At 68.0% G+C, this 54,602-nt stretch carries 54 protein-coding genes, 1 tRNA gene and 3 pseudogenes (1 of these 58 running past the window's edge); 24 read left to right on the forward strand and 34 right to left on the reverse strand.

The genetic code is table 11. The features are described from left to right. The 3 genes from ACTWP6_RS20770 to ACTWP6_RS20780 form a co-directional block, all read right to left on the reverse strand. Positions 1 to 212: glycosyltransferase family 2 protein (locus tag ACTWP6_RS20770; protein ID WP_443188658.1), on the reverse strand; the 212-nt coding region annotated here is incomplete at its 3' end. Continuing rightward, positions 209 to 1,867 (reverse strand): carbamoyltransferase family protein, encoded by a 1,659-nt coding sequence (locus ACTWP6_RS20775; protein WP_443188659.1) that lies wholly within the window; start codon positions 1,865 to 1,867, stop codon positions 209 to 211. The genes ACTWP6_RS20770 and ACTWP6_RS20775, both read right to left, overlap by 4 nt. 8 nt (positions 1,868 to 1,875) lie before the next feature. Then, positions 1,876 to 2,871: an NAD-dependent epimerase/dehydratase family protein gene (locus ACTWP6_RS20780; protein ID WP_260752575.1), complete on the reverse strand. Its 996-nt coding sequence runs from the start codon at positions 2,869 to 2,871 to the stop codon at positions 1,876 to 1,878. On the opposite strand from ACTWP6_RS20780, the gene ACTWP6_RS20785 reads away from it, so the two are divergent. Further along, on the forward strand, positions 2,870 to 3,748 hold the full coding sequence (locus tag ACTWP6_RS20785) for a glycosyltransferase family 2 protein (protein WP_443188660.1): 879 nt from the start codon (positions 2,870 to 2,872) through the stop codon (positions 3,746 to 3,748). The genes ACTWP6_RS20780 and ACTWP6_RS20785 overlap by 2 nt on opposite strands. A gap of 1 nt (position 3,749) precedes the next feature. On the opposite strand, the gene ACTWP6_RS20790 is transcribed toward ACTWP6_RS20785, so the two are convergent. Next, the gene (locus ACTWP6_RS20790; protein ID WP_260752573.1) at positions 3,750 to 3,887 is read right to left on the reverse strand and encodes a hypothetical protein; all 138 of its coding nucleotides are present in this window, start codon (positions 3,885 to 3,887) and stop codon (positions 3,750 to 3,752) included. A gap of 18 nt (positions 3,888 to 3,905) precedes the next feature. Between ACTWP6_RS20790 and ACTWP6_RS20795 the strand changes: the two genes are divergently transcribed. After that, positions 3,906 to 4,085 carry a hypothetical protein gene (locus tag ACTWP6_RS20795; protein WP_260752572.1) on the forward strand — a complete coding sequence of 60 codons (180 nt, stop codon included), beginning with the start codon at positions 3,906 to 3,908 and terminating at the stop codon, positions 4,083 to 4,085. On the opposite strand, the gene ACTWP6_RS20800 is transcribed toward ACTWP6_RS20795, so the two are convergent. After that, entirely contained in the window at positions 4,072 to 5,238 is a 1,167-nt protein-coding gene (locus tag ACTWP6_RS20800) for a glycosyltransferase family 4 protein (RefSeq protein WP_443188661.1), read from the reverse strand. The two genes, ACTWP6_RS20795 and ACTWP6_RS20800, sit on opposite strands and share 14 nt — an antisense overlap. 202 nt (positions 5,239 to 5,440) lie before the next feature. Here ACTWP6_RS20800 and ACTWP6_RS20805 point away from each other — a divergent pair, with 202 nt between their 5' ends. Continuing rightward, positions 5,441 to 6,409 carry a chemotaxis protein CheB gene (locus tag ACTWP6_RS20805; protein WP_443188686.1) on the forward strand — a complete coding sequence of 323 codons (969 nt, stop codon included), beginning with the start codon at positions 5,441 to 5,443 and terminating at the stop codon, positions 6,407 to 6,409. Further along, entirely contained in the window at positions 6,402 to 7,157 is a 756-nt protein-coding gene (locus tag ACTWP6_RS20810; RefSeq protein ID WP_443188662.1) for an STAS domain-containing protein, read from the forward strand. Before ACTWP6_RS20805 ends, ACTWP6_RS20810 begins: the two co-directional genes overlap by 8 nt. Before the next feature lie 11 nt (positions 7,158 to 7,168). On the opposite strand, the gene katG is transcribed toward ACTWP6_RS20810, so the two are convergent. The 5 genes from katG to ACTWP6_RS20835 all read right to left on the reverse strand — a co-directional run bounded on the left by katG (position 7,169) and on the right by ACTWP6_RS20835 (position 14,810). Further along, positions 7,169 to 9,409 carry a catalase/peroxidase HPI gene (katG, locus tag ACTWP6_RS20815; RefSeq protein WP_443188663.1) on the reverse strand — a complete coding sequence of 747 codons (2,241 nt, stop codon included), beginning with the start codon at positions 9,407 to 9,409 and terminating at the stop codon, positions 7,169 to 7,171. Positions 9,410 to 9,434: 25 nt separating this feature from the next. Beyond that, positions 9,435 to 9,869 (reverse strand): Fur family transcriptional regulator, encoded by a 435-nt coding sequence (locus tag ACTWP6_RS20820; RefSeq protein ID WP_260752565.1) that lies wholly within the window; start codon positions 9,867 to 9,869, stop codon positions 9,435 to 9,437. Positions 9,870 to 9,978: 109 nt separating this feature from the next. Continuing rightward, entirely contained in the window at positions 9,979 to 11,274 is a 1,296-nt protein-coding gene (locus ACTWP6_RS20825; RefSeq protein WP_443188664.1) for an acyltransferase family protein, read from the reverse strand. Positions 11,275 to 11,326: 52 nt separating this feature from the next. After that, the gene (locus ACTWP6_RS20830) at positions 11,327 to 12,427 is read right to left on the reverse strand and encodes a hypothetical protein (RefSeq protein ID WP_443188665.1); all 1,101 of its coding nucleotides are present in this window, start codon (positions 12,425 to 12,427) and stop codon (positions 11,327 to 11,329) included. Between the two features lie 145 nt (positions 12,428 to 12,572). Continuing rightward, positions 12,573 to 14,810, reverse strand: coding sequence for an NADP-dependent isocitrate dehydrogenase (locus ACTWP6_RS20835; protein ID WP_443188666.1), 2,238 nt, complete (start codon positions 14,808 to 14,810; stop codon positions 12,573 to 12,575). A 312-nt stretch (positions 14,811 to 15,122) separates the two neighbouring features. Here ACTWP6_RS20835 and ACTWP6_RS20840 point away from each other — a divergent pair, with 312 nt between their 5' ends. The 3 genes from ACTWP6_RS20840 to ACTWP6_RS20850 all read left to right on the forward strand — a co-directional run bounded on the left by ACTWP6_RS20840 (position 15,123) and on the right by ACTWP6_RS20850 (position 17,948). Then, entirely contained in the window at positions 15,123 to 15,956 is an 834-nt protein-coding gene (locus tag ACTWP6_RS20840; RefSeq protein ID WP_443188667.1) for a hypothetical protein, read from the forward strand. Positions 15,957 to 15,996: 40 nt separating this feature from the next. Further along, on the forward strand, positions 15,997 to 16,326 hold the full coding sequence (locus ACTWP6_RS20845; RefSeq protein WP_260752556.1) for a cupin domain-containing protein: 330 nt from the start codon (positions 15,997 to 15,999) through the stop codon (positions 16,324 to 16,326). A gap of 83 nt (positions 16,327 to 16,409) precedes the next feature. Further along, positions 16,410 to 17,948 (forward strand): DUF222 domain-containing protein, encoded by a 1,539-nt coding sequence (locus ACTWP6_RS20850; protein ID WP_443188668.1) that lies wholly within the window; start codon positions 16,410 to 16,412, stop codon positions 17,946 to 17,948. On the opposite strand, the gene ACTWP6_RS20855 is transcribed toward ACTWP6_RS20850, so the two are convergent. Next, positions 17,921 to 18,616, reverse strand: coding sequence for a GAF and ANTAR domain-containing protein (locus ACTWP6_RS20855; RefSeq protein ID WP_443188687.1), 696 nt, complete (start codon positions 18,614 to 18,616; stop codon positions 17,921 to 17,923). The two genes, ACTWP6_RS20850 and ACTWP6_RS20855, sit on opposite strands and share 28 nt — an antisense overlap. A 352-nt stretch (positions 18,617 to 18,968) precedes the next feature. On the opposite strand from ACTWP6_RS20855, the gene ACTWP6_RS20860 reads away from it, so the two are divergent. Continuing rightward, positions 18,969 to 19,619 carry a glycoside hydrolase gene (locus ACTWP6_RS20860; RefSeq protein WP_443188669.1) on the forward strand — a complete coding sequence of 217 codons (651 nt, stop codon included), beginning with the start codon at positions 18,969 to 18,971 and terminating at the stop codon, positions 19,617 to 19,619. A gap of 1 nt (position 19,620) precedes the next feature. On the opposite strand, the gene ACTWP6_RS20865 is transcribed toward ACTWP6_RS20860, so the two are convergent. The 3 genes and pseudogenes from ACTWP6_RS20865 to ACTWP6_RS20875 form a co-directional block, all read right to left on the reverse strand. Then, positions 19,621 to 21,663, reverse strand: coding sequence for an alkaline phosphatase family protein (locus ACTWP6_RS20865; RefSeq protein ID WP_443188670.1), 2,043 nt, complete (start codon positions 21,661 to 21,663; stop codon positions 19,621 to 19,623). A 211-nt stretch (positions 21,664 to 21,874) separates the two neighbouring features. Continuing rightward, positions 21,875 to 22,020: pseudogene (locus ACTWP6_RS20870) on the reverse strand (ACR3 family arsenite efflux transporter); the annotation flags it as partial. Positions 22,021 to 22,118: 98 nt separating this feature from the next. Continuing rightward, positions 22,119 to 22,526 carry an ArsI/CadI family heavy metal resistance metalloenzyme gene (locus ACTWP6_RS20875; RefSeq protein WP_260752552.1) on the reverse strand — a complete coding sequence of 136 codons (408 nt, stop codon included), beginning with the start codon at positions 22,524 to 22,526 and terminating at the stop codon, positions 22,119 to 22,121. A 93-nt stretch (positions 22,527 to 22,619) separates the two neighbouring features. Between ACTWP6_RS20875 and ACTWP6_RS20880 the strand changes: the two genes are divergently transcribed. After that, positions 22,620 to 22,979, forward strand: coding sequence for an Rv2640c family ArsR-like transcriptional regulator (locus ACTWP6_RS20880; protein ID WP_260752551.1), 360 nt, complete (start codon positions 22,620 to 22,622; stop codon positions 22,977 to 22,979). A 22-nt stretch (positions 22,980 to 23,001) separates the two neighbouring features. Here ACTWP6_RS20880 and ACTWP6_RS20885 read toward each other — a convergent pair whose 3' ends face one another. Next, complete coding sequence (locus ACTWP6_RS20885; RefSeq protein ID WP_260752545.1) at positions 23,002 to 23,304, reverse strand: hypothetical protein; 303 nt, start codon at positions 23,302 to 23,304, stop codon at positions 23,002 to 23,004. Positions 23,305 to 23,529: 225 nt separating this feature from the next. On the opposite strand from ACTWP6_RS20885, the gene ACTWP6_RS20890 reads away from it, so the two are divergent. Beyond that, positions 23,530 to 24,171 carry a hypothetical protein gene (locus tag ACTWP6_RS20890; protein WP_260752542.1) on the forward strand — a complete coding sequence of 214 codons (642 nt, stop codon included), beginning with the start codon at positions 23,530 to 23,532 and terminating at the stop codon, positions 24,169 to 24,171. Between the two features lie 9 nt (positions 24,172 to 24,180). Here the strand turns inward: ACTWP6_RS20890 and ACTWP6_RS20895 are convergent, their stop codons facing one another. Then, complete coding sequence (locus ACTWP6_RS20895; protein ID WP_260752539.1) at positions 24,181 to 26,292, reverse strand: heavy metal translocating P-type ATPase; 2,112 nt, start codon at positions 26,290 to 26,292, stop codon at positions 24,181 to 24,183. A 292-nt stretch (positions 26,293 to 26,584) separates the two neighbouring features. Here ACTWP6_RS20895 and ACTWP6_RS20900 point away from each other — a divergent pair, with 292 nt between their 5' ends. Further along, positions 26,585 to 27,181 carry a DUF305 domain-containing protein gene (locus tag ACTWP6_RS20900; protein ID WP_260752538.1) on the forward strand — a complete coding sequence of 199 codons (597 nt, stop codon included), beginning with the start codon at positions 26,585 to 26,587 and terminating at the stop codon, positions 27,179 to 27,181. 78 nt (positions 27,182 to 27,259) lie between these two features. On the opposite strand, the gene ACTWP6_RS20905 is transcribed toward ACTWP6_RS20900, so the two are convergent. Genes ACTWP6_RS20905 through ACTWP6_RS20920 form a run of 4 tightly spaced genes read right to left on the reverse strand, consistent with a single transcriptional unit; the run spans position 27,260 to position 30,579 of the window. Continuing rightward, positions 27,260 to 28,426, reverse strand: a complete 1,167-nt coding sequence (locus ACTWP6_RS20905) for a HAMP domain-containing sensor histidine kinase (protein ID WP_260752537.1) — start codon at positions 28,424 to 28,426, stop codon at positions 27,260 to 27,262. Then, positions 28,423 to 29,172, reverse strand: a complete 750-nt coding sequence (locus ACTWP6_RS20910; protein ID WP_260752536.1) for a response regulator transcription factor — start codon at positions 29,170 to 29,172, stop codon at positions 28,423 to 28,425. Before ACTWP6_RS20910 ends, ACTWP6_RS20905 begins: the two co-directional genes overlap by 4 nt. A 19-nt stretch (positions 29,173 to 29,191) precedes the next feature. Further along, complete coding sequence (locus tag ACTWP6_RS20915) at positions 29,192 to 30,172, reverse strand: cation diffusion facilitator family transporter (protein WP_260752535.1); 981 nt, start codon at positions 30,170 to 30,172, stop codon at positions 29,192 to 29,194. Then, entirely contained in the window at positions 30,169 to 30,579 is a 411-nt protein-coding gene (locus ACTWP6_RS20920; protein WP_260752534.1) for an ArsR/SmtB family transcription factor, read from the reverse strand. The genes ACTWP6_RS20915 and ACTWP6_RS20920 overlap by 4 nt, the downstream gene beginning before the upstream one ends. A gap of 195 nt (positions 30,580 to 30,774) precedes the next feature. Here ACTWP6_RS20920 and ACTWP6_RS20925 point away from each other — a divergent pair, with 195 nt between their 5' ends. From ACTWP6_RS20925 to ACTWP6_RS20940, 4 genes and pseudogenes are all read left to right on the forward strand, one after another. Then, entirely contained in the window at positions 30,775 to 31,896 is a 1,122-nt protein-coding gene (locus tag ACTWP6_RS20925) for a baeRF10 domain-containing protein (protein ID WP_260752533.1), read from the forward strand. 57 nt (positions 31,897 to 31,953) lie between these two features. Beyond that, positions 31,954 to 32,334, forward strand: coding sequence for an ArsR/SmtB family transcription factor (locus ACTWP6_RS20930; RefSeq protein ID WP_443188671.1), 381 nt, complete (start codon positions 31,954 to 31,956; stop codon positions 32,332 to 32,334). After that, a pseudogene (gene arsB / locus ACTWP6_RS20935) lies at positions 32,331 to 33,389 on the forward strand (ACR3 family arsenite efflux transporter); the annotation flags it as partial. The gene ACTWP6_RS20930 and the pseudogene arsB, both read left to right, overlap by 4 nt. Positions 33,390 to 33,397: 8 nt before the next feature. After that, positions 33,398 to 34,081, forward strand: a complete 684-nt coding sequence (locus tag ACTWP6_RS20940; RefSeq protein ID WP_443188672.1) for an arsenate reductase ArsC — start codon at positions 33,398 to 33,400, stop codon at positions 34,079 to 34,081. A 13-nt stretch (positions 34,082 to 34,094) separates the two neighbouring features. On the opposite strand, the gene ACTWP6_RS20945 is transcribed toward ACTWP6_RS20940, so the two are convergent. Genes ACTWP6_RS20945 through ACTWP6_RS20955 form a run of 3 tightly spaced genes read right to left on the reverse strand, consistent with a single transcriptional unit; the run spans position 34,095 to position 35,990 of the window. Beyond that, a complete protein-coding gene (locus ACTWP6_RS20945; RefSeq protein ID WP_443188673.1) occupies positions 34,095 to 34,697 on the reverse strand; it encodes an energy-coupling factor transporter transmembrane component T family protein in 603 nt (200 codons plus the stop codon). Further along, positions 34,694 to 35,389 carry an energy-coupling factor ABC transporter ATP-binding protein gene (locus tag ACTWP6_RS20950; RefSeq protein WP_443188674.1) on the reverse strand — a complete coding sequence of 232 codons (696 nt, stop codon included), beginning with the start codon at positions 35,387 to 35,389 and terminating at the stop codon, positions 34,694 to 34,696. Before ACTWP6_RS20950 ends, ACTWP6_RS20945 begins: the two co-directional genes overlap by 4 nt. Then, positions 35,382 to 35,990 carry a biotin transporter BioY gene (locus tag ACTWP6_RS20955; RefSeq protein ID WP_443188675.1) on the reverse strand — a complete coding sequence of 203 codons (609 nt, stop codon included), beginning with the start codon at positions 35,988 to 35,990 and terminating at the stop codon, positions 35,382 to 35,384. The genes ACTWP6_RS20950 and ACTWP6_RS20955 overlap by 8 nt, the downstream gene beginning before the upstream one ends. Before the next feature lie 86 nt (positions 35,991 to 36,076). Here ACTWP6_RS20955 and ACTWP6_RS20960 point away from each other — a divergent pair, with 86 nt between their 5' ends. From ACTWP6_RS20960 to ACTWP6_RS20975, 4 genes and pseudogenes are all read left to right on the forward strand, one after another. Further along, a complete protein-coding gene (locus ACTWP6_RS20960) occupies positions 36,077 to 37,600 on the forward strand; it encodes an HNH endonuclease signature motif containing protein (protein WP_443188676.1) in 1,524 nt (507 codons plus the stop codon). 175 nt (positions 37,601 to 37,775) lie between these two features. Then, positions 37,776 to 38,099: a DUF2795 domain-containing protein gene (locus tag ACTWP6_RS20965; protein WP_443188677.1), complete on the forward strand. Its 324-nt coding sequence runs from the start codon at positions 37,776 to 37,778 to the stop codon at positions 38,097 to 38,099. A gap of 40 nt (positions 38,100 to 38,139) precedes the next feature. Then, positions 38,140 to 38,362: pseudogene (locus ACTWP6_RS20970) on the forward strand (IS481 family transposase); the annotation flags it as partial. Positions 38,363 to 38,438: 76 nt separating this feature from the next. After that, the gene (locus ACTWP6_RS20975; RefSeq protein WP_443188678.1) at positions 38,439 to 39,125 is read left to right on the forward strand and encodes a TetR/AcrR family transcriptional regulator; all 687 of its coding nucleotides are present in this window, start codon (positions 38,439 to 38,441) and stop codon (positions 39,123 to 39,125) included. Here ACTWP6_RS20975 and ACTWP6_RS20980 read toward each other — a convergent pair. Next, a complete protein-coding gene (locus tag ACTWP6_RS20980; protein ID WP_443188679.1) occupies positions 39,108 to 40,292 on the reverse strand; it encodes a thiolase family protein in 1,185 nt (394 codons plus the stop codon). The genes ACTWP6_RS20975 and ACTWP6_RS20980 overlap by 18 nt on opposite strands. Beyond that, positions 40,289 to 40,699: a Zn-ribbon domain-containing OB-fold protein gene (locus tag ACTWP6_RS20985; RefSeq protein WP_443188680.1), complete on the reverse strand. Its 411-nt coding sequence runs from the start codon at positions 40,697 to 40,699 to the stop codon at positions 40,289 to 40,291. The genes ACTWP6_RS20980 and ACTWP6_RS20985 overlap by 4 nt, the downstream gene beginning before the upstream one ends. Before the next feature lie 297 nt (positions 40,700 to 40,996). On the opposite strand from ACTWP6_RS20985, the gene ACTWP6_RS20990 reads away from it, so the two are divergent. After that, positions 40,997 to 41,164 (forward strand): hypothetical protein, encoded by a 168-nt coding sequence (locus ACTWP6_RS20990; protein ID WP_443188681.1) that lies wholly within the window; start codon positions 40,997 to 40,999, stop codon positions 41,162 to 41,164. A gap of 13 nt (positions 41,165 to 41,177) precedes the next feature. Further along, positions 41,178 to 41,948, forward strand: a complete 771-nt coding sequence (locus ACTWP6_RS20995; protein WP_443188682.1) for an enoyl-CoA hydratase/isomerase family protein — start codon at positions 41,178 to 41,180, stop codon at positions 41,946 to 41,948. A 102-nt stretch (positions 41,949 to 42,050) separates the two neighbouring features. Here ACTWP6_RS20995 and ACTWP6_RS21000 read toward each other — a convergent pair. Continuing rightward, positions 42,051 to 42,124: transfer RNA gene (locus ACTWP6_RS21000), tRNA-Pro, on the reverse strand. A gap of 214 nt (positions 42,125 to 42,338) precedes the next feature. Between ACTWP6_RS21000 and ACTWP6_RS21005 the strand changes: the two genes are divergently transcribed. Next, positions 42,339 to 42,692, forward strand: coding sequence for a hypothetical protein (locus tag ACTWP6_RS21005; protein ID WP_260752462.1), 354 nt, complete (start codon positions 42,339 to 42,341; stop codon positions 42,690 to 42,692). 416 nt (positions 42,693 to 43,108) lie between these two features. After that, the gene (locus ACTWP6_RS21010) at positions 43,109 to 44,599 is read left to right on the forward strand and encodes a cryptochrome/photolyase family protein (RefSeq protein WP_443188683.1); all 1,491 of its coding nucleotides are present in this window, start codon (positions 43,109 to 43,111) and stop codon (positions 44,597 to 44,599) included. Here ACTWP6_RS21010 and ACTWP6_RS21015 read toward each other — a convergent pair. Further along, positions 44,579 to 45,493: a sulfite exporter TauE/SafE family protein gene (locus ACTWP6_RS21015; protein ID WP_260752460.1), complete on the reverse strand. Its 915-nt coding sequence runs from the start codon at positions 45,491 to 45,493 to the stop codon at positions 44,579 to 44,581. The two genes, ACTWP6_RS21010 and ACTWP6_RS21015, sit on opposite strands and share 21 nt — an antisense overlap. A gap of 210 nt (positions 45,494 to 45,703) precedes the next feature. Beyond that, on the reverse strand, positions 45,704 to 46,471 hold the full coding sequence (locus ACTWP6_RS21020; protein ID WP_443188688.1) for a sulfite exporter TauE/SafE family protein: 768 nt from the start codon (positions 46,469 to 46,471) through the stop codon (positions 45,704 to 45,706). A 109-nt stretch (positions 46,472 to 46,580) separates the two neighbouring features. Between ACTWP6_RS21020 and ACTWP6_RS21025 the strand changes: the two genes are divergently transcribed. After that, positions 46,581 to 49,334 carry a hypothetical protein gene (locus ACTWP6_RS21025; protein WP_260752457.1) on the forward strand — a complete coding sequence of 918 codons (2,754 nt, stop codon included), beginning with the start codon at positions 46,581 to 46,583 and terminating at the stop codon, positions 49,332 to 49,334. Here ACTWP6_RS21025 and der read toward each other — a convergent pair. The 6 genes in view from der to ACTWP6_RS21055 are tightly spaced (at most 8 nt apart) and all read right to left on the reverse strand, a layout consistent with a single transcriptional unit that may run on beyond the window. Further along, complete coding sequence (der, locus tag ACTWP6_RS21030) at positions 49,318 to 50,730, reverse strand: ribosome biogenesis GTPase Der (RefSeq protein ID WP_260752456.1); 1,413 nt, start codon at positions 50,728 to 50,730, stop codon at positions 49,318 to 49,320. The genes ACTWP6_RS21025 and der overlap by 17 nt on opposite strands. After that, complete coding sequence (cmk, locus tag ACTWP6_RS21035) at positions 50,727 to 51,413, reverse strand: (d)CMP kinase (RefSeq protein WP_260752455.1); 687 nt, start codon at positions 51,411 to 51,413, stop codon at positions 50,727 to 50,729. Before cmk ends, der begins: the two co-directional genes overlap by 4 nt. Continuing rightward, complete coding sequence (locus ACTWP6_RS21040) at positions 51,410 to 52,153, reverse strand: pseudouridine synthase (RefSeq protein WP_260752454.1); 744 nt, start codon at positions 52,151 to 52,153, stop codon at positions 51,410 to 51,412. The genes cmk and ACTWP6_RS21040 overlap by 4 nt, the downstream gene beginning before the upstream one ends. A gap of 2 nt (positions 52,154 to 52,155) precedes the next feature. After that, positions 52,156 to 52,887: an SMC-Scp complex subunit ScpB gene (gene scpB / locus ACTWP6_RS21045; protein WP_260752452.1), complete on the reverse strand. Its 732-nt coding sequence runs from the start codon at positions 52,885 to 52,887 to the stop codon at positions 52,156 to 52,158. 8 nt (positions 52,888 to 52,895) lie between these two features. Next, entirely contained in the window at positions 52,896 to 53,723 is an 828-nt protein-coding gene (locus ACTWP6_RS21050) for a segregation/condensation protein A (RefSeq protein WP_260752450.1), read from the reverse strand. Next, positions 53,720 to 54,602, reverse strand: partial view of a ParA family protein gene (locus ACTWP6_RS21055; protein WP_260752449.1) — the 3' portion only. The gene runs 20 nt beyond the window's last position; the window shows 883 of its 903 coding nt (coding positions 21-903); its start codon lies off the right edge, out of view; it ends in the stop codon at positions 53,720 to 53,722. Before ACTWP6_RS21055 ends, ACTWP6_RS21050 begins: the two co-directional genes overlap by 4 nt.

A 54,602-nucleotide genomic window follows, 5' to 3' on the forward strand; every position in this document is an offset into this window, starting at 1 on the left:
GTGTTGTGGTCCTCCTCGGGGCCGCATCCGCCGCCGTGCAGCACCTGCACGGTCACACCGTCGGGCAGTGGCAGCGGTCCCGGCCTGGCACGGTCGTCGACCACCAGGATCTCCGCGGGCCGCGGCCCGGCGTCGCGCTGCAGCGCGCACAGCAACTGCGCCAACGACTTCCGGCCGATGGTCGGGATCACCAGGGTGACGTCCATGCTCATCGCGGCCGCCGGATCAGGTAGGGACCGATGGCGAGCAGGTCGATCGGCGCGCTGCCGAAGCACTCCAGCGCGTCCTGCGGGCTGTCGACCATGGGCCGGCCGGCGGTGTTGAAGCTGGTGTTCACCACCACCGGCACGCCGGTGCGGCCCGCGAACCGGGTGATGGCGGCGTGCAGCAGGGGCTGACCGTCGTCGACGGTCTGGACACGCGCGGTGCCGTCGACGTGGGTGACCGCCGGGATGCGGGCGCGCCACCGTTCGTCAACGTCGTGCACGAACAGCATGTAGCGGCTCGGCAGCGGACCGCGGCCGAAGATCTCACCGGCGCGGTCGGCCAGCACCATCGGGGCGACCGGGCGGAACTGCTCGCGTCCCTTGACGTCGTTGAGCCGTTCCAGGTTCGCCACGCTGCGCGGATCGGCCAGCAGCGACCGCCCGCCCAGCGCCCGCGGACCGAACTCCGAGCGGCCCTGGAACCACCCGACGAGCTGGTTGTCGGCCAGGGCGTCACCGACCGCGCCGGCCAGATCGGCGGGCCGCTCGTACGGCACCGCCGCCCGGTCCAGCACCGTACCGATCTGCGCGTCGGTCCAGCCGCGGCCCAGCTGGGCCGACGGCATCGGCGCGATGCGGTCACCGGCCTCGGCGGCCAGGGCCAGTGCCGCGCCGAGCGCGGTCCCGGCGTCGCCGGCGGCGGGCTGGACCCACACCCGGTCGAATCCGCTCTCGGCGTAGATGCGGGAATTGGCGACGCAGTTCAGTGCGACCCCGCCGGCCAGGCACAGACTGTCGCCGTCGACACGCCGGCGCAGCCACCCGGCCAGGTCGAGGAGCACCTCCTCGACCACGCGCTGGACGCTGCACGCCAGGTCGGCATAGACCGGCTCGGGTCGGGCCAGCGCGGAGATCTTCTCGCGGGGCGTCGGTGTCCGCGGCGGCGCGAACTCGGTCCAGTCGACGGGCTCGGTCTGGAAGCCTCCGTCCCCGCGCGCGTACACCTTCTCGCGCAGTCGGTCGGCGAACCGCGGGCTCCCGTAGGAGCCCATCGCCATCACCTTGTACTCGTCGCTGGAGCGCGCGAATCCCAGGTGTTCGGTGAGGCTCTCGTAGAGCAGGCCCAGGGAGTGCGGCAACGGCTGAGAAGCCAGCACGTCGAGTTTCTGGTCGCGGTACACCCCGGCCAGCATCGAGGTGCGCTCCCCGCGGCCGTCGACCACGAGCACCGCGGTGTCCGGGTGCGGTGAGGCCAGCGCGGTCGACGCCGCATGCGCGACGTGATGGCGGACGTGGCGCACGACGGACGGATCCAGTCCTGGCAGGGCGGTCGCCAGGAATCGCGGCGCCCGCTGCGCGTACATCGTGCGCAGATACTCCCAGTCGCGGTCCAGGCCGTCGGTCTGCCCGTTCTCCCCGTCCATCAGCGCCGGTTCGTAGGAGTAGCCGACCGCATCCAGGTCCGGTGGCCTCAGGCCGGCCTCCTCCAGGCACCAGCGGGCCGCGGCCACCGGCAGCTCCCAGGTCGAGAACGGCACCGCCTGCTTGCCGTGCTTGCGCCGTGAGAATCGCTCCTCCTCGGCCGCGGCCACGATCTGTCCGTCGACCACCACCGCAGCGGCGGGATCGTGAAAGACCGCGTTGACACCGAGAATTCGCATGTTTCTCCTCAGGTTCGGGGTTCCGACATCGGCTGGAGGGCGCAGCGGAACCACTCCACGGTGGCGGTGAGCCCGTCGAGGTAGCCGACCTTCGGCGACCAGCCCAGCCGTTGCCTGGCGACCGTGATGTCGGGGCACCGGCGCTGTGGGTCGTCGGTGGCGGCAGGGAGGTGCTCGATCGGCACCTGTGCGCCGACCAGATCGCGGATGATCTCGGCGCAGCGCAAGACCGGCAGCTCCACCGGGTTGCCGATGTTCACCGGCCCGGGACAGTCGGCGGCCGCCAGGGCGATCAGGCCGGCGATCGTATCGTCGACGTAACACAGGGAACGGGTCTGGGTGCCGTCGCCGGCCACGGTGAGCGGCTCGCCGCGCAGCGCCTGACCACAGAACGTCGGCACCATCCGGCCGTCGTCCGGACGCATACCCGGCCCGTAGGTGTTGAAGATCCGGGCCACCCCGATGTCGGTGCCCCGTTCCCTGCGGTGGGCGAAGGCCAATGCCTCGGCATAGCGTTTGGCCTCGTCGTACACGCTCCGCGGCCCGATGGGATTGACGTTACCCCAATAGGTTTCGCACTGGGGGTGTTCCAGGGGGTCCCCGTACACCTCGCTGGTCGACGCCAGCACCACGCGGGCGCCGTGCCGGTCGGCCATGTCGAGCACCTCGGCGGTGCCCAGTGCCCCGGTCCGCAGCGTCGCCAGCGGCAGCCGCAGATAGTCCGGTGGGGACGCCGGGCACGCGAGGTGGAAGATCGTGTCGAACGCCGTGTGCCGCCACGGCTCGGGCAGTGGACGGCTGACGTCGTGGTGGACGAACTCGACACCGGGCACGGGGTCGGCGTCTCTTGAGCTGGTGGACAGGTTGTCGACACACACCACCTGCGCGCCGCACCGGACCAGTGCCGCGCACAGGTGCCTGCCCAGGAATCCCGCGCCGCCGGTGACCAGCACCCGCGCGAAGCGGGTTTGTCCGGCCTCGGGGCGGGTAGCACCGGAGGTCATGCTATCGGGCTCCCGCACCTCGTTCGTGATCGCCAGCCGGAACCGCTGCGAGGAGCTCGCCGTGGTGCTGCAGTTGTTGCTGGACACCACTCGGTCCCCGATCATCCTGGTGGACAACAATTCTTGCGACGATTCCGTCGCCGTGGCCACGCGCATCGCGGCCGCTTCGGGCCATCGGCTCTCCGTGATCGCGCTGCCCGACAACCTCGGCGCGGTGGGACGCAACGTCGGGGTGGCGCACTGCGCGACCCCGTACGTGGCGTTCTGCGACGACGATTCGTGGTGGGAGCCGGACGCGCCGGCCATCGCCGAAGAGGTCTTCGATGCCCACCCGTCGGTGGCGGTGCTCGCCGGCCGGACGCTCGTCTGGCCCGACCTGCGCGAGGACCCGATCGTCGCCGACCTCGCCGGGAGCCCGCTGGGCCGCGACCCGAGATTGCCCGGACCGTCCCTCCTCGGGTTCCAGGCGTGCTCGGCGATCGTCCGCCGGTCGGCCTTCCAGGCGGTCGGCGGGTTCTCCCCGATCCTGCACTTTCGCGGTGAGGAACAGCTGCTGGCGCTGGACCTGGCCAGCCACGGTTGGGACCTGTGCTTCTGTGACCGCTTGACCGCATACCACCGCCCGTCGCCGCGGCGTGAGTCGAGCTCGGCTGAGAAGGCGCGGGTGCTGCGCAACACCGTGCTGACCGCCTGGCTGCGGCGGCCGCTGCGCCGATGTGTGTGCAGCTCAGCGGATTTCGCGCGGGCGGCGACCCGCGATCGGGCCCATGCCAGGGCGCTGGGCGAGGCGCTGCGCGCGGTGCCCGCGGTCATGTCGGCCCGGCACCGGCTGCCCGCCCCGGTGGAGCGGGCGGTCCGGACGCTGGAGACCAGCTGACTCACCGTGCCGTCTCCGCGAGCCGGCCGTAGATGGCCGCGGTGTCGCGTGCCACCCGGTCCCAGGTGTAGCGTTCGTGCACCCGCTGCCTGCCCGCCCGGCGCAGCCGTGTCCACCGGCGACGAAGGCCTCCGTCCACGAACCGTGGACGTGCCAGATGAGCACCGAGCGGCGCCGACAGATCGGCGGCATGGCGCGCGAAATACCCTTAAGAGAATTCACCAAACGGTTTCGGGCGAAGAAGTTCATGATCACCCGAAAGAATTCAAAAGCGCTGATGCACAGCGACTTTCAAGTATTCGCGGTCGACGTTGACGCGCAGCTCAGTGCACGTTGACGGGTTTGCGGTTGCGCGCCGAGTCGTACACCACCTCGGCGTCCGTCGCGATCCGGTCCCAGCTGTAGCGGGAGCGGGCACGCGAGCGGCCGGCCAGACCCATCCCCTGGCGCAGCACCATCTGCCCGAGGATCGACCGCAGCGCACGGGCCAGCGCGTCGAGTCTGCCCGGAGGCACCAGCAGCCCTGTGACGTCGGCGATGACCGCGTCGCGCACACCGCCGGCGGCCGGGGCGACGATCGCTGCGCCGCACGCCATCGCCTGCAGCACCGCGTCGCACGACGGCTCGTACAGCGCCGGCGCAACCACCACGTCGGCCGTGCGGAACAGCGCGGTCAGCTCGTCGCCGGTGGCGCCGGCATGCAGGCGCACCCGCGTGTCGACTTTGAGCGTGCGCGCCATGTCGATGATCTGGCCGGCGTGGGGTCCTTCAGCGGCGTCGGTGGCGACCAGCACGAGTTCCGCGGCGCCCACCGAAGGCAGCACCCGCACCATCTGCCCGAGGCCTTGCTGCGGGGTGAAGTCACGCGCCACGGCGACGATCCGGCGAGACGGCTCGGCGCCCCGAGACACGATCTCCTCGGCGGGAACCTCGTCGACCTCGATGCCGGGCGGAAGCACCGCGACCCGCGCGCGCGGGCATCCCAGCCGGATGACTTCCTGCATGTCATCGTGGCACGCCACCGTCACCGCGGTGGCGTTGCGGGCCAGCAGGGATTCGATCTTGACGGTGGTCGCGGGCTGGCCGACGTTCCCGCGACGCCGCCGGGCGGTCGCGCTCAAACCGGCGAAGGCCTGCACCGTGGCCACGGGGCGCCGTTTGGCGGCGAGCTGGGCCGCCATGCCGTAGGCCCAGCCCTGGCAGTGAACGACGTCGGGCGCCGTGCCGTCGAACGTTTCGACAAGGTGGTGCCCCATGTCGCCGATGAGCGGGATGAGGTCTTCGGGGCGTGTCATGCCGGTGGTGTCGACCGGTAGCCGCTCCACGACGACACCCTCGGGTGCGGGCAGCGGTGTCTTCGGGGCAGCCGCGGTGAGCACCCGCACCTCGTGCCCGTGTCGCGCCAGTGCCTCGGCCAGAGCCATCACGTCGTAGCGGCCGCAGTCGATTCGCTCGTCACCGGACACCGCGCCCACCATCGCCAGCTTCATCTGAACCCTCCCGCAACAGCACTCTGCGATAGAACTGCCGCAACCGGCGCAAACCAAACGGATCGGCCGCGTCCTCTTCGTGTTCTGTCCCACCGGCTTCGCCCGCGGGACTTCGTGGCGAAAATCGGTTACCGGCGCAGCCAGCGGGTAACACTGAATCGTGACTGCCTCGCCGAAGGACGAGCTGCGCGGAGCGGTGGCGATGGGCGGCTCCGCAGGCGGTGTCGAAGCATTGTCGAAGGCCGCATCCGGGCTGCCCGCCGACCTGCCGTTCGCGGTCCTGATGGCGCTGCATCTGCCCACCCACGGGCCCAGTGTGCTGGCGCAGATCATCAACCGCGCGGGTCCGCTGCCCGCGGTGAGCGCTCAGAACGGGACGAAGCTCGAGGCCGGCCGCATCTACGTGGCGGTGCCGGGCCGCCACCTGCTGACCCGCGGCCACCACATCGTGCTGTCGAACGGTCCCAGTGAGAACGGGCACCGCCCGGCGCTGAACGCGCTGTTCCGTTCGGTGGCGGTGGCATTCGGACCGCGAGCGGTCGGCGTGCTGCTGTCGGGAGTCCTCGACGACGGCGTGCTGGGCCTGGCAGCGATCCGGGCCCGCGGCGGCACCACCCTGTGCCAGTCACCGGACGACGCCCTGTTCCCCACGATGCCTACCAATGCGCTGCGCGCCGGGGTGGTGGACCGCGCCGTCTCCGCGGTGAACATCGGGTCGGTCCTCACCGAGCTCGCCGCGCACGACGTCGTGCGGCGCGACCGGCTCCCCGACCCGTACCTGGAGCTGGAGAACCGGATCGCCATGACCGAACCGCTCTCCGCCGAACTGGAGCCCGAATTGTTCGGCACGCCTTCGGGTTTCACATGTCCGGACTGCAACGGATCGCTGCAGACGGTGGACGAGGGTTACTACCGATGCCACATCGGTCACGCGTGGAGTGCCGACGCGTTGCTCTCGGCCAGGGACAGCGAGGTGCACAACGCGCTGCTGGTCGCGGTGCGCAGCCTTCAGGAGAAGGCACGGCTGGCGCATCAACTCGCCGGCAAGGCCATCTCAACGGACGTTCGCCGCCGGTATACGGCGCTGGCCGCCGAGACCGACAAGGCACTGGCGGTCCTGCGGGAACGCATCGCACTCGTCGACACCGGAGCGCCCGCCGAGGATGAGTGACCGCAGTTCCGTCGACGTCGCGGTGACACCGTCACCGGAGGGCAGCACCACGCTGACGGTGGCCGGCACCCTGGACAGCTCGACCTACCGGCAGGTCCGCGACAGCATCATCAAGGCCGCGCTGGACGAGCCGACGGCGGTCTTGGTCGACGTCAGTGGCCTGCGGGTGCCCACCGACAGCGCATGGACCGCGTTCACCAGCGCGCGCTGGCATGTCAGCACATGGCCGGATGTCCCGGTCATCCTGGTGTGCGACCATCCGGCGGGCCGCAGGTCCATCACCCGGTCGGGTGCGGCCCGCTATGTTCCGGTGCGCTCCGACATGGCCGGCGCTGTGGCGTCGATCGGAGACTCCCAGCGCATCCGGCGGCGGGCGTCCGCCCAGCTCGAGGCTGACCGCAGCAGCCTCGGACAGGCCCGGGAGCTGGCGGCGCAGTGGCTGACCCGGTGGGGCCGCCCCGAGATGATCCGGACCGCTTCGACTGTGGCCACCGTGTTCGTCGAGAACGTCCTCGAGCACACCTCGAGCCGGCCGGTGCTCGTCCTGGAGATCCACGACGGCCGGGTGACCGTGGCGGTCAACGACGGGTCCGTCAATCCGGCGGCGCGGCATGAAGGTTCGGCGTCCGGCGCCCACACCGTCTCCGGGCTGACCATCGTCGCGACGTTGAGCCGTGCGTGGGGCTCAACACCGACGGTCAGTGGGAAGACGGTGTGGGCGGTACTCGGAACCGAGAACCGGCTCTGACCTTCAGGGGGTCAGCGCAGGTCGAAGCGGTCGTTGTTCATCACCTTGACCCAAGCGGCGACGAAGTCCTCGACGAACTTGCCCTTGTTGTCGTCCTGGGCGTACACCTCGGCCAGCGCGCGCAGCACGGAGTTCGAGCCGAACACCAGGTCGGCCGCCGTCGCGGTCCACTTCGGCTGGCCGGTGGCCCGGTCCTTGCCTTCATAGACGTTCTCGGTGGCCACCGACGGCTTCCACTCCGTGCCCATGTCCAGCAGGTTCACGAAGAAATCCGTGCTGAGGACGCCGGGCCGGTCGGTGAACACACCGTGCTTGCTGCCGCCGTGATTGGCGTTCAGCGTGCGCAGACCGCCGATCAGGGCCGTCATCTCGGGAGCGGTCAGGTCGAGGAAGTACGCCTTGTCGACCAGCAGCTGCTCGAGCGGGGCCTTCTCTCCCGGCTTCGCGTAGTTACGGAAGCCGTCCGCCTGCGGTTCGAGCACCGCGAACGAGTCCACGTCCGTCTGCTCCTGCGAGGCGTCGGTGCGGCCGGGCGCGAAGTGCACCGAGATCTCGTAACCGCCGTCCTTGGCGGCCTTCTCGACCGCCGCCGAACCCGCCAGCACGATCAGGTCGGCCAGGGAGACCTTCTTGCCGCCGGTCGCCGACGCGTTGAAGTCCTGCTGGATCTTCTCCAGCACCGGCAGCACCTTGTTGAGTTCGGACGGCTCGTTGGCTTCCCAATTGCGTTGCGGCTCAAGGCGCAGACGGGCACCGTTGGCGCCGCCGCGCTTGTCGGTCCCACGGAAGCTCGACGCCGACGCCCAGGCCGTCTTCACGAGCTGGGGCACTGACAGACCCGACTGCAGCACAGAGTTCTTCAGCGCCGCAATGTCCGATTCGTCGATCAGTTCGTGATCGACGGCGGGCACCGGGTCCTGCCAGAGCTGCGCCTCGGCCACCCACGGTCCCAGGTAGCGGCTGACCGGGCCCATGTCGCGGTGCATGAGCTTGTACCACGCCCTGGCGAACGCCGCGTTCATCTCCTCGGGATGGTCGAGCCAGCGCCGGGTGATCTGTCCGTAGATCGGATCGACCCGCATCGAGACGTCGGTGACCAACATGGTGGGCTTGCGCGGCGGGCCGCCGAACGGATCCGGGATGATCGCCTCGGCGTCCTTGGCCTCGAACTGCCAGGCGCCGGCCGGGCTCTTGGTCAGCTCCCACTCGTAGCCGTACAACAGCTCCAGGTAGGCGTTGCTCCACTTGGTGGGCGTGGTGGTCCACACGACCTCAAGACCGCTGGTGACGGTGTCGCCGGCGTTGCCGGTGCCGAACGGGCACTTCCAGCCCAGGCCCTGCTCCTCGATCGGTGCGCCCTCCGGTTCGGGACCGACGTTCACATCGGCCGCGCCGTGGGTCTTGCCCAGGGTGTGGCCGCCGACGATCAGCGCAGCGGTCTCCTCGTCGTTCATCGCCATCCGGCCGAACGTCTCGCGGATGTCGTGCGCGGCCGCCAGCGGATCCGGCTTGCCTTCGGGCCCTTCGGGATTGACGTAGATCAGACCCATCGTGGTGGCCCCGAAGGGCTCGGCGAGCTTGCGGTCGCTGTCGTTGGTGCCACCGTAGCGCTTGTCGGTGCCCAGCCAGGTGTCCTCCTGGCCCCACAGCATCTCCTCGGGCTCCCAGATGTCCTCGCGGCCGAACGCGAAGCCGAAGGTCTGGAAACCCGCCGACTCCAGCGCGGCGTTGCCGGCGTACGCGATGAGGTCGGCCCAGGAGATCTTGTTGCCGTACTTGCGCTTGATGGGCCACAGCAGCCGGCGTGCCTTGTCCAGGTTGGCGTTGTCCGGCCAGCTGTTGAGCGGCGCGAACCGCTGGGAGCCCTGGCCCGCGCCACCGCGTCCGTCGAAGATGCGGTAGGTGCCGGCGGCGTGCCAGCTCATGCGGATGAACAGTCCCGCGTAGCTGCCGTAGTCGGCGGGCCACCAGTCCTGCGAGGTGTTGATCAGGTCGATGACGTCACGCTTGAACGCCTCGACATCGAGCTTGGCGAACTCGGTCGCGTAGTCGAAGTCCTCGCCGAGCGGGTTGCCCTTCTCGTTCTGCTTGTGCAGCACCGAGACGTCGACCTGCTGGGGCCACCAGTCCTTGTTCGTCAGCGGTGCATGGACTTTGGGCTCCGGCGAGTGAATCACCGGGTTTTCGCTCTCGCTGTGGCCGTGGATGTCGGTGCCGGGGTGCGGGGGGCGGGCGTCGGAGGTATCGGTCACAGTGTTCCCTTTCGTAATCCGTACATCATTGCGGGGATGGGGCTGTCGAACAGTCGGGGCAGATGCCCCAGTAGATGACCTCTGCCTCGTCGACCTCGAAGCCGAGATCGTCCGATGCGGTCAGACAGGGGGCGTCACCAACCGCGCAGTCCACGTCGGCGATCACTCCGCAGGATCGGCACACGACGTGGTGGTGGTTGTCGCCGACGCGGGCCTCGTACCGGGCCAGCGAGCCGGCCGGCTGGATTCGTCGCACCAATCCTGTTGCGGCAAGGGCGTTCAGCGCGTCGTAAACGGTCTGGCGCGACACATCGGGAAGCAGTTCGCGGGTCGCGTTGATGATGAGTTCGGTGTCGGCGTGGGGATGCTCTCCGACGGCGTGTAATACCGCCATCCGCGGCCGCGTGACACGTAGCGCCGCCGACCTGAGCACCGTCGAGTAGTCGGGTTGGTCGGTCATCGGTACCGATACTTGTCTGCTTTTTGGATTAAATCAAGTTTTCCGGAGAACTTGGGACAGGCATTCGCGTTCTGTCCCGCACATCCACGACGCGAACTCAGATTGTCCGTCAGGGCGAGCCGAGCACTGTCCGTGCCGGCGGGACGCTGGGCACGCCCGGCACGGTCGCACACAGCCTGGCCGTCGCGGCGAGCGCCAGGAAGGCGCCCAGCGCGGACCAACCCGCTGCGGTGCCCAGCCCGAATTTCGCGGTCACCACCAGTGCGACCGCCGACAGGCACGTCAGCGCGCCGGCCATCGCGGCGCGGGTGCCGGCCGCCCCCACCGGCCGGTCCCACTCGGGCAGCGGCCGGCGCTCCAACGGTGTCAGCAGCCGGAAGAGCCCGAACATCACCGCGGCGAACACGACGCCCCTCAGCGCGAGCCGGCCCCAGAATCCCGGCGCCGCCGCGTCGTAGGCGTCGAGGCCTGCGGCGTGCAATCCGAACGCGGCAATCGCGATGGCCACGATGTGCCAGAGATACAGCGTCATCGCGCCCGCGTTGCCCGCGGACACGACGCGCCACACGCGGGGACGGGCGGCCCAGCGCCGCAGGGGCGTGGCGACACAGACGAACGCGCACGACATCCAGATGCAGTGCAGCGCGAGCACCAGCGTGGGCGGCGCGACATTGGAAAGATCCTCGGCGCCGGTGACGACGAGCGATGTCTCGTACGGCCCGTACCCGACGAGGGCCAGCTGCGCCGACAGCGCCGCGACGCCCACGACGACGGCGACGCGGCGCGTCACCAGACCGCGGGCGTAGCCGACACCGATGGCCACCGGGATCAACCAGACGAACAGGAAGTTGAGCACCCCGGCCCCCGCCTCACCGGTGGACAGCCGCACCGCGTCCATCACCGCCGCGGCCGCGGTCAGTCCGGCCACGGTGAACGCCACCGCGCGCCCGTCGCGCAGGCGCATCAACACCGGCACGAAGGCCAGCGCGACCACGTACACGCCGAGGAACCACAACAGCGCAACGCTCTCGCCGCCCAGCCGGGCCGCCGAGCCGGCGCCGAACACCAGCCGCGCGACGAGCAGGCCGGCGCACCAGGCCCCGAGATACCAGAAGACAGGCCGATACAGCCGCAGCGCGCGGGCGAACACCCAGGCTCCCCACGGCGTCCCGCTGCGACAGTCGTACGCGGCCGCGGCGCCGCCGGCGAGGAAGAACAGCGGCATCACCTGCGCCAACCAGGTCAGTGGCGCCACGGCGGGCACTTCGCCGATCAGATTGCCGATCCGCACGCCGGACGCGTCGATGGTGGCGAGCAACAGCGCGCAGTGCCCGAACATGACCACCAGCAGCGAGCCCAGCCGCGCCACGTCGAGGGCACGGTCACGCGGAGGCGTCTGGGTCATGCGTTCAGCATGCCCGCCGACGCCCGCCCGGGCATGAGTAGTTCTACCGGCGTCAGGGCAGCGCGCGGAACAACGCGCCCAGCGGACCGGCGGGCGCCGGCGGTGCGGGCGGTGCAGCCGGCACCGGCGCGGTCGTGACGGGCGCTGCCGGGACCACAGGCGCGGCCACCGCCTGCGCGGGGCCGGTTACCGGCCCGGCGCCGGACAGGTGCGGAACGCCGATCATCGTCGAAACCGGCTGAGGTGCGGCGGGATTGATTGCGTGCACGGTCGGCATGGACGTCGGTGTGGGCACTTCGGCGGCCAGAGCGTCGGGCACGTCGGGTGTCACGGTGACCTCGTCGGCGGCGACCGGCTCGGGCACCCAGGCGTACTCGGGCTCGAGCTCGACGGGCGCCTCCGGGACCGGAACCGGCGCCGGCGCGGCCGCCACGACCGGCGGCGCTGCCTCCGGCACCGCGGGCACCGCTGCCGGAGCCGGCAACACCACTGCAGCCGGCGGAGCCGGCAACACCGCTTCGGCGGCGACGGTGTCGGGCGTCTCGTGCGACGGGGTGCCCGTGCTCAGCAGCGCGTAGCCGACCAGCCCGCCGACCATCGCCACCAAGGCAGCCGCGGCCGCGCGGCCCGCGACACCGCCCGGGATCGCGGCGACGGCGGCGCGGGCGCGGTCGCCGACCCGCTCGACGATCGACGGCACGACGGGCATGCCGGCCGGCTCCCGGTGCGGCAACTTGTCCGCGATGCGGCGCAGCACACCGGTGTCGTCGTCGTTCGCGGCGGCACGGGCGGCACCGTACGCGAGCACCATGTGGGGCGCGATGTGGCGGGCGGTGCGGTTCCTGCCCTCGCGCGCCGCCTCCTCGGTGACGGCTTCGATGTTGTCGAAACCGAACAGCCGTAGCTTGGTCCGCAACCGGATGCCGTGCTTGCGCGCCACCGGGTCGTCGTCATCCCACACCAGCCGGACGGCGTCGATGTCGCGGTCACTGCGCAACGAGAACGACTGGACGCTGCGCGCCGCCGCGCTGGCAATCTCGTCGGAACGGTCGAGCGCGACCACCTCGTCGGCGAGGATGCTGCCGTCCCGGGTGTCGACGAGCACCCACACAGCGCTCGTCGACGACAGTGACAAACCCAGTACCACGTGCATGACTACCCCCAGACGGTTGCCGGTTGATGGCTCTTTATCGGCAGGTCAACCGGAGATGTTACGCACGCCACAAGCGGAGTTCACGGCGTGCCGGCGAATCCGGGTTTGACCCGGTGGCAAATCGAGCAAACCAGCGGCCGCCCTGTCAGCTACGTGCCGCCTCCAGCGCTTCGTTGAAGGTGGGGCTGGGACGCATGACCTTGGTCGTCTTCTCCGGGTCCGGGTAGTAGTAGCCGCCGATGTCGGCCGGCTCGCCCTGGACCGCGTTGAGTTCCTCGACGATGGTGGACTCCTGGTCGGCCAGCGTCTTGGCCAGCGGCGCGAAGTGCTCGGCGAGCTCCTTGTCCTCGGTCTGGTCGGCGAGTTCCTGGGCCCAGTACATCGCGAGGTAGAACTGGCTGCCGCGGTTGTCGAGCTCCCCGGCCTTGCGCGACGGGCTCTTGTTGTTGTCGAGCAGCTTGCCGATCGCCGAGTCCAGCGTTTTGCCCAGCAGTTCGGCCTTCTTGTTGCCCGCCTTGGCGCCCATGTCCTCGAAGGAGGCGCCCAAGGCCAGGAACTCGCCGAGCGAATCCCAGCGCAGGTGGTTCTCCTCCAGCAGCTGGCTCACGTGCTTGGGGGCGGACCCGCCCGCGCCGGTCTCATACATCCCGCCGCCGGCCATCAACGGCACGATCGACAACATCTTGGCGCTGGTGCCGAGCTCCAGGATGGGGAACAGATCAGTGAGGTAGTCGCGCAGAATGTTGCCCGTTACCGCGATGGTGTCCTCGCCTCGGATCACCCGTTCGATCGTGTACCGCATCGCCCACACCTGCGGCATGATCTGGATCTGCAGGCCCTCGGTGTCGTGATCCTTGAGGTAGGTCTTGACCTTCTTGCGAAGCTCGACCTCGTGCGGGCGCTCGGTGTCGAGCCAGAACACGGCGGGCATGCCGGACAGCCGGGCGCGGGTCACCGCCAGCTTCACCCAGTCGCGGATCGCGACATCCTTGACGATCGGCATGCGCCAGATGTCGCCCTCTTCGACGTTCTGGGTCAGCAGCACCTCGCCGGTGTCGATGTCCACGATGTCGGCCACCCCGTCCTCGGGGATCTCGAACGTCTTGTCGTGAGAGCCGTACTCCTCGGCCTTCATGGCCATCAGCCCGACGTTGGGCACGGTGCCCATCGTGCGCGGATCGAACTGGCCGTGCGTCTTGCAGAAGTTGATGATCTCCTGGTAAATGCGGGAGAACGTGGACTCCGGGTTGACGGCCTTGGTGTCCTTGGTGCGGCCGTCGGCGCCGTACATCTTGCCGCCGAGCCGGATCATCGCCGGCATCGACGCGTCGACGATCACGTCGCTGGGCGAGTGGAAGTTGGTGATGCCGCGGGCCGAGTCGACCATCGCCAGCTCGGGGCGGTGCTCGTGGCAGCGGTGGATGTCTTCGATGATCTCCTCGCGCTGCGAGGCCGGCAGCGACTCGATCTTGTCGTAGAGATCGGACATACCGTTGTTGACGTTGACACCGAGCTCGTCGAAGAGCTTCTGGTGCTTGGCGAAGGCGTCCTTGTAGAACACCTTGACCGCGTGGCCGAACACGATGGGGTGGCTGACCTTCATCATGGTCGCCTTGACGTGCAGGGAGAACATGACGCCGGTCTTGTAGGCGTCCTCGATCTGCTCCTCGTAGAAGGCGATCAGCGCCTTCTTGCTCATGAACATGCTGTCGATGACATCGCCCGCCTCGAGGGCCACCTCGGGCTTCAAGACGAGGGTCTCACCGCCTTTGGTGGTCAGCACCATCTTGACCTTGCGGTCCTTGTCGATGGTCATCGACTTCTCACCGTGGTAGAAGTCGCCGGTCTTCATCGTCGCGACATGCGTGCGCGACGCCTGGGACCACTCCCCCATGCTGTGCGGGTGCTTGCGGGCGTACTCTTTGACCGCCTTCGGTGCGCGACGGTCCGAGTTGCCTTGGCGCAGAACTGGGTTGACGGCACTGCCGAGCACTTTGGCGTAGCGCTCCTTGATCGCCTTCTCTTCGTCGGTCTTCGGGTCGCCCGGGTAGTCGGGCAGCTCGTAGCCCTTGGCCCGGAGTTCCTTGATCGCGGCCAGCAGTTGGGGCACCGACGCGCTGATGTTGGGCAGCTTGATGATGTTGGTCTCGGGCAGCTGGGTCAGCTCGCCGAGCTCGGCCAGATTGTCGGGCACCTTCTGGTCGTCGGGCAGCAGGTCGCTGAACTCGGCCAGGATGCGTGCCGCGACCGAGATGTCGGTGGACTTGACGTCGATGCCCGCCGCGGAGGCGAAGGTGCGCACCACCGGCAGGAATGCATAGGTCGCAAGCAGCGGCGCCTCGTCGGTCAACGTATAGATGATGGACGGCTGCTCGGCGCTCATTGTGGTCTCCCGCGTCAGTTTCGGTCAGTTTCGAAGGCACCCTTCCGGCGAAGCCTATCGAACCACTGCGTCCCGGGGATCTGTAGGAGTCGCGATCTGCGGCCCCGGCATCAGCTGTCCCAGCTGTCCACCTCTTGCCCGGGGGGCGGTGGGACGGGGCCCGCTTGGGGAGCCTCACCCCCGTCCAAGAGAACAGTTCCGGCACAGCACCATCACGGTTGGTGACGGCACCGGCAATTTCAATGGGGGCAGGGTGCGCCCACCGTTAGATTCACGCCGATCGAGCAAACGGATGGGCGAAAGAGGCCGGACATGTCATTGACCACACGGGCGGGCTGGGGTGCTGCGGCGCTGGGGACGGCGCTGCTCGCGGCCGGCTGTTCCTCGCCGCCCGCACCCGAGGGTGCGGCAAACGCGGCGGCGGTGACGCCCGCGCAGTCGGTGACAGGCTCGTTGGCCGAGTGGCAGGACGCGGTGTGCCGCGACGACGCCGGCACCGACTCCGGGACCCGCCATACCGTCAAAGGCGCCACCTGCGTGCCCAAAGACGGCGACGGCGTGGTGAACTTCGACCATTTCGAGTCCGAGCCGTCGATGGACTCCATGCTGTCGTGGCAGCCGTCCACCCACATCGCCGAAACGGTGGTCGACGGGAAACCGCTGGCGATCTGGACGCCGTCCGGCGAGGTGTCCGACCTGGAACCTCTGAAGAACTTCGGCTTCACCGTCGCGTCGTACCAGGCGACGGGCCTCGCCCGCGCCACCGTCGACGCCCCCGCCGCACTGCCGTCCGGCGATGTCGAGACAATCCCCCCGAATCAGTACGGCTACGTCGTCGTGCAGACCGCCGCCGGTGACCCGCAGTGCATCGTCGAGACGACGTTCATCGGATGTGAGACCGACGGATCCAACTGGCAGCAGCACGTCGACGGCAGTGGGCCCTACCACGGCGTGCGCATCAACACCGACGGCACCGGATCGTGGGTGGACGGCAACCTCGGCGCTGCGGCGCCGATGACGTTGGCGGACAAGACATATCGCGCACTCGGCTGGACCATCGTGACGACCCCGGCGGGGCTGCGCTTCACCAACGACAAGACCGGGCACGGCGCGGTCGTCAGTGTGCAGAGCGTGCGACCGTTCTGATGGGTTGACGCTGCGACACTTCACGGATCAAATGGCAGGCATGCAGAAGGTGTCGATCGAAGCGCTGGCCCGTCAGCAGCTGGAGAAGGCGACGTCCACCGGTCGCAACGCCGCCGACACCGTGGTGGGCGGCCACGAACGGGTGCTGCGGCAGACGGTGATCGGGATGCCGGCGGGCGCCGAACTCGGCGAGCACGAGAACCCCGGCGAGGCCTCACTGTATGTGCTCAAGGGTTCCGTGCGGCTGGTGTGTGGCGATCAGCAGTGGGACGCGCGCACCGGCGACATGCTGTTCATCCCCGACGCCCGACACTCGCTGGTGGCGCTCACGGAGGCGGCCCTGCTGCTGACCGTCGCGAAGCTGCCCTAGTCGTTCATGGCCGGTCAGCGGGGGCGGGCGCCGGAGGAAATTGGTGCACTGGCCGGTCGGTGGGGCCAGGTAGAATCGAACACATGTTCGATAGATTGTGTGCGGGGTGGGATGAGCCGGCCCTGCTCGCTGCGATCGAACAGGCAGCCCGCGAAGAAGCCCAGGCCGGGGCGCGCAAGTTGGCCGCGATCGCCGAGTTGGTGAATCTGACGGTCGATGAGGATGACGAACGAGGCATGTGGGCCTTTGATCCGTGGAAGAACGCCGCCTGCCAGGTCGGGGCCGCTTTGTCGATCAGCCAGCAGCGCGCCTCGGCGCAGATGTGCATTGCGACGGCGCTGCGTTACCGGCTGCCCAAGATGGCGGCCCTGTACCTGCAGGGGCGCCTGAGCGCCCGGTTGATTTCGGAGATCACCTGGCGCACCCATCTGGTCACCGACGACATCATCGCCGTGGTTGACGCGGCGCTGGCAGCCAAGGCCCAGACGTGGGGACCGCTGTCGGAGGAGAAACTGGTCAAGCAGATCAACGCCGTGATCGAGCGCCACGACCCCGACGCGGTACGCCGCGCCAAGGAAGCCCTCAAGCAGCGGGATGTGCAGATCGGGGCACATGAGGACCCCGACGCGGTCACGTCGTTGTGGGGGTTGTTGTTGGCGCCGGACGCCGCGGCGTACCAGGCGCGGATTGCCCGACTGGTCAACGGTTTGTGTGACGCGGATCCGCGTTCCATCGGCGAGCGGCGCTCCGATGCCATGGGCGCGATCGGTCGGGGCGAAGACCACCTGCGGTGCCGGTGCGGATCTTCGGCATGCCCGGCCAGCGCTCCGGCGAAATCACCGGTGGTGATTCACGTGATCGCCGACAAGGCGGCCGTCGATGCCGCAAAGCAGTTGATCGCCGCCGAAGACCGCGAACAACAGAACACCACAGCCGAGCCCGAATCCGAGCCTGAGCCTGAGCTCGATTGCTGCGTCACCGATTCCGGGGTGGCGTTGCTTGCGGGGGCTCAGGTCCTGCCGGTCGTGGCGTTGGCAGAGGCCATCCGCTCGGGAGCGTTGATCAAGCCGTTGTGGCTGCCTGGCCCCGATCCCGAGCCGCACTACCAGCCCTCGGCGAAGCTGGCCGCGTTCATCCGCGCCCGCGATGTGTTCTGCCGCTTCCCGGGATGCGGTGTTCCCGCCGAGCGTTGCGACATCGACCACGTCGTGCCGTACCCCTACGGGCCCACTCACGCGTCGAACATGCACTGCAAGTGCCGAACTCACCACTTGATGAAAACCTTCTGGGGTGGCCCCCACGGCTGGCGCGACGAACAACTCCCCGATGGCACCGTCATCTGGACCACCCCGGCCGGGCAGACCTACACCACCACACCCGGCAGTCGGCTGTTCTTCCCGACCTGGAACACCACCACCGCGCACCTGCCGCCGATGTCCCCACCCCCACCCGGGTCGGGCCGCGAGGTCCAGATGCCCAAACGCCAACGCACCCGCGCCGCGGACAGGGCTGCCCGCATCAAGGCCGAGCGTGAACACAACGCCGCCCAACGACTCATCGAGCAACAACCCCAAAACCCGCACCCGCCACCCGATTACGGCAACGACCCCCCACCCTTCTGAGTACGGCGGCGACCACCGTCGCCACCGTTCTCGTCGTTCGGGTGGTCCAGGTTGACCAACCGCTCGGCCACCTCGGCGAGTCTGATGTTGGACTCCTGAGAGATCTTGCGAAGGAGATCGAACGCGGCCATCGCGTTGATGTCGAAACGCTCCATCAGGATGCCCTTGGCCTGGCCGATGACGTCCCGGCTGGCCAGCGCACTGCGGAACTGCTGCTGGCGGCGCATCATGTTCCAGGCCACGGTGGTGTGCGCGGCGTAGATCAGCCCGATCTCCACCGATTCCTCGTCGAAGGCGTGGGTCGGCTCCGCGTACCGATTGAGCGCGGCCAGTTTGCCGCCCTCGCTGAACAGCCGGAAGGACAGCACCGAGCGCACCGGGGTGCGCAGGATCGCCGCGTCCCGATACTGCGGCCAGCGGTCGTCGACATCGAGGTTTTCGATGCTGATGGTGTGGTGCTCCCACGCAGCCGACAGGCACGGCCCTTCGCCGGTCTCGCGCTGCACGTCGTCGAGCAGCACCGGATACGGGTGGGTCGGCCCCACGGACTCGATCTTGTCACCGACGACGGTGATGCATCCGTACTGCGCGCCGGGCACGGACTCGACCGTCACGGTGTTGAGGTCGCGCAGGACCGACTCGACATCGCTGACCGCGCGCCGCTGCATGCTGTCGACCAGTTCGACGACGCTGTAGAGATGTCGCCGTTCCTCGGACAGTTCGGGTTTGGGCCCGTCAACCAGGCCCGGCGTTCCAGCTGACCGCACGTTGTCACTGGCGGACACGGAGTCCCCTCTCCGGCCCCGGCCCCGGCCCCGGGGCGACCCTCAGGTCGAGACCGGTTCCCGTTCGCTCGTGTGACGTCGGTGCACGACCACACCGGCGACGACGATGAACACCGCCGAGACTACCGACAGTGGGATGCCCTGTTGCGGACTTGGGCCATCAAACCCGGAACAGGCGGGACGAATTCCGCGATCGCGGTCGGACGGAACCGGACGGCCACTAAGGTGTCTGTCCGTGGGCAGCAAACTCTTGGCCAACGGACGAGGGCGGTGGCTGGCCGTCGCCACATCGCTCGTGGTGTCCGCGGGCATGGTCTACGCCCAGACCACGACGACGACACCCCGCCACGTGGAGACCCCTCCGAGCGCCGCCGGGCAGGAGCCCACACCGACGCTGTCCGCGCCACCGCCCACCGAAGCGGAACTACTGGCCGCCAGTGCGCCGGCCGACGCGCGGGTGTTCAACTTCGCGCTGCCTGCCGGGGTCGCCCCCGAAGGCGGCTTACAGGTCAAGACGATCTGGGCTGCGCGCGCGATCAGTGCGATGTTCCCGGAGATCACCACGATCGGCGGGTACCGGCAGGATCCGCTGAAATGGCATCCCAACGGGCTCGCGATCGACGTGATGATCCCGAACCACAACAGCGAGAAAGGCATCGAGCTGGGCAACCAGGTCGCCGGGTACGCACTGGCCAACGCGAAGCGTTGGGGTGTGTTGCACGTGATCTGGCGGCAAGGTTTCTACCCCGGCATCGGTGCGCCGAGCTGGACTGCCGACTACGGCTCGGAGACGCTGAACCACTTCGACCACGTCCACATCGCCACCGACGGCGGCGGCTACCCCACCGGCGACGAGTCGTACTTCATCGCCTCCATGCAGCGCTGACTCACACCGCCACCGAATCCCCGCACGCGAACACGGCGCTCGACACCCGCCCGCCGGTGCACACCAGCGCCACCAGATCCGGGGTGGAGACGCCCTCGGGCGCGTCCGGGAACGACGGCGGGGCGGGCGGCCACAGCGGGAAGATGCTCGCGCCGGTGACACCGGTGAGCCGCGCGACGATCTGCGCGACGACATTGGTGCCCACGTAGGCGAGTCCGCCGACGATCCTGACCGGGATGATCGCCAGTGCGGCCAGCGCGCTGATCAGGAAGATGTCCTGATCGACGACCGACTGCAGGCTCGCGGTGATGCCGTTGGTGAGCATGTCGACGTAGTAGGGCACCGATGCGAAGATGGTGCGCGCGCCCAGCGCCAGGTTCGTGCCGATGTCGGGATAGCCGTATTTGGCGATGATGTCCAGCAGTGTCTCGCGCAGCGCTTCGTTGTCGTTGACGGGCGTGAGGTCGGCGTCGCCCAGTTCTGTCAGCGACACCCCGTCGAGGTTGTCGACGGTGGGCTGAAGGTCGAACAGCGACAGTACGGTCGGGGTCACGTCGACGATCGAGTACTTCGTGTTGACCAGGCCCTCACCGAACAGGCCGGGACTGCGCGCGACGACGAAAGTGGTTGTCTCATCTGGCGATTGGAATCCATGGCCGAAGCCCAGCTGCGGTTGGTGGCCGTGGTCGGTCACCATGATGATCGTCCACTTCTCACCCGTCGCGTCTTCCCACAGGTTGATGGCCTGCATGATCTCACCGAGGTTGCGGTCGAAGTTCGCCAGCGCCGCCAGGTATTCCGGGGAGTCGCCGCCGTACAGGTGCCCGTTCTCGTCGACGCCGACGAAGTAGCTGAACATGAAGTTCGCGGTATCGGCGCGCGCCGCCGCGATGGCGGCCTCGGTGAGATCGCCGACCCTGTCGTCGGTGAGCAGCCAGTTGGTGTCGCCGGCCACCTGCGCCACATTGAGCACTTCGTCGGCGCCGATGCCCGACGCCGCGATCGCCGAGATCACGTCCCAGTTGGCGATCGACGTGGTCTGGATGCTGCTGTTCTGCCCCTCGAGTTGGGTGAACACCGTCGGCCACTTGTCATACGTCCACGGCGTGAAGACGTTGTTGATCACGCCGGTCTTCTCGCCCCACGCCCCCGTCAGGATCGACGACCACGAGGGGTTCGAGATCGTGGTGTGCCCGACGATGGTCGATGCGGCGGTGGTGCCACCCTGCATCAGGCTGAAGAAGTTGGTGGTGAGTTCCGGATTGGCCAGCACGCGGGACAGGTTCGTACCGTCCACGCCGATCACCAGCACGTTGGGGGTGCCGTCGTCGATGTAGGCCGCCGCGGCGGTGGTCGCCGCCGTTCGCCTGATTGCGTTGCGCTCCAGCTCGTCTCGCACCGCGGCCAGCGACGCCAGCATGGTGGCACCCTCGAGCGGTGCGGCGGGCGCGGGCTGCGGCTGCGGCGTGAGCGGCGAATCCACCAGATCGGTGACGACGGTGAGCAGTGTGGGCTCGGGTGCCGGCTCGGCCGGTGCGGTCGGCGGCGCGGGGGTCGTGATCTGCGGGTCGGTGCTCGTGGATTCCGGTGGGGTGCCCGTGGCTTCCGGTGGGGTGGCAGTATCGACGGTCACCACGGTGTCGACGGACTCGACGTCGGCGACGGCTTCGTCTGTCACCCCGACGCCCTCTGCGGCCGTCTCGGTCGGCTCCAGCTCGTCACGGGTTTGCCGGTCCTTCAAGCTCACCTTCACGCTGTCAGGCGCGTCGACATCCTCGGCCTCGTCGGTGTCGGCCTGCTCCGCGGCGTCCTCGTCGGCCGTCTCGTCGCCGCCCGTGTCCTTCGCAGCGCCGGTGTCGCCGGCGTCCTTCGCCGACGATGCGTCGGACGACGGTGCGGACGTACCCCCGGACGGGGATTGGCTGGAACTCGAGGATTCGGTCGTCTCGGCGGAGGCCACGCCCGGCGCGGACGCCACCGCCCAGCCCACTCCCAGTGTCACCGCGAGTGCTCCGACGCGACCAATGTGGTTGGCGTAGCCCATGACAATCCTCCCGACCGAGCGCGTGTCAGCGGCGTCGGCCTGAGCCGTCGCTGCCTGTTCGCTGATTGCGCTGTCCGTAAATTACGCCCCGTCGGGGGTTCGCTGGCCGTGTTTGGGCGAGATGGGTATGGGTGCGATCGACGGGCCTCGTCAACCGGGACGACGTGCAGAACCGGTTCGCCGCAGCCACCATCGAGGGCCGGGGAGGTCGGGAGCCATCCGGGCTCCTCGACGGGGGGGAATGGCGGCGCAGGCCCAACGATACATAGACCAGCGCGACCAGGACGGGGACCTCGATCAGTGGTCGGACGGCGCCGGGCCCGAGGGCGCGCCGTAGGTCGCGATCGTGATCGCGACCTACGGCCGAGGAGGTATCCCCAGCGGCAGGAACCGGTACAGCGTAAGACCTTTCACGCAACCGTCGTTCGGTGCCCGCCGGTATTCCGCTCAGGGATTCAGCAGCACGACGCTGACGCCGCGGGAGCAACTCCGAACGTCTCCGAATCGGCTAGCACGGTGTAGACCTCCCACTTCTCGCCTCCCGGTCCGGTGACCCACACCTTGTCTTGGGTGGCGAAGCAGCACGTCGTCCCGATCTCCTCCTCGGTGAACATCTCAGCTTCGGTCAGCCGGGCGATCTCGGCATGCACGGCCTCGCTCGAGGCCACCTCGACCCCTAGGTGGTTCAGGCTGCCACCCTTGCCGGGGTTCTCCAGCAGCACGAGCTTGAGCGGCGGGTCGGCGACGACGAAGTTGGCATAGCCCGGCTTGACCTTGGCCGGTTCGACGCCGAAGAGTTTGCCGTAGAACGTGATTGCCTCGTCGAGATCGTCGACGTTGAGCGCCAGCTGCACACGGGACATTACGCACCTCCAGGTTTGCGACATATATCGAATTGGCGCGTCCACTATGCGCCACCTTTTCGATATATGTCAAGAGTGTGGCAAGATGGCGTCATGCCCAAGGCATTGCCCGTCATCGACACGACCGCACCGGTGTGCTGTGCACCCGTCGCGTCCGGCCCTTTGTCCGACGCCGATGCGCTCGAGATCGCGGTGCGACTCAAGGCGCTGGCCGATCCGGTGCGCGTCAAGATCGTGTCGTACCTGTTCAGTTCCGCTTCCGGCGAGGAGATCTCGGGTGACCTCGCCACGGTGCTGAGCCTGAGCGAGTCGACTGTGAGTCACCACCTCAGTCAACTCCGGAAGGCCGGCCTGGTGCTGTCCGACCGTCGCGGAATGAACGTCTACCACCGTGTCCGGCCCGAGGCGCTCCAAGCGCTGTGCACCACGCTGGATCCGAACTGCTGCCGGTAGTGCAGACCGGCGGCGCGTCGGTCTAGATAACCGGCTGCGGCGCTTCGGTCGCGGCGACGGGTTGGTCCCGTCGCCCGTCGTCCGGTACCGCCATCGGCTCCCGGGGCGAACGGTCGGCCCCGCCGCGCCAGCCGGCATAGCCGAGTCCCGCACTGACAGCCGTGTACGTCGCGGCTTCGATCCAGGCATACTTTGCGCCCCAACGCCTTCCGCGAAAGACGGGTTCGCTCAACACTCCTGAGGAGATCGCGACGGCGTACGCCACGTGGGTATACGCCAACCCCGCGAACACTCCAGAGAAGAACTTGCATACTTCACGCTTCATCTGCCTCACCTTTCATCGTCACCGTTGTGGCGTGCGCTTTAAGTCTCGGCGGGGATGTCAGGCCCCTGCCAGAGCCGAAGGACCCTGCTATAGCGCGCGGAGCTCGACGGACCGTGGGCCAAACCCCCCACTCGCGGCCTCGACCCGGTGACGAAGAAATCTCGGTCCGGTCGAGATGTGGATTCAGGCAACCGTTCCGCGGCCGGGTACTGACATCATCGGACGGTGACAGCCAGGACAGCGACAACGACCGACAGCGGACTGGCGGCGCGCCTCGCCGCGCTTGCCTCCCTCGGTGCAGCCGTCATCCATTTTGCCGTCGTCGGTAGCCACTGGCACGAATGGATCCCGGCGGGCCTGTTCTTCGTCACCCTCGCGCTCTTCCAGCTGGTCTGGGCGGGGCTGATACTCACCCGGATGACGACACCGGTGCTCGCCGCCGGGATCACGGTCAACGTCGGAGCGGTCGTGTTGTGGGCGCTGTCCCGGACAGCCGGACCACCGTTCGGCCCTCATGCGGGTGTGGCAGAGGTCGTCGCGGCCGCGGACCTGTGCGCGCTGCTGCTGCAGATCTACGTCGTGATGGGAGCCGGGTGGGTGTGGTACCGCGGTCACCGCGGAGATCTGATCCCCCTCTACGCGAATGCGGTGGTGCTGATCGGCGCCGCCACGGTCGTCGCGCTGGCCTCGACCGTCGGTGTGGCGTCGGGTCTTCGGCACAGCCACCATGCAGAGCCGGCGATCGCGCCGCGGACGGTGGACCCGATGGGCACGCCTACCCCACCGCAACCGCGGGAGGCCCCCGCCGCTCCGGCGCAGCCTGCGCAGAACGGCCACACCGATCACGCTCACGACCACGCCGGGTGAGGTCGCCGGTCAACGGTTCAGGACCGCTCGGGTGCTGGCCTCGGGCCGCAGATCGATGCGCCGCAGCAACTGCGCGTTGAGCGCCACCACAACCGTCGACAGAGACATCAACAGCGCCCCGACGGACATCGGCAGCACGATTCCGACGGGGGCGAGCACACCGGCGGCCAGCGGCACGGAGACGAGGTTGTATCCCGCCCCCCACCAGAGGTTCTGTTTCATCTTGCGGTAGGTGGCGACGGACAGCTGGATCACCGAGAGCACCGAACGTGGATCGGAGCTGGCGAGAATGACGCCCGCAGAGGCGATCGCGACGTCCGTCCCCGCGCCGATCGCGATGCCCACATCGGCCTGCGCGAGGGCAGGCGCGTCGTTGACACCGTCACCGACCATCGCGACCTTCTTGCCTTCCTGTTGCAGCGCAGCGACTTTGGCCGCCTTGTCCTCCGGGCGCACCCCGGCGAACACGCGGTCGATGCCGAGTTCGCGGCCTACGGCACCGGCGACCGCCTCGGCGTCGCCGGTGATCATCACGACTTCCACGCCCAGCGTGTGCAGCGCGTCGACCGCCTCCCGGGATTCGGGGCGGATCTCGTCGGTCAGGCGCAGGCCGCCCAGGACGGTGCCGTCACGTACGACGTGCAGGATGATCGCCCCCTCGTCGCGCCAGTCGGAGGCGGCCCCGACCTCGGCAGCGCCGACCTCCTCGAGCAGGCGCGGGCCGCCCACTCGGACCTCGTGCCCGTCGACCCACGCGGTCACCCCGACGGCCGGGGACGAGGAGAACCCGGTAGCACGGGGCACTGCGAGCCCCCGTTCCTCGGCGGCGCGCACGATGGCCCGTGCCAGCGGATGTTCGCTGTCCGCCTCGGCCGCGGCCGCGAGCGCGAGCACCTCATCCTTGCTGGCCTCGCCGGCGGTCTCGATCGCCGTAACCGTCGGTTCACCCTTGGTCAGGGTGCCGGTCTTGTCGAACAACACGGCGTCCACCGTGCGCATGCTCTCGAGCGCGAGCCGGTCCTTGATCAGAACGCCGCCCCGGGCGGCGCGTTCGGTGGCGATGGACACGACCAGCGGGATCGCCAGACCCAGCGCATGAGGGCAGGCGATGACGAGCACGGTGATGGCCCGCACCACGGCGGCATCGGGATCGCCGACGGCCGTCCAGACCACCGCGGTAAGCGCGGCGGTGAGTAGGGCGAACCAGAAGAGCCATCCGGCGGCCCGGTCGGCGAGGCGCTGGGCCCGCGACGAGGAGTTCTGCGCCTCGGCGACCAGGCGCTGAATGCCGGCCAGCGTGGTGTCGGCACCGGTGGCGGTGATCTCCACCCGCAACCCGGAGTCGGTGGCGACGGTGCCGGCCGTGACGGCATCCCCCACCCCGCGGGTGACCGGGCGGGATTCCCCGGTCACCATCGACTCGTCCATGTCCGCGCGGCCGTCGACGATCCTGCCGTCGGCCGGGACCCTGCCGCCGGGCCGGACCACCACCACGTCGCCGACCTGCAACTCCGCCGGGGAGACGGTGACGGTGTGATCGCCCTCGACCTTCTCGGCCTCATCGGGCAGCAGCGCGGCCAGTGAGTCAAGCGCCGAGGTCGTCTGAGCCAGCGCGCGCATCTCGATCCAGTGGCCGAGCAGCATGATGACCACCAGCAGCGCCAGCTCCCACCAGAACTCCAGCTCGTGGTGGAGCAGGCCCAGGCTCGCGCCCCAGGACGCCACGAACGCGACCGTGATCGCCAGCCCGATCAACAGCATCATTCCCGGTTTGCGGGACCGGATTTCGCTCACCGCGCCCATGAGGAACGGACGCCCGCCGACGACGTACATGACCGTGCCGAGCAGCGGCGCGATCCAGCGCACACCCGGCAGGTCCGGCACCTGGTAGCCCAGCAGCATCGCGAACATACTCGAGAATGCGACCACCGGGACCGCGAGAATCAGGTTGACCCAGAACAGTTTTCGGAACTGCGCCACGTGATCGCCGCCGTGGCCGGCGTGCCCGTGCGCCGTGGACGATCCGGGATGCGCGGCACCGTGGCCCAGTGCGGTTGCATCACGGTGTCCGTGCCTGTCGGTGGCAACCGGTGGGCCGTGGCGATCGTGAGGGTGTGTCATGCCGCTCCTCTCGGGAGTCGCACAGTGCCCGGTGTGCGGACGGTTCGCGTCACAGACCCCGCCGGGGCTCGCGGAGCGGGCAACGCAGTCGACATTATACCCCCTATGGGTATGGACGCCAGGGCTATCCGTGACGCCTCGAAAGCCTTCTTCGTCCGGGGCTTTGTGCTTTATCAATTCTTCACAGAACGCCTAGGCCCGCTCAAGGCCAAGCGGGAAGGCTTGTGAGCTGACTGAACGTGAACGAGGAGAGGAATGTGCTGTGGACAGGAAGAAGAGCCTGGTCGTCGCCATGGGCGCGCTGGCCGCGATGACGGTCGTCGCATCGTGTGGCAATTCTGCGGACAATCAGGCCCAGGAGGCGCCTGCCTCCCCGACCACGTCGCAGACCGCCGGTGCGGCGCCGGTCGCCGCCCACAACCATGCCGACATGATGTTCGCCCGGCACATGATCCCGCATCACCAGCAGGCCATCGAGATGAGCGACATGATCCTGGGCAAGCAGGACATCGACCCTCGGGTGGCCCATCTGGCGCGGCAGATCAAAGACGCGCAGGGCCCGGAGATCGAGACGATGCAGTCGTGGCTCGATCAGTGGGGCATGGCGGGCATGGACGGAATGCCCGGCCATTCCACGATGCCGGGAATGGCAGGCATGGACGGGATGATGTCACCGGCGCAGATGCAGGCACTGCAGAATGCCCAGGGCGCGGAGGCCGCCAAGCTGTTCCTCACCGGGATGATCACGCACCATCAAGGCGCGATCGCGATGGCGGAGAACGAGATCCAGAACGGTCAGTTTCCCGACACGGTAGCACTGGCCGAGTCGATCAAGACCAGCCAGCAAAAGGAGATCGACACCATGAACGACCTCCTAGATTCGTTCTAGACTTCACACGGTGGCGATCGCGATAACAGGCCGCGGCGAGCAGATCGACCCCTAAACCCCGGTAGGTTTCGATGCCGATCACAATCCGGGGCTGGCGGCCCGGTCATCAACCTCCCGCGGGCGGGTGCCGCGGCTGGCCGCCGGCGGCCGACTCGGAATCGTGACCGTGAGAGTGGTGCCGGTGCCGGGCCCCTGGCTCCCCGCACTGATTCGGCCACCATGGGCCTCGGTCAGCGCTCTAGCGATCGCCAGACCGATTCCCGCGCCGCCGCGGCCGCGATGCCGGGCCGGGTCGGCCCGATAGAAGCGCTCGAAAAGATGTGGGAGGTGCTCGGCCGCGACACCCTCGCCGTCATCGGTGACGGTGAACACCGTGTCGAGACCCTGTTGCACGGCGGCAAGGGTGACGTGCCCACCAGAGGGCGTGTGGCGTAATGCGTTGTCGACCAAGTTTCCCAACACCTGGGTCAGGCGCTGACGGTCCGCCCAGAGGAAGATCGGGCCGTCTTCGCGCGCGGTGATCTCCACACCCTTGGCGGTGTACCGGTCGGCGGCGGCATCACGTACGGCCCCGAGCAATTCGCCGGCGTCGAGCCACTCCGGTGCAATCGTCGCCTGGGCCTCCTCGGCTTGCGCCAGCGCGGCGGCGTCGGCCGAGAACCGCACCAACCGCGCCGTCTGGTCGCGCAATGTCGTAATAGTCTGCAAATCAAGTGTTTTCACACCGTCCTCGACAGCTTCCAGATAGGCCTCGAGCACCGACACCGGCGTGCGGATCTCATGGGCGAGATCGCCGAACAGTTGGCGACGCGTCGATTCCACCGCCTGCAGACGTTCTGCCATCTGGTTGAACGCGGACGCGAGCTCGTCGAACTCCCCGCCGAGCTGAGGCGAGGACACGCGGATGTCGTAGCTTCCCTCCGCGACCGCGCTCGCAGCGGCCGACACCTCGGCCACCGAGCGCTGTACGCGCCGGCTCAGGTACGCGGTCACCACGAAGGCGGTCAGCGCCGCGACGGCGATCGCCACTGCGATGGAGATCGCGGTGGCGTGCTGGTAGGCCTGCTCGGCGTGATACTGCTCGCTGGAATCGCGCGGGACGCCGGCCTGGTGCAGGTGCTCCCGGAACAGCGCCGGGCCGACCAGCAATGCCACCAGCCAGGTGGTGGCTCCGCTGGTGAGCAGCACCAACGCCTGAGCCAGCAGCAGCCGACGCTGCATCCCCCACCGTCGTGACGTCGTCATCGCCCAGTCCCCATCCGGTAACCCACGCCGCGCACCGTGACCACGAATCTCGGTGCTGACGGCTCGTCACCGAGTTTGCGGCGCACATGGCCGACGTGGACGTCGACGAGATGGTCGTTGCCCACCCAGTTTTCGCCCCACACCGCGTCGATGAGCTGACGGCGGCTCCACACCACACCCGGTCGCGACGACAGTGCCGCCAGAATGTCAAACTCCGTGCGCGTCAACGTGACCGGTTCACAGTCGAGGTCGACTTGCCGACCGGAGACGTCGATCGACAACGGACCGAACACTCGCGGCGGCGGTAACTGCTGCTGCACGGGTGCAACGGGTGCGCCCACCGAGCGCGGACGGCGCAGCATGGCGCGGATCCGGGCGACCAGTTCGCGTGGGCTGAACGGCTTGGTCACATAGTCGTCGGCCCCGACGGACAGGCCGACGATGGTGTCGATCTCGGTGTCGCGTGCGGTCAGCATGACCACATACGCATCGGAGAAAGTGCGCAACTGGCGGCACACCTCGACACCGTCGATGCCGGGTAGTCCGATGTCGAGCACCACCACGTCGGGATCGACGTCGCGCGCCATGGCCAGTGCCTGCACCCCGGTGTGACACACCGTCACCTCGAAGCGCTCCCGCTCCAGATAGGTCGCGACGACTTCGGCCAGCGCAGCCTCGTCGTCGACCACGACGGCGCGGTAGCCCGGACCCGCAGTGCCGGCGGAAAGAGGCTGGGCGCTGTCCATCACTCCATCGTGCCGTGCTTCAGTGGTGGCTGTCGGCGGGATAGGCGTGGATGAGCGCCGTCGACAGCTTCGGCACCGCATGGGTCAGGGTGTGCTCGGCCTCGTGGGCGATGCGGTGGGCTCCGTCGAGGGTGGTGCCGGGGGCGACGTCGAGCTCGGCATCGGCATGGAGCTGATGCCCGATCCAGCGCATCTTCACGCTGCGCACTCCGATGACGCCGGGTTCGGCGCGCAGCGCGGCTTCCGCCGCGTCGACCAGAGCGGGATCCACACCGTCCATCAGACGGCGGAAGACGTCGAGCACCACCGTGCGCAGCACCGCCAGAATGGCGACCGTGATCACGATCCCGATGATGGGATCGGCGAGCGGAATGCCCAGAGCGACACCGCCTGCGCCGAGCAGCACAGCCAACGACGTGAAGCCGTCGGTGCGTGCGTGCAGCCCATCGGCGACCAGAGCGACCGACCCGATTCGGCGGCCGACGCGGATACGGTAAAGAGCGACCAATTCGTTGCCGACGAAGCCGAGCAGTCCGGCGGCGGCCACCCAGCCCACATGGTCGATCTGCACCGGGTTGATGAAGCGGCGGACCGATTCGACGCCGGCGACGATGGCGGACAGCGCGATCATGGCGACGACGAACAACCCCGCGAGGTCCTCCGCGCGACCGTAGCCGTAGGTGTAGCGCCGGGTCGCGGCGCGGGTGCCGACAGCGAAGGCGATCCACAGCGGTATGGACGTGAGCGCGTCGGAGAAGTTGTGCACCGTGTCGGCGAACAGGGCGACCGACCCGGAGATCATCACGATGGCAAGTTGGGCGACCGCGGTGGCGCCGAGCGCCAGGAGGCTGATCTTCACCGCGCGGATGCCGGCGGCGCTGGATTGCAGCGCGCCGTCGATGCTGTCGGCGGGGTCGTGGCTGTGCGGCGCGAACACCTCCGTGACTGCCGCCCGGAGCCTGCCCGCGGTTCCATCCCCATGAGGGTGAGGGTGTGTCATGCCCGGCGTTCCTTCTCCCCCGACGGTCCACCCACGCGGTGCAACTCGGCCAGCTGCTCGGTGTTGCGGTGGTGACCCGGAACGCCGGGACCGGCGTGCTCGGCGTTGAAGACCGCGTCGCGGACCAGTTGCTTGATGTGGTCGTTGTCGACCGCATAGAAGATCGAGGTGCCTTCCCGGCGCGTCCGCACCAAGCGAGCCATGCGCAGCTTCGCCAGATGCTGCGAGACCGACGGCGCGGGCTTGCCGATGTGGGCCGCCAGATCGTTGACCGACATCTCCCCGCTGGAGAGTGCCCACACGATCTGCACGCGGGTGGCGTCGGCCAGCATGCGGAACGACTCGACCACCAATGCCACCTCGTCCTCCGGGAGACGGCGGCGGCACAGTCCGTTATCTGCATTCATATGCAGATAGTAGATCAGGCGCCGGGGGTGAAACGGCTGTTCGTCTCGCAGGATCAACTCAACCCCCATTACCTGGTGCCCGGGGGCTGAAGTACCCGGCAGGGTCGTTAGGCATGGTTGGTGGGTGTTTCCGCTGCCATCACCGTTTTAGGAGGAGCCTGATATGACGACACCCGCTGCGTACGCGATGATGCTGTGATCACGGCGGAGACAGTCAACCGGATCGTCGGCTTTCGGGGGAACGGCATGCCGGTCATCTCGCTGTATGCCGCCGTGCCGTACGAGCCCGAAGACCGCGTGACAGTCGTTCGCAGCAAGCTAGACAGTCTGCTGCACGAAATCCAGCCGATGGCCCAAGACCGCCAACTCGGCCACGACGCGATGCTGTCCGTCCGTGCCGATATGGAGCGGTTCACCGAGGCGGTCGAGAAGCACGACCGTTGGTCGCCCGGTTCGGTTGCGATGTTCTCGTGCAGCGGTCGCGACTTCTTCGAGGAAGTTCAGCTTCCCCGCAGCGTGCATGACCGGATTGTGGTCGATGAAACCCCCTGGGTCCGGCCGATGTTGGCAGTGCTCGACGAGTATCACCGCTGTTGCGTCGCGGTCGTCGACCGAAAGGCCGCTCGTATCTGGGAGCTTTTCGGGGACGATATGTCTGAGATCGGCACACGACGGGTTGACACCGACCCCGGCCGCAATCAAGACAAGGCCGAGGAGCTGACCAAGCGTCACTATCTCGACGTGGTCACCATGCTCGACAAGCTGCACCGCGACGGTGCATTCGAGCTGTTGATCGTCGGCGGCCACCACGCCGAGTTGCCACGCTTCCTTGACTACCTCACCCACGAGCTGCGGCCTACCCTCGCGGGCACGTTCACGGTGGACGACGATGCGCGCACCGTTTTCGGTGATGTGAAGCGGCAGGCCGCAGCGGTCCTGCAGCGCTTTGAGCGCGACGAGGAGGAGCGGATGGTCGCCGAGACGGTCGAGAAGGCGGCTGCGGGCGGATTGGCGGTTCTCGGTCTTCCCGGATGCCTGTGGGCCGGGACGGTCGCAGCGGTAGACGAGCTCCTGGTCCAGGATCAAACGGTGACACCGGGCGTGATATGCGACCACGATCAATGGATGGCCCTTTCCGGCGAAACGTGCCCGCTATGTGGACGCCCGGTCCGCCGTACCCCAGACATCGTGGACGAACTGGCCCAAGTGGTGATGAACGAGAGCGGGTCGATCGAACACGTCTTGGCCGACACCGTTCTCAAGCAGCATCTGACAGCCGCGTCGTTGCGCTTTCCGCTTCCGCCCCAACCGGAATGATCGTCAGGGTCGCAACCTTCATTTGACCTTGGATTCGACATCCATCAATATCGAATGATGTCGAATCAGCACGAGCCGTCGGCCGCTGGGGCCTGCTGTCCGCCTGGCGCGCTTCTGCGCGAGCCGATCTCGGCGGCAGCGGCAGCGGACATGGCGACCACACTGAAAGCCCTGGCCGATCCCGTGCGGCTGCAGCTGTTTTCGGCGATCGCGAGCCACGCGGGAGCAGAAGCGTGCGTCTGCGATGTCTCCGCGGGGTTGGAGGTCTCCCAGCCCACCGTGTCGCATCACCTGCGAGTGTTGCGGGACGCCGGGCTCCTCACGTCGGAACGCCGGGCGTCGTGGGTGTATTACGCGGTGGTACCCGAAGCGTTGGCCAGCCTGTCGGTGCTTCTCGGCGCGGTGACCGCGTCGACGGCGGCGGGGACACCGGCATGAGCACCACCACTGCCGCCACGCCGGCGGTGGTCGGCAAGCTCTCCACCCTCGACCGTTTTCTCCCGCTCTGGATCGGTGCGGCGATGGTCGCCGGGCTGCTGCTGGGCCGGTGGATTCCCGGCCTGAACACCGCACTGGAACGCGTTCAGATCGACGGGATTTCGCTTCCGATCGCGCTCGGTCTCCTGATCATGATGTACCCGGTGTTGGCCAAGGTCCGCTACGACAGGCTCGACACGGTCACCGGAGACCGAAAACTCCTGGTGTCCTCGCTGGTGCTGAACTGGGTGCTCGGTCCGGCGTTGATGTTCGCTCTCGCGTGGCTGCTGTTGCCCGACCTGCCCGAGTACCGCACCGGGCTGATCATCGTCGGGCTGGCCCGCTGCATTGCCATGGTCATCATCTGGAACGACCTGGCCTGTGGCGACCGTGAAGCCGCCGCTGTCCTGGTGGCTTTGAACTCGTTCTTCCAGGTCGTCATGTTCGCGGTGCTGGGCTGGTTCTACCTGTCCGTGCTGCCCGGGTGGCTGGGACTTCCCCAGACGACAATCGACACGTCACCGTGGCAGATCGCCAAGTCCGTGCTGATCTTCCTCGGCATCCCGCTGCTGGCCGGCTACCTGTCCCGCCGTGTGGGCGAACGCGTAAGAGGCCGCGATTGGTATGAAGCGAAGTTCCTGCCGCGGATCGGGCCGTGGGCACTCTACGGGCTGCTGTTCACGATCGTAATTCTGTTTGCGCTGCAAGGAGATCAGATCACCCACCAGCCGTGGGACGTTGCCCGCATCGCGCTCCCCCTGTTGGCGTATTTCGCCCTCATGTGGGGTGGCGGCTACCTGCTCGGCACGCTGCTGGACCTCGGGTACGAGCGGACGACCACCCTGGCGTTCACCGCCGCCGGAAACAACTTCGAACTCGCCATCGCCGTCGCGATCGCCACCTACGGCGCCACCTCCGGCCAAGCCCTGGCCGGTGTCGTCGGACCGTTGATCGAAGTACCTGTCCTGGTCGCTCTGGTTTACGTCTCCCTGGCGTTACGTCGCCGGTTCAACGGAGTCTTCCCATGACTGACAGTCCCGTCACCGATGGCCGCCGCCGTGATCTCTCGGTCGATCAGCGGTTGGCCCTGAGAACGGCCGCGACCCGGCTGGAAGGTGAGTTCAACGGGTCCTTCGGCACCGAAACCATCGAGCGCTTTCTGCACTCGTCCTACGACCAGTTCGCCGGCCGTGCCACCATTCCCAACTTTCTTCCGCTACTGGCAGAACGGTTCGCCCGCCAACGACTTCACGCCTTGGCGCGCGTGGAAGGCCGAGTCAGCGACGGCAGACCCACTGTGCTGTTTCTCTGCACCCACAACGCCGGCCGCTCCCAGATGGCGCTGGGCTATTTCACCCACCTGGCCGGCGACTTGGCCATCGCCTGGTCGGGAGGATCAGAACCTGGCACCGAGATCAATCCGGCCGCCATCGCCGCCATGGCCGAGGTCGGGATCGACATCACCGGTGAATACCCGAAGCCCTGGACCGATGAGATCGTGCAAGCCGCCGACGTCGTCATCACCATGGGTTGCGGAGACGCCTGCCCCGTGTTCCCAGGCAAGCGTTACGAGAACTGGGATTTTCCCGACCCGGCCGGTCAGGGCGTCGACGCAGTCCGGCCCATCCGCGATCAGATCGAACAACGGATCCAGCGCCTGCTTTCCGACCTCGGAGTCACCGCACAGCAGCACCGCGGCTCTGAGTGAACGGGCCGTTGCGTCAGTCGATGCCGCGGGCGATGAGCGCTTCGTTGAAGTCGTCGGCGGCACGAAGCGCACCGACGATGACGGGCACGAACACGATCCGCGGGGTGACCCGCAGCCCGCGGGCCCGTCGCGCCTCGTCCACTTGGCGGATGATCTCGACCAACAGCGGGATCGACCGGATGGTCAAAGCCAACGCGATGGCGACCTGCCGGACCGGAAACCCGAACCGCGCCATGGGATTCATCGCCCGGGTGGCCGCGTCCAGCATGTCGGTTGTCCGCGTCGTCGACGTCACCATCGCCGCGAGGCACACCGCGAGCAGCAGCACCCCACACACCACCAGCGCGCGACGCCAGTCGGTGAGCACGACCTGCAATACGAAGATGAACCCGACGACCCACAGCACCTGCCGCAGCTGCAGTATCAGCGCCCACACATTCAGCCTCGCCGAAAGCACGCCTGCCAGAACGATTCCGGCCACGACGCCGAGCCGCACCGGTGAATCCACCCACACCGTCATCGCGACGATCAGTCCACCGAGCGCGAGCAGCTTCGCCCCAGCCGGCAGGCGATGCAGCCACGACGTTCCGGGCCGGTAATCCCCCAAGACCGTCACGCCATCAGCCGCCGGTAGGTGGCCAGCGCGACCGACGGTACATCGTCGGCGATCACCCGGCCATCCTCGAGCACGATGACGCGGTCGGCGTCGTCGGCCAGATCCAGATCATGGGTGACGATCACCACCTGGGTGTCCAACGCGGCGAAGGCTTTTCGCAACATCCGGGTATTGCGCAGGTCGAGCAGCGTCGTCGGCTCGTCGGCCACCACCACGGTCGGCTCGGTGACCAGCACCGTCGCCAGCGCCAGCAACTGCTTCTGGCCGCCGGACAGCAGGTGCGCGGGTTGGTCGGCGCGCCCGGCCAACCCGAACCGTTCCAGCACCTGCGCCACCTTCGCAGCGCGGGTCTGCCGGTCCAGCGACTGGCGGGACAGCGAGAGTTCGACATCCTCAGCGACGGTCGGCATCAGGATCTGGCGGTCCGGATCGGTGAACACGAAACCGACCAGCCGGCGGACCTGTTTGGCCGAACGCCGGGTGTCCAGACCGTGCACGCGCACCGACCCCGCATCGGGCAGCACCAACCCGTTGAACAGCCGTGCCAGTGTGGATTTTCCGCTGCCGTTGGCGCCGACGATGGCGACTCGGTGCTCGGCGAGGGTCAGCGAGATGTCGCGCAGCACGGGTCGGTCGCCGAAGGAGTGGGAGACCCCGTCAACGACGATCGCGCCTGCCGGATCCTCAACCATGGCTTCGCACCGTGCGCCGAGGCGTGATGAGGCCCGGACGAGCGCGATGCACCTGGGCGGCGACGAAACCGCACACCACCGCTTTGGCGATGTCGCCGGGGAGGTAGATGCCGTTCGTGGACAACGCGGCCCACCAGGACAAGTCAGTGCGCAACATCAACCCGGCTGTGCCGAACAGGTAGATGACGACCATCCCGCCGACGATGTTGATGGCGATGCCCCACAGCACGCGGTAGCGGGGCATCATCAGGGCGGTCAGCAGCCCGATCACGATGACCGCGGGCATCCAGCCGACGAAGAAGCCGGCCGTCGGTGAGGACAGCGACACCAGCCCGGTGCGGCCACCGGCCAGGATCGGCAACCCTGCGACGGCCAGGATCGTGAACAGAGCGATCGCCAACGCGCCCTTTCGGGCGCCGAGGATCGACCCGGCGAGCATTACGCCGAAGGTCTGCAGCGTGATCGGCACACCGGTGGGTCCGATGGTCAGGGTGCCCGGGAGCCCGAGGGCGGCCAGCAGGCCTGCGAAGACCGCCGCCTGGGTCAGGTCGCGGGATTCGACGCGGCCGAACCGGCGGAGCTTGGAAGTCTGAGCACTCACCCGAGAATTATGGTCGACACCCCGAAGAGCGCCGCGCCTCCCCTGCGTGAGCGCCTGCGCCAGAGGCACATCTTGTCGGTGGTCGAATGTATGTTCGAAGTATGTCGGGCGACGACTTGCGGGCCGCGGTGAGCGGGTTGCGGGCTGCCGTTGATGCGGTGGCGGCCTGTGAGGTCGACCTGCTGACCCGGCCTGATCTTGTTGCGGCCCTGGATGAACTGGAGACATTGTCGTGCCAATTGCCGGCGGTGGGTCATCGGTTGCTGGCGCGGTTGCAGACTGAGGCGACACCGCAGCAGATGGGTGCGAAATCGTGGAAAGAAGTGTTGACCGTCCGGTGGCGGATCTCGGCTGGTGAGGCCCACCGCCGGCTGACCGAGGCCGCGGTGTTGGCGCCGCGGCCGTCGTTGACCGGCCCGGCCCTGCCGCCGGTGCTGCCGGCCACGGCGATCGCCCAAGCGCACGGGCTGATCAACGCCGAACACGTCGAGGTGATCCGCCGATCGCTCAACAAGGTGCCGGGCTGGGTCGACACCGCCACCCGGGAGCGCATCGAGGTCGATCTGGTGCGTACTGCGGTGGGTAACGGCCCCAAGGAACTCAAGGACTGCGCGGAGCGGACGTTGTTTCTGCTCGATCAGGACGGCCCCGAACCCGATGACGCCGAACGTGCCCGCAAACGCGGGGTGTCGAGGTCGCCCCAGCGGGGGGATGCCATGGTGGATCTGCGCGCCACGCTGACTCCGGAGGCGTGGGCGGTGTGGGAGCCGATTTTCGCCCGGTTGGCCGCGCCGGGGATGTGTAATCCCGACGATCCCGAGCCGTGCACGTCGGGGACGCCGTCGCAGGCCCAGATCGACAACGATCAGCGCAGCCTGGCCCAGCGCCAGCATGATGCGCTGGTCGCGGCCGGGCGGATCGCCCTGATGAGCGGCCAGCTCGGCCAACTCAACGGGTTGCCGGTGTCGGTGATCATCCGTACCACGCTGCAGGACTTGGAGTCCCGGACCGGGGTCGGTGTCACCGGCGGGGGCACGGTGGTGCCGATCGCCGAGGTGATCCGGATGGCCGGGCACGCCAACCACTATCTGGCGGTGTTCGACCGGGCCACCGGCTCAGCACTGGAGTTGTTCCGCGCCAAGCGGATCGCCTCCCCGGCACAGCGGATCATGCTGATCGCCCGTGACGGCGGGTGTACCAAACCTGGCTGCACCGTGGGCGCCTACGGGTCTCAGGTCCATCACGTGGTCGCCGACTGGGTCGATGGCGGGAACACCAACGTCGATGAACTCGGCCTGGCGTGCGGGCCGGATAACCGCAGCGTCGACCCCGACGGCGGTGGTTGGTCGACCCGGATGAACGCCCGCTGCGAGGTGGAATGGATTCCACCCCCGGGCCTGGACACCGGTCAGGCCCGGCTCAACTACTACCACCGCCCCGAACGGCTGCTACGACCCCCCGACGATCCGCCGCCGCAGAGCCAGAACACCAGTGCCCCAACCCAACCCGCCAACAATGCGACGGTCGACGCCGAGCCGGGTCCGCCGACACCGGCCGATGACCCCGGCGAACCCGGCGGCCCCGCACCACCCGACAACCAAGCGGCCTGACCGCCGCGCGGGGAAGTCCGACGCGCCAAGTAGCTGAGCCTCGACGGGCATCTCGTCCGGATAGGTCATGATCGGCCGCCCGGCCCGCGGTGGAGTATTCGCTTGTTCGCGGCGGTTTGCGGCCCGTCGTGCCGGGCATTCGGCACCGAGACAACCGCGCACAAGGAGGAGCATCATGTCCGCAGCCACCACGTGCCGCCGACTCCGCGAATGCCTCGACGATGTCGACTTCCCAGCGGACAAGGCGACTCTTCTCGCAGCGGCGGAACGCCGTTCCTGCGATGACGACACCATCCGGGCGCTGCGCTCGATCCCGCCCGAGACGTATGCCGGGTTCGCCGAAGTGCTGGCATCCGTGCCGCTGACCGACGACGTCATGACCGATGGCGAGAGGGGTGCCGCGCACCGGGTGCCCACCAAGCCGGGTGTCACCGAGAGGGATAGAGACGTGCCACCGAACCCGATCGCCGAAGTATTGGGTGAGAACCGCAAGAAGTGAGCGCGCTAAGTCTCTGAGCTCGGTGCACGTCGACGTCAAGAGTTCGGGACGGCGCGACATGTACGGCAACCCGGTGCGGGGATATGCCTTCATCCACACCGCCGTAGATGCACACTCACGGCAAGGGATCACGGCCCGAAAAAATGTGACCGACAACGGTTCCTGCTACCGATCACACGCATTCCGCGACGCGCTCGGCGAGGTCGAGCACCGTCACACTCGCCGACGAATGGGCCTACACCAGCGACGCCGAGCGCTGTCAGTAAACCTATATCAGGTCCGCGTGGTTGCGCTGTTGCTAACGTTCGTTCATCGATTGAAGGTCGCATGGAGGGTGGCGTGGGCAATCCGAGCGGGCAGGCGCCCGACAAGCTGGGCCGACCACGCCACTTCGACGACGACACCGAACGGAGCATGGTGATGGACGCCGCGGTCCGCCTGATGGCCGACCAAGGCTATACGCGACTGTCGGTCGCCGCCATCTTGGCTGAGGCGCACCTGTCGACATCCAGTTTCTATCGCCACTTCCCATCCAAGGACGCGCTACTGACCGCCATCATCCGCCGAGATGGCGAATCGGCCCGGCGCGCGCTCCAACACGCCATAGCGAACGCATCTGGGCCCGTGGCCGCGCTGGAAGCGTGGCTCGACGGGCTGCTGGATCAGTTCTACGAACCGACGAAGGCCGCACGCACGGCGCTTTTCCTGACTCCGGAAATCCTGAATTCTTACCAAACAAACACCGAGTTGATGGCTGACATGCGCTGGCTCCTGTGCGAGCCCGTCATCAACGTGCTGCGCGCTGGGCACCGAGCCGGATTTATGTACTCCCCGAAACCCGAAGCCGATGCCGTGAGCATGTTCGCTCTGGTGAGCGCCGTGGCCACATCGCCGCACGCCTACCCGCGCAGCAAGAAGTCGGCACGCGCGCAGGCCGTCCGGTTCATTCGGCCGGCGCTACAAATCACCTCCGAAACGACAACCAGTAGTGGTACCCGCAAACCCCGTTCACGCCAGCCGCGTTAGCAGCATGCACCCCGAGATGGGGCCGCCGCCGTTCGACACCACCGCCACCTCAGGTCCTCGCGGAACCTGCCGCGCACCAGCCTCTCCCCGCAGCTGCAGAACCGCTTCGTGAATGTAGCCGAATCCGTGCAATCGGCCGCCGGACAGCTGCCCGCCGTTGGTGTTCAGTGGCAATTCGCCGTCCAACGCGATACGGGTGCCGTTCTCGATGAACGGACCGCTTTCGCCGTGTCCGCAGAAACCCAGCGCCTCCAGCCATGACATCGTCAGCCAGCTGAATCCGTCGTACAACTCGGCGACGTCGACATCGGCGGGGCGCAGGTCGGTGCGCGCCCACATGTGCTCGGCCGAAGTCCGAGCAGGCATCGTCGTCAGATCTTCCCATTGCTCCCACGAGGGCCGTCCACGCAGTGCGGTGCCGACCGCCTCGAACTGCGCAACCGGATGGCCGACATGCGGTGCGTGTTCGGCCACGGACACCACCAGTGCGGTCGAGCCGTCCACGGGAACATCGCAGTCGTACAGGCGAAACGGCGTGGTCACCACCTTCGACGCGAGATAGTCCTCGAGGGTCAGCGGCGCGCGAAAGACTGCTGCCGGGTTGAGCGCAGCATTGCGACGTGCATTCAGAGCAATCTGCGCCATCTGCCTTTCGGTCGTTCCGTACTCGTGAAAGTGTCGCTGGGCGTAGAGCGCCAACCAGTTCGCCGCTGAGTAGGCGCGGAATGGAAGCAACCACTGCTGGAAGCCATCGACTTCACTGCGTCCAACTCCGATGCCGGGACGCCGCCCCGTGCCCTGTGCCGTCGACTCCGTGACAGTCCGGTACACCAGAACATGTCGCGCCAACCCCATCGATACGGCCATCACCGCGTTGACCACCGCCTGCAGCTGGCCAGGACCCTCCGCGCTACCGCTGTGCCAGGCCAGCGACAATCGCAACCCGTCCTGCACTTCCGGTGAGCCGGGACCGGAGAACCCGGGATGACCGGTAACCGCACCCGGATATGTCGCCAGACCGTCGATGTCGGCAACGGTGAGCCCTGCATCGGCGATGGCCGCAAGCGCGGCGTCGATAGTGAGATCCAGACCGTCGCGACCGAGTCGACGTCCCACCTGCGACTGACCAATGCCGGAAATGACGGCCCGGCGTTCGGCAGCAGTCATGATGCCACTGGCCGGAACAGCGGAAGATACACCGGATCGTGGTTTTCGAACACCACCTCGACGGCCATCTCGATCCGTACGTCTTCCGGAGCGACATCAACGAGGTTGGTGGCCAAGCGAAGTCCTTCCTGCTCGTCGATCTCGACTACCGCGATGATGTACGCGTCGCCGTTGCCGTCCCAGGGCTGATGGTTGACCGTGAAGGAATAGACCGTGCCGCAACCAGAAACGGCCTGCGGTGCGCCACCACGACCGCCGCAGCGTGGACAGTACGAGGTCGGGGGATGAATGTAATACGAGCACGCCTCACAGCGCAGGAAACGCAATCGGCCATCGGCGCCTGAAGTCCAGAAGAACCCACTGGGCCCTTGTGTCGTAGGAAGTACACGGCCAGCTGAGGTGGTCATCGTGCTCCATCCATTTCGGCGCGCTTGCGCAATGAACGCTACGTACTATACAAATAGCATTTGATAAGTGCCCCGCTTTGGCGCAAGTTCGGCGAGACCTACCAGCTCGGCGGTACTTAAATGACGAGGGGATCCATGACCCAGGAATCAACGGCTTCACCAAAGCCCAAGTGGCGGTTTACCCTACGGTCCAATCGCGTACGACTTCTGGTTCAGGCGTGTTGTTTTCGTCAGTATTCGCCGAACCAAGCATGGCCAGGACTTGTTCGCCGGCGTGAATGGGGCATCCATGGCGGAGTGCACCGGTGCCTGGGTTCGCACCTTGCTCGCGTCGAACTTCGCACCGCTTTGCGGCTGTGGCATCAGCGCCTGCCCGACTACGAGATCAAGCCGGGTGTCGAACTCGACTTCACCCCCGGCGTTCGCGCTGTGTCGACGTTCCCGATGGTGCTGCACCACGGATGAGCATGTCGAGCGAATGCCGAACCAGCACAGCGCCGTTCACCCCCGGCTTTCAGGCGAGCAGATGATTGACGAGCGGCGAAACGGCTTCGTCACGTGGCTGACGTTGGACCGACCCGAGCGTTTGAACGCCTTCACCGCCGACGGCTACCGAGAACTGCGCATCGCGCTGCAACGTCTGGCCGTCGACGACCACACCCGAGTAGCGGTGATCACCGGACGCGGCCGGGCGTTCTCAGCGGGTGCCGACCGATCCCTGCTCGACGGAGATTCGTCCGTGCTCGACCGGCAGAGGGCCGGCGAGGAATTCAGTCTGTTTCTGCAAGCACTCGCCGGCTTCGCGAAGCCACTGTTTGCCGCCGTGAACGGTCTTGCGGTCGGCATCGGCGCCACCATGCTGTTGTACTGCGACGTGGTGTTGATGGCAGAAGGCGCTCGCGTGCGGTTGCCATTCACCGCGCTCGGCATTGTGCCGGAAGCCGGCAGCTCCGTTCTCCTGCCCGCACGCGTCCGCTGGGCCGACGCCATGTGGGCGATGCTCTCAAGCGACTGGATCGACGCCACGGCGGCACACCAGATGGGGCTCGCCACGCGGCTCGTGCCGGACGGCGCCCTTGTCGAGCAGGCAGCGGCCGCGGCGGCGACGGTCGCCGCCCACGACCCCCTGTCGGTCGCCGCGACAAAACGTCTTATGACGAGCAGCCGGCAGGAGCTTGCGCGCGAGGCGATCGCGCACGAACTCGCAGAGATGGCGACTTTGACAAGCCGAACCGACAAGCGAAGCTGACAAGCAGAAGGTGCGGGTGAAGGCCGCCCACCGGCGCTGCGTCTGCAGGTGGAACCGGGGTCAAAAAGGCGGTCCCCGTAAGGGAACCGCCTCTGACCTGCGTCGGGCTGACAGGATTTGAACCTGCGACCACTTGACCCCCAGTCAAGTGCGCTACCAAGCTGCGCCACAGCCCGCGGTGCCTTCCGGGATCGCCGGCAGGCGGACGAAACTCTACCTCAGCCCCACGCTGAGATCCCAACTGCCCGGCCGTCGAGTGAAAACCATGTGGTTGTCCCACTTTCATTTGACTTCGACAGCGCCCCGGAGAGACCACCTCATCAGCCCTGTTCGTCGGCATCCGAGCGGTCGATAATCGACGACTAGGGGGGTCACGGAAGGGGAAGGAACATGGCCGAGGCCGCTCTGTGCACAGTTTGGGGAGAGCCCGTACCCGGACGGGAGAAGCTGGCCCTCGAAGTCTACGGCGACTCGATGAAGTACTGGGCCCGACTCCAGAAGGAAGGGAAGATCGAGGGCTTCGACATCACGGTGCTCGCGCCGACTGGTGATATCACGGGATTCCTTGTGGCCAAGGGAACCACGGACCAGATCGACGCGGTGCGCCACACCAAGGAGTTCCAGCAGATGCTCAGTCGAGTGCGACTCGTGGTTTCACACCTGCGGATCGCCGACGCATTCGTCGAAGACGGACTTGCCCAGATCATGACGCAGTACCAGGAGGTGGTCGAAAAAGCGGAGTGACGGCGTACCACTTGCGCGGAACTGACGGAGGTGGCGCCTCCTCCGCACGCTGCCGCGGTTACAGAGCCTCTTTCTGTAGCTCCGGATGCAGCCCGTACAGGCAATCCAAACAGCAGAAACGGTCGCTGCCGGCGACATACGGCCAGCGCTTCCCATTTGGGGGAACGCGGCGGCAGTTCGCGCACCGGCTCATCGGCCCCAACAACACGACACTCATCACTACTCCAGGCACGCTTTCACCACCACAGGCCTCCTGTGATGGACGGGGGTCTGCGATCGGGTGACGCTCTGCTCTGCACACCGCGCACGGCCCATGACTGTTCGCTGGCATACCCTCGCGTGCGGTAGTTAATCACGCGGTTGTCAATCACGCTGAGAACGCGTTGCCGCGCGCTTTCGGCCGTAGCCTCGATGCGGTGGCCCCCGCGCGCGACGACACTCCCCTGTGGCTGTTCGCCGACCAGCTCGGGCCGGCCGTGCACGGCGGCGAGCACGCCCACCGCGAGGTCCTGCTCGTCGAGGCCGCCTCCGCGTTGCGCAAGCGTCGTTACCACCGCCAGAAGCTGCACCTGGTGCTCTCGGCACTGCGGCACGCCGACCGCGACCTAGGTGAGCGCGCCACGCTGGTGCAAGCCGACACCTATACCGATGCGCTGAAGCGCTTCAAACGACCGGTGCTCGTCCACCAGCCCACCTCGCACGCCGCCGAGAAGTTCGTCCACCGCCTCAAGGAACAGGGCTTGGTCGCCGATGTGCTGCCCACGCCGACCTTCGCCCTGTCGCGCAACGACTTCCAGGAGTGGGCCGGGCAGCGCACCCGCTTCCGGATGGAAGACTTCTACCGCGACCAACGCCGCCGCTTCGACGTGCTGATGAACGGCGCCGAACCCGTCGGCAACCGGTGGAACTACGACGAGGACAACCGCGAACCTCCCCCGAAGAAGCAGCCCACCCTCGGCGCGCCGGCACCGTACCGGCCCCGCGAGGACGACATCGACGAGCAGGTCCGCCGCGACCTCGACGGCATGGACCTCGACACCGTCGGCGCGGACGGGGCCCGCCTGTTCGCCGTCACCCCTGCCGAGGCGAAGCGGGCGCTGTCCCGGTTCATCGAACACCGGCTGCCGCTGTTCGGTCGCTTTGAGGACGCCATCATGGGTGAGGACTGGGCGATGGCGCACTCACTGCTGTCGGTCCCCCTCAACCTCGGCGTTCTGCATCCACTGGAGGCGGTGGAAGCCGCCGAGCGCGCTTACCGGGACAAGCGGGCGCCGCTGGCCGCCGTCGAGGGCTTCATCCGGCAGATCCTCGGCTGGCGCGAATACATGTGGCACTTGTACTGGCACTTCGGCCCCGACTACACAGACCACAACGAGCTCAACGCCGGCACCCCGCTACCGGCCTGGTGGTCGGAGCTCGACGCCGACGCCGTCACTGCCCGGTGCCTGCACCACGCGCTCAAAGGGGTTCGCGACCGTGGCTGGACGCACCACATCCAGCGGCTGATGATCCTCGGCAGCCACGCGCTGCAACGCGGCTACCGGCCCGACGAGCTCACCGAGTGGTTCGCCACCGCCTACGTCGACGGCTTCCGATGGGTGATGCCCACCAACGTGGTCGGAATGAGCCAGCACGCCGACGGAGGGCTGCTGGCCACGAAGCCGTACACCTCCGGCGGCGCCTACATCAACAAGATGAGCGACCACTGCGGCGACTGTGCCTACGACCCCAAGAAGCGGCTCGGAGACGACGCGTGCCCGTTCACCGCCGGCTATTGGGCATTCACCCACCGGCACCGCGACCGACTGGCCAAGAACATGCGCACCCGCCGTGTGGTGTCGTCGATGGAGCGGCTCGGCGACCTCGAGTCCGTCATCGAGCAGGAATCAGCGCGCGACCGGTTCTGACGCCGCGTCGGCGGCCGCCGTCTCCGGTGCGAACCTCGGGCCCCGCGACGTGCGCCACGCGTAGATCACCAGGGACGCCCATGCCACCACGATCACCGAGTAGATGGCCGTCGACCACGGCCACTGAATGTCGAAGAAGTGCACCAGTTTCTGGCTGTTGGTCAGCACGATGACACCGCCCACCGCGCTGCCCAGCAGCGCCGGGCTGACTTTGGTCACCAGCCACGCCGCGAACGGTGCGGCGATCACCCCGCCGACCATGAGTCCGACCACCACCGGCCAGTTCTCCAGGAACTCCTGCCGCAGCCCGATCAGGAAGCCCAGCGACGCCGACACCGCCACCAGGAACTCCGACGCGCTCACCGAGCCGATCACCGTCCGCGGCGCGGTCTTGCCTTGCGACAGCAGCGTGCTGGTGGTCACCGGACCCCAGCCGCCTCCGCCCGACGCGTCGATGAACCCGCCGAACAACCCCAGCGGGGCGAGGAACTTGACGCTGTGATTGGTCCCCCGCGCCAGCGTCAACGGGGTGCGCAGCGAGAACCGCAGCAGCACGTAGGCGCCGATCGCGACCAGGATCGCGGCCATCAGCGGCGCCGCGTGCTCGGTGGACAGCGAGGAGAGCACGGTGGCGCCGAGGAACGCGCCGACCGCGCCCGGCCCTCCCAGCTTGGCGACCAGCGCCCAGTCGATGTTCTTGAACTTCCAGTGCGACACCCCGGATGCGAACGTGGTGCCGACCTCGGCGAGATGGATCGCGGCGCTGGCCTGGGCGGCCCCGACGCCGGACAGCACCAGCAGCGTCGTGGCGGTGACACCGAACGCCATGCCCAGTGCACCGTCGACCAGTTGGGCGCCGACACCGACAAGCGTGAAGATGAGAAGCGAACGCATGGCTGCTTTCGGAAGCTGCGGTCACCGCGTGACCGGACGGACGGGTGGGGGCGTCAGGGACGCGGACAACACCACTCGTCGAAGGCCATCAGCCGACGCGACGGCCAGAAGGGCTCGAGCGCGGACACCTCGGACGGCGCCGGTGCGCACAGCACACGATCAACCATCGAGGATCCCATCGTCGAGTTGTACTCCTAAGCTCCGCACAGGTTACACGGTCAGCAGTCGATACAACCCGACGAGGCCCACCACGACGATCACGGCGCGCAACGCGTTCGGCGACAGCCGGCGCCCATAGTGCGCGCCGAGGAACCCGCCGACCAGTGAACCGATCGCGATCAACCCTGCCGCGGACCAGCTGATCCGGTCGAACGCCACCACGGTGTAGGCCACCGCGGCGACGATGTTGACGATCAGCGACAGCAGGTTCTTGGCCGCGTTCATCCGCTGCATGTCCTCGGGCAGCAGCGCGCCCATCGCGGCGATCAGAAGGATCCCCTGAGCCGCGGTGAAATAGCCGCCGTACACCCCGACCGCGAACGTCGCGGCCACCAACGCGGCCATCCGCGCTGCCGACACGTGGTCGGCGGACCGGCCAGCGGCCTCGGCGCGCTGCCTGGCCCAGTTCTGGATGCGGGGACCGACCACCACCAGCGCGAGAGCCACCACCAGCAACACGGGAACAACCGTGGTGAACACTTTCTCCGGCAGGTGCAGGAGCAGCCACGCCCCGCCGGCCGCACCGATGAACGAGGCCGGGATCTGCCAGCGCAGCCGGTGCCACTGCCCGCGCAGTTCGCGCCGGTATCCCCAGGTTCCCGACACTCCGCCGGCGACCAGGCCGACGGCGTTGGACATGGTCGCCGTCACCGGCGGGAAGCCCAGAGTCACCAGCGTCGGGAACGTGATCAGCGTCCCGGAGCCGACGATGGCGTTGATAGCGCCGGCGCCGACCCCGGCAAGCGCGATGAGGACCATGTCGAGTGCGGACACTGGGCTCACCCTAACGGCGGGGCATCCGGCCAAACCTGCGCAGTGCCGCGGCGGCGTCAGTACAGTCCGAGGCGGCTGCGACTTTGGGGGAAGCATGGCCGAGGACCGGTGGTTGCTCGAGCTGCGAATTCACGGCGTCAACAACACCAAGCCGGAGGCGATGCTCGGGCTCGACCTGCGCGACGTCGAGAAGGTCGCCGGTGACAAACTCGGCAGCTTCTGGCGTCCGACGGCCGCCGGGCGCGCCAAGTCGCACTTGCGCGCAGACATCGAGCGCGAGGCCTACTCGTGGGGTGAGATGGCCCGGACCTCACTGGGCGCCGGTTCCGGCGTCAGCCGCGTCGCCGGTGCGCTCACGCGGACGGGTTGGGCGCTGCTGCTGCCGTTCGGTCTGGTGAACGTCGCCTACTGGACCCGGCGGGTCGACGACGGGCCGAACGACCGCACCGACGGACAGCCCCAGCGGCGCAGCCGGTGGGGCCACGGCGCCGCCACGCTGCGGGTCGCGGCCCTGCTGCTGACCGTGCTCATGGCGGTCACCGCGTCGACCGTCGTCCTCGACCTGGTGGCCGTGCAGTGCTTCGTCGGTCAGACCAAGGTGTGCGGGGGGCTGCCGACATTTCTCGATGTGCTGGCCCGGCTGGGGCAGCCGCGAAGGCTTGCCGTGCTCAGCCTGGTTCCGGTCGCGCTGATCGCGGGGCTGCTCGCACTCAGCGCCGCGACGCGGGTCCGCTACGAACAACCCGAGTCCATCGGCCCGGTGTCGCACGACCGGATCGGCGTCACGCCGGCGAGCCTGCGCACTCCCGGGGCGCCGGGGCGGTCCGAGGCCGAAGCGGCGACCGCGGAACCGGGCTGGCCGTTGCTGTCGGTGGCAGGGTTCTGGAGCCATCGCCGGATCACCGGGGTCACCGCGCGACTGCATGTGGCCGCCACCGCCACGGTGGTGTCCATCGCCACGGCGATGCACATGCTGTTCGGCGTCGACTCCCCACCGCATCCCGCAGTGCAGATCGCGGTCGTCGTCGCGGGAATCGTCGTGCTCATGCTCATCGTGGTGAGCCTGATCAAAGCCGGGGACTACGCGGTGGACGTCCGGGTCGGGCTGGGTCCCGGACGCGACGGGACGCGATCCTGGCCGCAGTGGCCCGCGGTGATCGCCGCGCTGTTGTTGTTCGGGTGTCAGTCGACGGTCCTGGCCACGGTGTACGGACACACCGAACCCGAGATCCGGCACCTGTTCGGAAGTTCGGCCGTGCCGACGCTTCTGCTGGCCACCCTGATCGCGATCGGACTGGCCGCGTCGTTGTGGCGTCTCACCGCGGCGACCGGCCGTCGGCACCTGCCGTCGGTGGCGGCTCTCGTCCCGTTGGCGCTACTGGTCTGGATGATCTTGGAGCACAACGATTTCCGGCGCACCATCGCGGCTGCGCTGATCGTCGTGTCGCTGGTCGCGTTCCTGGCGGTGAGGTCCTGGCTGATCGCGCACCCGCCGCCGGACCGCGGCCCGGCCCCGAGCGACACGGCGTGGAACGGTTCGGCGCCGGGGGTCTTCCTGCTGCTGGCCACGCTGGTCGCGATGCTGCTGTCCAGCGCCGTGGCCACCGCGGCGGGCAACTGGCTGAACGGCGCCAACACCGCGGCGTCACTGGCCGACGGCGTGAAACCGGTTCGCGGCCCGGCGGATTCACCCCTGCCCTGCTGTTCCGCCGAGTTGGCCTCGCCCAACCTGGAGGTGCCGCTGCCGTATGTGTGGTTCGGCGCCGCCTGCCTGCCGATGCTCCTGGTGCTGCTCGTCGGGGTGATCCCGCCGGTGTGGACGTCGTTGCGCTGGAGTGCCCTCGAACCACGCGAGGGAGGGCATCCCGCGTCCGCCACCGCCGAACCGCCCCGGCCCTCCGTTCTGCAACGGCGTCGGACCGCCGCCATCGCTCACCGCGCGGAGGGCTACGTGATGCTGCTGGTGCTCACCGGTACGAGCGGAATGCTCGCCGCGATCGGGGTGTCGGCGTGGCGGGGGCAGAACGTCGCCGCGCTGCGGACCGCCCTCGACCTCGGGATGCTGGTGCTCGCCGGCAGTGGGGTCACCCTCGTCGTGCTCACGGTCGGCGGAAGCCTGCTGGGCGGAGCCCGTCCGCTCGGGCTGGCGTGGGATCTCATGTGTTTCCTGCCGCGCGCCGGGCACCCGTTGGCGCCGCCCTGCTATGCCGAGCGCGCGGTGCCGGAACTGATCGAGCGGTGCCGCGTCTGGCTGACCTCACGCGAGGCCCCGGCCCAGACCGTCGCCGAGCGGCAGATCGTCCTGTCGGCGCACAGCCTGGGATCGGCGCTCGCGGTGGCAGTCCTGCTGTCGCCGCGGATCGCCGACAAGTCCCGCATCTCGCTGCTGACCTACGGCAGCCAGCTGCGCGCGTACTTCAGCCGTATCTTCCCGGAGTTGCTCGGCCCGAACGTGCTCGGCGTCCAGGCGTGCGCGTCGAGCAGCCTGTGGACACCGGACCCGTGGTCGCACGAGATCGAGGCTCACCCGCGTCGGTTCGGCGCCGACGAGGTCATCGGCGCCTCGCGCAGCGAGTCCGTCGTCGGCCGGCTCTCGGCGGACGGCAGGCTGCGGTGGCGAAACCTGTGGCGCCGCACCGATTATCTCGGTTTCCCGGCGTACGGCTACCCCGCCAATCCGATCGACCGGTTCGCGGAGGAAGTCGTCCGGGTCGACTACCTCGCCGAGGTGCAGACCCACAGCGACTACCCGCGGGCGCCCGCCTACTGGGCCGCCCTAGCCGAACTGCTCGCCGACGAGCCGGCCCCACCGCTGCCGGACGTCACCGACGTCACCGGCGGGACTTAGCGCCCCTCTTCTCCCGGACGCGCACATTGATCCTGATCGGACTGCCCTCGAACCCGAACGTCTCACGCAGTTTGCGTTCCAGGAAGCGGCGATAGCCGGCCTCCAGGAACCCGGTGGTGAACAGCACAAAAGTCGGCGGACGCGCGGTCGCCTGGGTGGCGAACAGGATCCGGGGCTGCTTACCGCCGCGCACCGGTGGCGGCGTCGCGGCGACGACCTCCTTGAAGAACGTGTTGAGCCGGCCGGTCGGCACCCGGGTGTCCCAGGACCGCAGCGCGGTCTCCAGTGCGGGCACCAGTTTCTGCACCGCGCGGCCGGTCTTGGCCGAGATGTTCACCCGCGGCGCCCACTGCAGTTGCGCGAGCTGCAGATCGATCTCACGGTCGAGCAGGTAGCGACGGTCTTCGTCGACCAGGTCCCACTTGTTGAACGCCAGCACCAGCGCCCGCCCCGCCTCGATCACCATCGACAGCACGCGCTGGTCCTGTTCGGTCAGGGGCTGCGACGCGTCGACGAGCACGATCGCCACCTCGGCGGCGTCGATCGCGCCATGGGTGCGCACCGAGGCGTAGAACTCGTGGCCGCTGGCCTGCCCGACCTTGCGGCGCAGACCCGCGGTGTCGACGAAACGCCAGAGCTTGCCGTCCATCTCGATCAGCGAGTCGACCGGGTCCACGGTGGTTCCCGCCACGTCGTGCACCACCGACCGCTCGTCGCCGGACAGGCGGTTCAGCAGCGAGGATTTGCCGACGTTGGGCTTGCCCACCAGCGCCACCCGGCGCGGACCGCCGCCACCGGCGCCGGCCACCTCGGAGATGGTGGGCAGCGCGTCGACGACGACATCGAGCAGGTCGGCGACGCCGCGGCCGTGCATGGCGCTGATCGAGTGGGGCTGTCCCAGCCCGAGCGACCACAGCGCCGCCGCATCCGCTTCGCCCCGCTCGTTGTCGACTTTGTTCGCGGCCAGGAACACCGGTTTCCCAGAGCGCTGCAACAGTTTTGCGGCGGCCTCGTCGGCGGCGGTGGCGCCGACGACGGAGTCGACCACGAAGATGATGGCGTCGGCGGTGCGCATCGCCACCGAGGCCTGCTCGGCGACCAGCTGCTGCAGGCCTTTGGCGTCGGGTTCCCAGCCGCCGGTGTCCTGCACGACGAAACGCTGACCGGACCAGCTCGCGTCATAGGACACGCGGTCCCGGGTCACGCCGGGGACGTCCTGCACCACCGCCTCGCGCCGGCCCAGGATCCGGTTGACCAGCGTCGACTTTCCGACGTTGGGCCGCCCGACCACGGCGATCACCGGCGGCGGCGCGGAAACCTCCTCGATCGCGTCCGCGACCTCTTCGGCGCCGATCTCCCAATCGCTCTCCTGCGACCAGGTGCCGTCCTCGCTCATCGGGTGACCCCAGCTTTCTGTTCGACGAGCCCGGTCAGGTAGGTCACGACCTCGGACTGGTTCATGGTGCTGGTGTCCACCACCAGCGCATCGTCGGCGGCGCGCAACGGCGACACCGCACGGGTGGAATCCAGGTGGTCGCGGCGCCGGACGTCGGCGAGCACCGCCTCGTAGTCACCGGGCAGACCCGCGGCGACGTTCTGGTCGTGACGGCGCCGGGCCCGCTCCTCCGCCGAGGCGGTCAGGAAGATCTTGACGTCGGCATCGGGCAGCACCACGGTGCCGATGTCGCGGCCCTCGACCACGACACTGTCCGGCGCCGAGGCCAATTCACGTTGCAGTGCGACCAGCCGGGCCCGCACCGCCGGTACGGCCGAGACCGCCGACACGGCTTTGGTGACGGCGTCACCGCGGATCTCGAGCGAAACGTCCTCGCCTGCCAGATAGGACCGGTCCTGAGCCGGATCGCTGCCGACCGCCAACTCGACGGTCTGCGCGACGGCCCCGACGGCCGCCGCATCGGCCGGATCGACCCCTGCGCGCAGCACCGCCAGCGTCACGATGCGGTACATCGCGCCGGTGTCGAGGTAACGGGCATTCAGCGAAGTCGCCAAACCCCTTGCCACCGTGGACTTTCCGGTCCCGGCAGGCCCGTCGATCGCGACCACCACCGAGGGGCTCACAATCCCACCGCCTTGTACAGTTCGCCGATCTCCTTCTGGGTCAACGGCCGGATGCTGCCGGGACGCTGATCACCGAGGGTGACCGCGCCGATGTCGGTGCGCACCAGTTCCTGCACCGGGAAGCCGACCTCGCCCAGCAGCCGCCGCACGATCCGTTTGCGGCCCTCGTGCAGCGTCACCCGCACCAGCGTACGACCGGGCACGGTGTCTACCACCGCGAAATCGTCGAGCCGGACCGGCCCGTCGTCGAGCTCGATCCCGTCACGCAGCTTGCGGCCCAACCCCTTGGGCACCGAGCCGAGCACCGTCGCGACATAGGACTTGGGCACCTCGAACGACGGGTGCATCAAGCGGTGCGCCAGTTCCCCGTCGTTGGTCAGCAGCAGCAGGCCCTCGGTGTCGGCGTCCAGCCGCCCGACATGGAAGAGCTTCTTGTTGCCGCGCACCCGGTGCTCCACCAGGTCGCCCACGCAGGGTCGACCGCGGTCGTCGGACATCGTCGAGTGCATGCCGCGGGGCTTGTTGATCGCCAGGTGCACCAGGGTGTCGTCGATCGAGATCCGCGATCCGTCGACCCGGATCACCGAGGCCGCGGGATCCACCCGGGTTCCGAGCTCGGTGACGATCTGCCCGTCCACCTCGACCCGGCCGTCCCGGATCATCTTCTCCGCTACTCGGCGGGATGCAATTCCGGCCTGGGACAACACCTTCTGCAGGCGGACCCCGTCGTCGTCTGTCATTCTCAGTCCTGATCCACATCGATGGCGGCCGGCGCCTCGGGGGCGGACGCGCCGTTGAGTTTCATGAAACGCGGCTCTTCGCTGAGGGTTTCGCTGATGTCGTCGATCACGTCGACGTCGGGAAGCAGAGGTGCGATGTCGGGCAGGTCGGTCAGCGACGTCAGCCCGAGCCGCTCGAGGAACAGCTCGGTGGTGGCGAACGTCGCCGCCCCGGAATCGGCGTCGGTGCCTGCCTCGGTGATCAGGCCGCGGGCCAGCAGGGTGCGCATGACCGCGTCGACGTTGACGCCGCGGACCGCGCTGACCCGGGCGCGGGTGACCGGTTGCCGGTAGGCCACCACCGCCAGGGTCTCGAGTGCGGCGCGGGTCAGCCGGGACCGCGCACCGTCGAGGAGCAGTTTCTCGACGTAGGGGGCGTACTTCGAGCGCGTGTACATCCGCCATCCGCCCGCCGCCTCCCGCAGGTCGATGCCGCTGTCGCGGGCGGCCAGCGCGGCCGCGAGCTGCTGCAGCCGCTCGGCCACGCGCGTCGACGGCTGCTCGGTGACGCCGGCAAGTGTGTCCACTGTCACCGGGGTGTCGACGACCAGGAGCAGCGCTTCGAGCACCGAGTCCAGCTCGTCGTCGTCCAATTCGGCGGCCGGAACCTCGTCGCTCTCGTCGGTCGCGTCTGTTCCGGGGTCGACATCGGTTACCGCCTCAGGCGCAGTACCGGTCGAAATGTCGTCTGTCATAGTCTTTTCTATTCCGCGTCAGCGGTCGCCAACTGTTGGCTGCTCGGCCGCTCTCCGGTCCATGAGATCTGGAGCACGCCAAGCGCCTCTGGCTGCTCGAATGTTACCGCCCGCGCCCGGTACAACTCGAGGAGCGCGAGGAACCGTCCGACGATTTCCATCGGTACCTGGCAGTCGGAGACCAGTTCGGAGAACGAGGCCCACTGGCCGATCCCCCGCTGTTCGAGCAGCGCGATCAGGTTGGCGGCCTGTTCGGGCACAGAGACCGACACCTGGTGCAGATGGTCGGTGCCGACCGTCGGAACGGGGCGGGGCGTGAACGCCGCCGCCGCGATCTCGGAGAAACGGGCGGCGTCGACGCCCAGCATCACCTCGGGCAACAGGTCGGAGTAGCGGTCCTCCAGCGACACCGCGCGCGGGTAGCTGCGCAGCGCCGCGCTCTCCAGCTCGGCGAACATCTGCGCGACGTGCTTGAACGCCCGGTACTGCAGCAGCCTCGCGAACAGCAGGTCGCGCACCTCGAGCAGAGCCAGGTCCTCCTCGTCGTGGATCTCGCCGGCGGGCAGCAGCCGGGCCGCCTTCAGGTCGAGCAGCGTCGCGGCGACCACCAGGAACGAGGTGGTCTCGTCGAGGCCCAGCTGCGGTCCGATCTCCTTGGTGTAGGCGATGAACTCGTCGGTCACCTTGTGCAGCGCCACCTCGGTGACGTCGAGCCGGTGGCCGAAAATGAGTTGCAGCAGCAGGTCGAACGGGCCCTCGAAATTGCTCAGGCGAACCTGGAAACCGGCCTGGGTCTTCGCGTCGGTGGGCTCCTGCGGGGTCCTTGTCTCGCTCACGCGCCGAACCGGTGGATGACCTCACGCGCGAGCGCTCGATATGCCTCTGCACCAGCAGATTTCGGTGCCCACGTGGTGATAGGCTCGCCGGCCACACTGGTCTCCGGGAAGCGCACGGTGCGGGTGACGACGGTGTCGAACACCAGATCGCCGAACCGCTCCACCACGCGGGCCATCACCTCCCGCGAGTTCACGGTGCGGGGGTCGTAGCGGGTGATCAGGATCCCGCTGATCGACAGCTTCGGGTTGAGCCGGTCGTGCACCTTGTCGACAGTGTCGGTCAGCAGCGCCAGCCCGCGCAGCGAGAAGAACTCGCACTCGGTGGGGATGATCACGCCGTCGCTGCACGCCAGCCCGTTGACGGTCAGCAGACCCAGCGAGGGCTGGCAGTCGATCAGCACGTAGTCATAGCGGTCCAGCACCGGATACAGCGCGCGGGCCAGGGTCTGCTCCCGGCCCACCTCGTTGACGAGCTGGATCTCAGCCGCCGACAGGTCGATGTTGCTCGGTACCAGATCCAGGCCCGACACCCGGGTCTTGATCAACACCTCATCGATCGACACCCTCGGCTCGACCAGCAGGTTGTGCACGGTGTGCTCGAGCTCGTAGTGCGGCACGCCCAGGCCGGCTGACAGCGCGCCCTGCGGGTCGAGGTCGACCAGGAGCACCCGCCGCCCGTACTCGGCGAGGCTGGCCCCCAGGTTGATCGTCGACGTGGTCTTGCCGACTCCGCCCTTCTGGTTGCACATCGCGATGACCTTGGCCGGTCCGTGCGACGTGCGGGCCGCCGGTTCGGGGATCTGCCGCGGGAGGCGGCCGGTCAGACCTGGGGCCGGTTCGGGATCCGGGGCCAGCGGGGCCCCAGGTGCGTCCACGGGA

This window comes from Mycobacterium sp. 4D054, from assembly GCF_052245755.1.
In the GTDB taxonomy this organism is placed as follows: Bacteria; Actinomycetota; Actinomycetes; order Mycobacteriales; family Mycobacteriaceae; genus Mycobacterium.

What these genes read in the sequence shown, in the direction of transcription:
- ACTWP6_RS20845 (WP_260752556.1), top strand. Translation starts at nt 15,997, where the DNA reads ATGCAGAAGGTGTCGATCGAAGCGCTGGCCCGTCAGCAGCTGGAGAAG.
- ACTWP6_RS20995 (WP_443188682.1), top strand. Translation starts at nt 41,178, where the DNA reads ATGCCGAACCAGCACAGCGCCGTTCACCCCCGGCTTTCAGGCGAGCAG.
- ACTWP6_RS20930 (WP_443188671.1), top strand. Translation starts at nt 31,954, where the DNA reads ATGTCGAATCAGCACGAGCCGTCGGCCGCTGGGGCCTGCTGTCCGCCT.
- ACTWP6_RS20830 (WP_443188665.1), bottom strand. Translation starts at nt 12,427, where the DNA reads ATGCACGTGGTACTGGGTTTGTCACTGTCGTCGACGAGCGCTGTGTGG.
- ACTWP6_RS20780 (WP_260752575.1), bottom strand. Translation starts at nt 2,871, where the DNA reads ATGACCTCCGGTGCTACCCGCCCCGAGGCCGGACAAACCCGCTTCGCG.
- ACTWP6_RS21020 (WP_443188688.1), bottom strand. Translation starts at nt 46,471, where the DNA reads ATGGTCCTCATCGCGCTTGCCGGGGTCGGCGCCGGCGCTATCAACGCC.
- ACTWP6_RS20805 (WP_443188686.1), top strand. Translation starts at nt 5,441, where the DNA reads ATGGGCGGCTCCGCAGGCGGTGTCGAAGCATTGTCGAAGGCCGCATCC.
- ACTWP6_RS20895 (WP_260752539.1), bottom strand. Translation starts at nt 26,292, where the DNA reads ATGACACACCCTCACGATCGCCACGGCCCACCGGTTGCCACCGACAGG.
- ACTWP6_RS20785 (WP_443188660.1), top strand. Translation starts at nt 2,870, where the DNA reads ATGCTATCGGGCTCCCGCACCTCGTTCGTGATCGCCAGCCGGAACCGC.
- ACTWP6_RS20775 (WP_443188659.1), bottom strand. Translation starts at nt 1,867, where the DNA reads ATGCGAATTCTCGGTGTCAACGCGGTCTTTCACGATCCCGCCGCTGCG.
- ACTWP6_RS20825 (WP_443188664.1), bottom strand. Translation starts at nt 11,274, where the DNA reads ATGACCCAGACGCCTCCGCGTGACCGTGCCCTCGACGTGGCGCGGCTG.
- ACTWP6_RS20885 (WP_260752545.1), bottom strand. Translation starts at nt 23,304, where the DNA reads ATGAAGCGTGAAGTATGCAAGTTCTTCTCTGGAGTGTTCGCGGGGTTG.
- ACTWP6_RS20920 (WP_260752534.1), bottom strand. Translation starts at nt 30,579, where the DNA reads ATGAATGCAGATAACGGACTGTGCCGCCGCCGTCTCCCGGAGGACGAG.
- ACTWP6_RS20985 (WP_443188680.1), bottom strand. Translation starts at nt 40,699, where the DNA reads ATGACCACCTCAGCTGGCCGTGTACTTCCTACGACACAAGGGCCCAGT.
- ACTWP6_RS20855 (WP_443188687.1), bottom strand. Translation starts at nt 18,616, where the DNA reads ATGCAGCGGCGCGCGGTCAGCGATGTCGAGTCGGTCCTGCGCGACCTC.
- ACTWP6_RS21015 (WP_260752460.1), bottom strand. Translation starts at nt 45,493, where the DNA reads ATGCGTTCGCTTCTCATCTTCACGCTTGTCGGTGTCGGCGCCCAACTG.
- ACTWP6_RS21025 (WP_260752457.1), top strand. Translation starts at nt 46,581, where the DNA reads ATGGCCGAGGACCGGTGGTTGCTCGAGCTGCGAATTCACGGCGTCAAC.
- ACTWP6_RS20800 (WP_443188661.1), bottom strand. Translation starts at nt 5,238, where the DNA reads ATGAAGCTGGCGATGGTGGGCGCGGTGTCCGGTGACGAGCGAATCGAC.
- ACTWP6_RS20960 (WP_443188676.1), top strand. Translation starts at nt 36,077, where the DNA reads ATGTATGTTCGAAGTATGTCGGGCGACGACTTGCGGGCCGCGGTGAGC.
- ACTWP6_RS20965 (WP_443188677.1), top strand. Translation starts at nt 37,776, where the DNA reads ATGTCCGCAGCCACCACGTGCCGCCGACTCCGCGAATGCCTCGACGAT.
- der (WP_260752456.1), bottom strand. Translation starts at nt 50,730, where the DNA reads ATGAGCGAGGACGGCACCTGGTCGCAGGAGAGCGATTGGGAGATCGGC.
- ACTWP6_RS20835 (WP_443188666.1), bottom strand. Translation starts at nt 14,810, where the DNA reads ATGAGCGCCGAGCAGCCGTCCATCATCTATACGTTGACCGACGAGGCG.
- ACTWP6_RS20840 (WP_443188667.1), top strand. Translation starts at nt 15,123, where the DNA reads ATGTCATTGACCACACGGGCGGGCTGGGGTGCTGCGGCGCTGGGGACG.
- ACTWP6_RS20905 (WP_260752537.1), bottom strand. Translation starts at nt 28,426, where the DNA reads ATGACGACGTCACGACGGTGGGGGATGCAGCGTCGGCTGCTGCTGGCT.
- ACTWP6_RS20910 (WP_260752536.1), bottom strand. Translation starts at nt 29,172, where the DNA reads ATGGACAGCGCCCAGCCTCTTTCCGCCGGCACTGCGGGTCCGGGCTAC.
- ACTWP6_RS20810 (WP_443188662.1), top strand. Translation starts at nt 6,402, where the DNA reads ATGAGTGACCGCAGTTCCGTCGACGTCGCGGTGACACCGTCACCGGAG.
- ACTWP6_RS20940 (WP_443188672.1), top strand. Translation starts at nt 33,398, where the DNA reads ATGACTGACAGTCCCGTCACCGATGGCCGCCGCCGTGATCTCTCGGTC.
- ACTWP6_RS20950 (WP_443188674.1), bottom strand. Translation starts at nt 35,389, where the DNA reads ATGGTTGAGGATCCGGCAGGCGCGATCGTCGTTGACGGGGTCTCCCAC.
- ACTWP6_RS20850 (WP_443188668.1), top strand. Translation starts at nt 16,410, where the DNA reads ATGTTCGATAGATTGTGTGCGGGGTGGGATGAGCCGGCCCTGCTCGCT.
- ACTWP6_RS20820 (WP_260752565.1), bottom strand. Translation starts at nt 9,869, where the DNA reads ATGACCGACCAACCCGACTACTCGACGGTGCTCAGGTCGGCGGCGCTA.
- scpB (WP_260752452.1), bottom strand. Translation starts at nt 52,887, where the DNA reads ATGACAGACGACATTTCGACCGGTACTGCGCCTGAGGCGGTAACCGAT.
- ACTWP6_RS20900 (WP_260752538.1), top strand. Translation starts at nt 26,585, where the DNA reads ATGGGCGCGCTGGCCGCGATGACGGTCGTCGCATCGTGTGGCAATTCT.
- ACTWP6_RS20795 (WP_260752572.1), top strand. Translation starts at nt 3,906, where the DNA reads ATGAGCACCGAGCGGCGCCGACAGATCGGCGGCATGGCGCGCGAAATA.
- ACTWP6_RS20915 (WP_260752535.1), bottom strand. Translation starts at nt 30,172, where the DNA reads ATGACACACCCTCACCCTCATGGGGATGGAACCGCGGGCAGGCTCCGG.
- ACTWP6_RS20880 (WP_260752551.1), top strand. Translation starts at nt 22,620, where the DNA reads ATGCCCAAGGCATTGCCCGTCATCGACACGACCGCACCGGTGTGCTGT.
- ACTWP6_RS20875 (WP_260752552.1), bottom strand. Translation starts at nt 22,526, where the DNA reads ATGTCCCGTGTGCAGCTGGCGCTCAACGTCGACGATCTCGACGAGGCA.
- ACTWP6_RS20980 (WP_443188679.1), bottom strand. Translation starts at nt 40,292, where the DNA reads ATGACTGCTGCCGAACGCCGGGCCGTCATTTCCGGCATTGGTCAGTCG.
- ACTWP6_RS21005 (WP_260752462.1), top strand. Translation starts at nt 42,339, where the DNA reads ATGGCCGAGGCCGCTCTGTGCACAGTTTGGGGAGAGCCCGTACCCGGA.
- ACTWP6_RS20865 (WP_443188670.1), bottom strand. Translation starts at nt 21,663, where the DNA reads ATGGGCTACGCCAACCACATTGGTCGCGTCGGAGCACTCGCGGTGACA.
- ACTWP6_RS21040 (WP_260752454.1), bottom strand. Translation starts at nt 52,153, where the DNA reads ATGACAGACGACGACGGGGTCCGCCTGCAGAAGGTGTTGTCCCAGGCC.